The sequence below is a fragment of the Mycobacterium sp. ACS4331 genome, assembly GCF_001667265.1.
Classification (GTDB): Bacteria; Actinomycetota; Actinomycetes; order Mycobacteriales; family Mycobacteriaceae; genus Mycobacterium.
Window position 1 is genome coordinate 1 of record NZ_LZHW01000102.1, and the last position, 57,671, is coordinate 57,671.

Below are 57,671 nucleotides of genomic sequence, written 5' to 3' on the forward strand. Positions count from 1 at the left end.
GGAGGCGGGGGGGGGGGTGGAGGAGGCGGCTCATGGTGAGGTTCCTGTTGGTCCTGGTGCTGCTCATCGCCATCGCGGTGCTGGTGGTGTTCGTGGTGGGCTACAACAAGATTCGGGCCGCCGATGTGCGTGTCGACGAAGCCCTGGGCGGCATCGACGTGCAGTTGACCCGGCGTGCGTCCCTCATTCCGGGTCTGGTGAGCACCGTGGCCTCGTTTGCCGCACATGAGAAGGCGATCCTGGATCACGTCACGAGCGCACGGGCCGCGCTGGCGTCGTCGACGACGGGCACGTCCGTCGCACAACGCAGCGCCGCTGAACGCGACTTCGACGACGCCGTGAGCCGGGTGCTGGCGCTGGGGCAGACCTACCCGCAGCTCAACTCGTCGAGCAACTTCCTCAACCTGCAGCAGAACCTCGCCGACACCGAGGACAAGCTGGCCTTCGCGCGGCAGTACTACAACGACGCGGTGGCCTCACTGAACCGGACCATCGGCAGCATCCCGTGGATGTTCGTCGCGGGCCCGACCGGTGTCGCGGAACGCGAGTACTACCAGACCCCGCGCTGAGCGGTTTTCGGCGCTGCACCGTCGCGCGCCTAGACTGGCGCGGTGCGTCTCGTCTTCGCCGGCACCCCGGAGCCCGCCCTGCCGTCGCTGCAGCGGCTCATCGACTCGCCTCGGCACGATGTCGTCGCGGTGCTCACCCGCCCCGACGCGGCCGCGGGCCGGCGGGGTAAGCCCGCGCCGTCACCCGTTGCGAAACTGGCCCTGGAACAGGGCATTCCGCTGCTGCGCCCAGCCCGGCCCAACGAGCCGGAATTCGTCGCCGAACTGACCGAACTGGCGCCTGACTGCTGCGCTGTGGTGGCCTACGGGGCGCTGCTCAAGCCCGCACTGCTCGCGGTGCCGCGGCACGGGTGGATCAACCTGCACTTCTCGGTGCTGCCGGCCTGGCGTGGCGCCGCCCCGGTGCAGGCCGCGATCGCGGCGGGCGACTCCGTCACCGGCGCGAGCACGTTCCAGATCGAACCCGATCTCGACACCGGCCCGGTCTACGGCGTGATCACCGAGTCGATCGGTCCTGCCGACACCTCGGGCGACCTGCTGGCGCGTCTCGCCGACGCCGGAGCGGGCCTGCTCGAAGCCACCCTCGACGGTGTCGAGGACGGTGTGCTCAACGCGGTGCCGCAGTCGGCCGAGGGTGTCTCGCTGGCCCCCAAGATCACGGTCGAACAGGCCCGCGTGGACTGGCACCTGCCCGCCCACATCGTCGAACGTCGGATCCGGGCGCACACCCCCGCCCCCGGGGCGTGGACCGTGATCGGCGACGTCCGGGTCAAACTCGGCCCCGTGACCATCGACGCCGACGGTGCGGCACTGCCCCCGGGACGGCTCGAGGTCGGCAGGCGCAGCGTGCGCGTCGGCACCGGCTCGCAGGCGGTGATCCTGGGCGTGCTCCAGGCACCCGGCAAGAAGCCGATGGCCGCGGCCGAGTGGGCTCGCGGTGCACGCCTGTCCGACGGGGTCGAGGCATCATGACCGACAGGCGCGGAGGGCGCGGGCGCGCACCCAGACCGATGGATCCCGCCCGGCAGGCCGCCTTCGACGTCCTTCGGGCTGTCTCGACCCGGGACGCGTACGCGAACCTGGCGCTGCCGGCGCTGCTGCGCGAGCGCGGCATCACCGGCCGCGATGCCGCGTTCGCCAGTGAGTTGACCTACGGCACGTCCCGCTGCCGGGGCCTGCTCGACGCGATCATCGCCGCGGCCGCAGATCGGCCCACCGATCGCATCGACCCCGTGCTCTTGGACCTGTTGCGGCTCGGGGCCTATCAACTGCTGCGCACCAGGGTCGAACCGCACGCCGTGCTGGCCACCACCGTCGACCAGGCGAAGATCGAATTCGACTTCGCGCGTGGCGGTTTCGTCAATGCCGTGCTGCGGGCCATCTCCGCCAAGGACGAGCAGGCCTGGATCGCCGAACTCGCACCGGACCGCCGCACCGACCCGATTGGGTACACCGCCTTCGCGCATGCCCATCCGCGCTGGATCGCGCAGGCCTTCGCCGACGCGCTGGGGGCGAGCGCGGGTGAACTCGACGCGCTGCTGGCCGCCGACGACGAGCGCCCCAAGGTGCACTTGGCGGCGCGCCCCGGCGTGCTGACGGCTGAGGCGCTGGCCGAGGCCGTCGGCGGGGTGCCCGGTGACTACTCGCCGTACGCGGTGTACCTGCCGGGCGGTGACCCCGGCGGGCTCGAACCGGTGCGCGACGGTGCCGCGCTGGTGCAGGACGAGGGCAGTCAGTTGGTGGCCCAAGCCCTGACCCGGGCCCCGCTGCGCGGCCCCGACAACGGACGCTGGCTGGACCTGTGTTCGGGCCCCGGCGGCAAGACCGCGCTCATCGCCGCGATCGCCGCACAGACCGGTGCGCGGGTCACCGCCGTGGAACCCGCACCCCAGCGTGCCGACATGGTCCGGGAGAACACCCGTGGCCTTGAGGTCGAGGTGGTTGAGGCCGACGGCCGCGATCTGCTGCCCGGGGGAGCCGCGGGCTTCGACCGGGTGCTGGTCGACGCGCCCTGCACCGGGCTGGGGGCGCTGCGGCGCCGCCCCGAGGCGCGTTGGCGTCGGACCCCCTCCGACGTGCCTGGACTGACGAAACTGCAGAAGGAGCTGCTGGCCTCGGCGATCGCGATGACCCGGCCCGGCGGCGTGGTGTTGTACGCGACCTGTTCACCGCATCTGGCGGAGACCGCGGGAGTGGTCGCCGACGCGGTCCGTCGCCACAACGTCACACTGCTGGACACCCCGCAACTGTTCGCCCCGGCGCAGGGGGTGGCCACGGGGCCACAGGGTCAGTACGTGCAGCTGTGGCCCCATCGGCACGGCACTGATGCGATGTTCGCCGCAGCGCTGACAGTAGGGTGATCGTCGTGTCTGCTGCATCTGAACGCCCCCTGATCGCCCCGTCCATCCTGTCCGCTGATTTCGCCCGGTTGGCCGACGAGGTGGCCTCTGTCGCGGGAGCGGACTGGCTGCACGTCGACGTGATGGACAACCACTTCGTGCCCAACCTGACGCTGGGCCTGCCGGTGGTGGAAAGCCTGTTGAAGGTCACCGACATCCCGATGGACTGCCACCTGATGATCGAGGAGCCCGAGCGCTGGGCCCCGCCGTACGCCGAGGCCGGCGCCTACAACGTGACGTTCCACGCCGAGGCGACGCAGCAGCCGGTCAAGGTGGCCCGCGACATCCGCGCGGCGGGGGCCAAAGCAGGTCTGTCGGTGAAGCCCGGCACCCCGATCGATCCGTACCTTGAGATCCTGCCCGAGTTCGACACGCTGCTGATCATGTCCGTCGAACCCGGATTCGGCGGCCAGAAGTTCATCCCCGAGGTGCTGGCCAAGGTCGGTGTCGTCCGGCGGCTGGTCGACGCGGGGGAGTTGACCATCGTGGTGGAGATCGACGGCGGCATCAACGCCGACACCATCGAGGCCGCCGCCGAGGCCGGAGTGGACTGCTTCGTCGCCGGATCTGCGGTGTACGGCGCGGCCGACCCCGCCGAGGCGGTTCGGTCGCTGCGAGCCCAGGCCGCGTCGGCCGCACCCCACCTGGCGCTGTGACCCCCGAGGCCGCGATGCGGGCGGCGATCGCCGAGGCCGAACGAGTCAAGGGCAGCACCTACCCGAATCCTCCTGTCGGAGCGGTCATCCTGAACGCCGACGGCGAGATCGTCGGGACCGGCGGAACCCAACCCGTCGGCGGCCCGCACGCCGAGGTGATGGCGCTGCGCCAGGCCGGCGCGGCCGCGCGCGGTGGCACGGCGGTCGTCACGCTGGAACCGTGCAACCATCACGGCCGGACCCCGCCCTGCGTGGAAGCACTTCTGGCCGCGGGCGTTTCGCGCGTCGTCTTCGCGGTGTCCGATCCGAATCCCGAGGCCGCCGACGGTGCGGCCGCGCTCACCGAGGCGGGCGTCGAGGTGCTCGCGGGGGTGCTCGCCGGTGACGTCGAATCCGGTCCGCTGCGCGAATGGCTGCACAAGCAGCGCACCGGGCGGCCCCATGTGACGTGGAAGTTCGCCGGCAGCATCGACGGGCGCAGCGCGGCCGCCGACGGCAGCAGCCAGTGGATCACCGGTCCCGTCGCGCGCGCCGACGTGCACCGTCGCCGCGCCGCCTGCGACGCCATCATGGTGGGGACCGGCACGGTGTTCGCCGACGATCCGCGGCTGACCGCACGCACCCCCGAGGGTGAACTGAGCGAACACCAACCGCTGCGGGTCGTCGTCGGAATGCGGGAGATCTCGCAGGACGCCAATGTCCTCAACGAGGACTCGCGCACCATGCTCATCCGCACCCACGATCCGCACGAGGTGATCCGGTCTCTGAACGACCGCACCGACGTCTTCATCGAGGGTGGCGCCACGCTCGCGTCGGCGTTCCTGCGGGCGGGTCTGGTGGACCGGATCCTGGCCTACGTCGCGCCGATCCTGCTCGGCGGACCCAACTCCGTCGTCGACGACGTCGGCGTCGCCTCGATCGGCCGGGCCTCGCGGTGGCGGTACGACGTGATCGAGCACGTCGGACCCGACCTGCTGTTGAGCCTGGTGCCGGACCCGGCCTCCGAGCCGGACTAGCCGTCGGCGCGGTGCCTGCCGGCCTGCTGGGCTTCGGGTTGCGGTGAGTCGGACTGCGCCAGTGCCGGTTCGGGCTCGGCATGGGTGTCGCGTCCCGCGATCAGCAGACCGATCACGGCGCCCACCACGCAGACGATCGCGGTGATGCCGAACATCTCGCCGTACTGCATCGAGAACGCCAGCTTGTACTTGGCGGCCTCGGCGGCCACCCGGGCCGCGAGCGAGTCACCGCCCTCCGACGGCAGGGTCGCCACGATCTGGTTGAACCGGTAGAGCCCCCACGCGGACAGCGCCGCCACCCCGACCAGCATGCCCGTCATGCGCGCCACCACCACCAGCGACGACGCGATTCCGTGCTGCAGTGCGGGCACGACGCGCAGCGCGGCCGAGGTCAGCGGTCCGATGACCAGGCCGAGGCCGAACCCGGCCAGCATGAGATCGGTGGGGAACGCGGGGAGTTGGACGAAGCCGAGGTTGTGTGTGTCGTTGAGCACGTCGACACCCCAGTCGGACACCAGCCAGTACGCCAGGCCCGACAGCATCATGCCGACGAACACCACGATGCGGTCACCGATGCGCGTCGCGATCGCGCCGCCGATCAGAGCACCCACCGGCAGCGCGGCCAGGAACCACGTCAGCTTGAGGGCGGCCTCCACCTGATCCAGGCCCAGCACACCCTGGCCGAACAGTTCGACGTTGACCAGCGTCACCATCAGAGCCGCGCCGGCGCAGATCGACGTGCCCAGCGCCGCCAGGAACGGCAGCATCTTCACCCCGGCGGGGTCGATCAGCTTGGTTTTCGAGTACCGCTCCCAGACGAAGAAGCCGATCGCCACCACGACAGCGCCCGCAACCAACAGCAGGCCGTGCTCGGGCAGGATCTGCTTGCCGTCCGGGCGGGGGTTGTAGAGGCCGATCACGGCCAGGCCCAGCGCGACCGCCAGCAGCACGCCACCGATGATGTCCACGCGTTCACGCGGGCCGGTCCCGCGATCGTGCGACGGCACGGAGAAGTGGATCATCACCATCGCCACGACGGTGAACGGGATGTTGATCCAGAACACGTCACGCCAGGTGTTGAGCAGCGCCACGATCGCCACACCCCACAGCGGCCCCAGCACACTGCCCAGTTCCTGGGCCGCGCCGATTCCGCCGAGCACCGCGGCACGGTTGCGCGCGGCCCACAGGTCGGCGGCCAGTGCCAGGGTGACCGGCAGCAGTGCGCCACTGGCGGTGCCCTGGATGACACGGCCGATCACCAGCATCGTCAGATCGTCGGAGAGTGCGGTGACCACCGAACCGACGGCGAAGCCCGCCAGTCCCAACTGCAGCACCAGCTTGCGGCCGACCCGATCGGACGCGCGGCCCAGCAGCGGCATCGCCGCGATGTAGCCGAGCAGGTAACCGGTGATGATGGGGGCCACGCGCTGGATCTGATTGATCGGGATGCCGACGTCCCTCATGATGTCGACCATGATCGTGACCACGACGTAGGTGTCGACGGCCCCGAGAAGGACGGCGAGTCCGCCCGCGCTGATCGCGGTCCAGCGCCTGGCCTCCGGCTGCATCAGACCTGAGGCTTGGTGACGGTGACGGGCTCATTCCACTTGGAGAGAGCCACCACGATCGATCCGCCGCCGGCGGGCTCGATCTTGGCCTGCACCAGGTTGTGGTCGCCGTCCTTGGCGATCCAGGCGGTGCCCGGGACCGAACCGCTGGCCTTCAGCTGCGGGATGAGCTTGTTGACGGCATCGGCGTTGACCGAGCCGGTCACCCGCACGGTCTCCACGCCGTTGATCGTCTCGATGGCCTCAGACTTGGCGTCGGAGAAGCTGGCCAGCATATTGGCCAGGCCGTTCTCCGGGTTCAGGATCGTCGACGGGTCGTAGATGTCGGCGGCCGGACCCATGTCGAGCCAGCTGTTGGGTGTCATCGCCGCGTACAGCGTGTTGTCGATGACGACGAGGTCGACGTCGATGTCGGAGCCGCCCATCGTGATGGTCGCGCTTCCCTGGACGGCGGTCGCCGGCACATTGGTCAGGTCGCCGGTCAAGCTCTTGACCGGCAGGCCCTCGATGGTGCCGTCGACGGTGATTTCGAGGTGCCCGCTGTTGAGCCCCTTGGTCGCCTGGCTCGACTGTTCGAGCAGGCCCGCGGCGTCGGGCAGGTCTTCGGTGGATTGTGACGACGACGAGCAGCCCACAACCAGAGCGGCGGCGGTGCTGACGGCGGCGAGGGACAGGGCGATCCGGGACACGAGTCGACTCGGCTGCATGAGTTGCATCGTAGAGGGTGCGTCGACCCGGGAGGTTAAGCGCAGGTCTAGCCTTGACGCGTGTTCACGGGAATCGTCGAAGAACTGGGCGAAGTCGTCGACAAGGAAGACCTTGCCGATGCGGCGCGTTTCGTCATCCGCGGGCCGGTCGTCACGGCCGACGCGGGCCACGGTGACTCGATCGCGGTCAACGGTGTGTGCCTGACGGTGGTCGAGGTGATGCCGGGCGGTCAGTTCAGCGCGGACGTGATGGCCGAGACACTCGACCGGTCCAGCCTGGCCGGGTTGTCCGCCGGGTCACGGGTGAACCTGGAACGGGCCGCCGCGGTCAACAGCCGCCTCGGCGGGCACATCGTGCAGGGTCATGTCGACGGCACCGGCACCATCGTGTCGCGGTCCCCGTCCGAGCACTGGGAGGTCGTGCGGATCACGCTGCCGCAGAACCTGTCCCGCTACGTCGTGGAGAAGGGATCGATCACCGTCGACGGCATCTCGTTGACGGTGTCCGGGCTCGGCCGCGACGCCGACGGTGACTGGTTCGAGGTGTCGCTGATCCCGACCACCCGCGAGCTGACCACCCTGGGCACGGCCCCGGCCGGCACGTCGGTGAATCTCGAGGTGGACGTCATCGCGAAATACGTCGAGCGACTGCTCGCCGACAAGCAGTAGCCGGCTCCCTCCGGGCCGCTCGCGGAGTCGGGGGCGGCCACGTGTGCTTGGTCACAGATTGGCCACCGGCGGCGGGGGTGCGGTGCGCGGGTCCGCGACCTCACCGCGGGACGTTCGGTGACGCCGACCTGCAAGGACGTCAGCACCCCATTGACCGGCGTAATGGCGCCGGCCCGCGCGCCCGCACGCCGCGACGGGACCACCGACCTGCAGGAAGTAATCACCACATTGCGGTGGTTCATACTGATGGCACATTTTGTTCGTTTCAGAGGTACTTGTGGTCCCCCCGCGGGACCGGCGAGGTGGCACAGATGACGAGGCTTGACACCGTCGAACGGGCGGTGGCCGATATCGCTGCGGGTAAGGCGGTCGTCGTCATCGACGATGAAGACCGAGAGAACGAAGGCGATCTGATCTTCGCGGCCGAGAAGGCCACGCCCGAGTTGGTGGCCTTCATGGTCCGCTACACCTCCGGTTACCTCTGCGTCCCGCTCTCGGGAGAGGTCTGCGACCGCCTCGGCCTGCTGCCGATGTACGCCGTCAACCAGGACAAGCACGGCACGGCGTACACGGTGACCGTCGACGCCAAGCTCGGCGTCGGCACCGGGATCTCGGCGTCGGACCGCGCCACCACGATGCGGCTGCTGGCCGACCCCAACGCCGTCGCCGACGACTTCACCAAGCCCGGCCACGTCGTGCCCCTGCGCGCCAAGGACGGCGGTGTGCTGCGCCGGCCCGGCCACACCGAGGCCGCGGTCGACCTGGCCCGGCTCGCCGGGCTGCAGCCCGCCGGCGCCATCTGCGAGATCGTCAGCCAAAAGGACGAGGGCGCGATGGCGCGCACCGAGGAACTCCGCGTCTTCGCCGACGACCACGATCTGGCGCTGATCTCGATCGCCGACCTCATCGAATGGCGCCGCAAGCACGAGAAGCACATCGAGCGGATCGCCGAGGCCCGCATCCCGACCCGCCACGGCGAATTCCGCGCGGTCGGTTACAAGAGCATGTACGAGGAGGTCGAGCACGTCGCTCTGGTCCGCGGGGAGATCTCCGGCCCGCACAGCGACGGCGAAGACGTGCTGGTGCGCGTCCACTCCGAGTGCCTGACCGGCGACGTGTTCGGGTCGCGACGCTGCGACTGCGGCCCGCAGTTGGACGCCGCGATGGCGATGGTGGCCAACGAGGGCCGCGGCGTCGTGCTGTACATGCGCGGCCATGAGGGCCGCGGCATCGGCCTCATGCACAAGCTGCAGGCCTACCAGCTGCAGGACGCCGGCGACGACACCGTCGACGCCAACCTCAAGCTGGGGCTGCCCGCGGACGCGCGGGACTACGGGATCGGCGCTCAGATCCTGGTCGACCTGGGCATCCGGTCGATGCGACTGCTGACCAACAACCCGGCCAAGCGGGTCGGCCTGGACGGCTACGGACTGCACATCATCGAGCGCGTGCCGCTGCCGGTGCGCGCCAACGCCGACAACATCCGGTATCTGCTGACCAAGCGCGACCGGATGGGACACGACCTCACAGGTCTCGACGACTACCACGAGTCGACCACCATGGACGGCTACGACGAGGCCGTCTACCTTCTCGGTGACCGGCATCAGGCCCCGACGGACCTGGGCGGCAACTCGTGAGCGGGGGCGCCGGGGTTCCGGAGATGCCCGAGCTCGACGGCTCGACGATCTCCCTGGCGATCGTCGCCAGCACGTGGCACACCACGATCTGCGATGCGCTGCTCGACGGCGCCCTGCGGGTGGCCAAGGCCGCGGGGGTGCCCGAACCCACCGTGGTGCGGGTGCTCGGTGCGATCGAGATCCCGGTCGTCGCCCAGGAGCTGGCCCGCAACCACGATGCCGTCATCGCGCTCGGCGTCGTGATCCGCGGTGAGACTCCGCATTTCGACTACGTCTGCGATGCGGTCACGCAGGGGCTCACGCGTGTCTCGCTGGATGAGTCCACGCCCGTCGCCAACGGTGTGCTGACCACCAACACCGAGGAACAGGCGCTCGACCGTGCGGGGCTGCCCGGCTCCGCCGAGGACAAGGGTGAGCAGGCGGCCGCCGCTGCGCTGAGCACCGCACTGACCCTGCGTGACCTGCGCGCAGCCCAGTGAGCGCGTCGACGGGCACGGAATGGGACTTGGTGGTCCGTCCGCATCTGGCACCGCGGTTCGCCTATGGGGCCGCGTTCGTGATCGCCGCCGCGCACATCGCCGTCGGCGCCCTGCTCAAGGTCAAGTCCAGCGGCGTGATCTTCCAGACCGCCGATCAGGTGGCCATCGGAGCGCTGGGCATCGTGATCGGCGCCGTGGTGCTGCTGTTCGCCCGGCCCCGGCTGCGGGTCGGCCCGGCTGGCATGTCCGTGCGGAACCTGGTGGGCGACAAGCTGGTTGACTGGTCGCAGGTCCAGGATCTGTCCTTCCATCGCGGGGCGCGCTGGGCGCGGCTGGACCTGCCCGACGATGAATACATCCCCGTCATGGCGATCCAGGCCATCGACAAGGAGCGGGCCGTGGACGCCATGGACGGCGTGCGCGCGCTCATCGACAGATACAAGAGCTGACACCCGTCGCCGCCCCACCGGGGACTTCGACGGTGTGAGGCAGCGCTCGTCCCGCGTGGCAGGGGCATGTCGGCGCGCCGACTAGGCTGGACCGGTGCCCGATCCATCGACCTACCGACCCGCGCCGGGTTCGATTCCGGTCGAGCCGGGCGTCTACCGGTTCTCCGACCCGCACGGGCGCGTCATCTACGTCGGTAAGGCCAAGAGCCTGCGCAGCCGATTGACGTCGTACTTCGCCGACATCTCGAGCCTGCACCCCCGCACCCGCCAGATGGTGACCACCGCGGCCAAGGTCGAGTGGACGGTGGTGACCACCGAAGTCGAGGCGCTGCAGCTCGAGTACAACTGGATCAAGGCATACGACCCGCGGTTCAACGTGCGCTACCGCGACGACAAGTCCTATCCGGTGCTCGCTGTGACGCTCAACGAGGAGTACCCGCGGCTGTCGGTCTACCGCGGCCCGCGACGCAGGGGTGTGCGCTACTTCGGTCCCTACTCGCACGCCTGGGCCATTCGCGAGACGCTCGACCTGCTCACCAGGGTCTTTCCGGCCCGCACATGCTCCGGCGGAGTGTTCAAGCGGCACAACCAGATCGGCAGGCCCTGCCTGCTGGGTTACATCGACAAGTGCTCGGCGCCGTGTGTCGGCCGGGTCAGCGCTGACGAGCATCGCAGGATCGTCGAGGACTTCTGCGACTTCCTGTCGGGGCGCACCGACCGATTCGCGCGTGAACTCGAACAGAAGATGACCGCCGCGGCCGAGGAGCTGGACTTCGAGAGGGCCGCCCGGCTGCGCGACGACCTGTCGGCGCTGCGACGTGCGCTGGAGAAGCAGGCCGTGGTGCTCGGTGACGGCACCGACGCCGACGTGGTGGTCGTCGACGACGACGAACTCGAGGCGGCCGTCCAGGTCTTCCACGTGCGCGGTGGCCGGGTTCGCGGCCAGCGTGGCTGGATCGTCGAGAAGGCAAGCGAACCAGACGATCTCGAAGGCGGCGTCGAGGCGCAGTTGGTGGCACAGTTCCTCACCCAGTTCTACGGGGAGCAGGCAGAGCTGGGCGGGGCCAGCGACTCGGGCGGCGACGAGGCGACCAACCCCGTCCCGCGTGAGGTGCTGGTGCCCCGGCTTCCCGACGACGCCGAGGAGCTGGCCGAATGGCTGTCCGGTCTGCGGGGCTCGCGCGTGGTGCTGCGGGTGCCGCAACGCGGGGACAAGAAGGCGCTGGCCGAGACCGTGCACCGCAATGCCAAAGAGGCGCTGCAGCAGCACAAGCTCAAACGAGCTGGTGATTTCAACGCCAGATCCGCTGCGCTGCAGAGTATTCAGGATGCGCTCGGCCTGGCGGACGCGCCGCTGCGCATCGAATGTGTCGACATCAGCCACGTCCAGGGCACCGATGTGGTGGCCTCGCTGGTGGTCTTCGAGGACGGTCTGCCGCGTAAGTCCGACTATCGGCACTACGGCATCAAGGAGGCCGCCGGCGACGGGCGTTCCGACGACGTCGCGTCGATCGCCGAGGTGACCCGGCGCCGGTTCTGGCGGCATGTCCAGGACCGTGCGCACCCCGAAGAGTTCTCCGCAGAAGGCAAGTCGAGGAAGTTCGCGTATCCGCCCAACCTGTTCGTCGTCGACGGCGGCGCGCCGCAGGTCAACGCCGCCGCCGCGGTTCTGGCCGAGTTGGGTGTCACCGACGTGGCCGTGATCGGCCTGGCCAAACGGCTCGAAGAGATCTGGGTTCCCGGCGAGCCCGACCCGGTGATCATGCCGCGCAACAGCGAGGGGCTGTATCTGCTGCAGCGCGTGCGTGACGAGGCCCACCGGTTCGCGATCACCTACCATCGCAGCAAGCGGTCAAAACGCATGACGGCCTCGGTGCTCGACGCGGTCCCGGGGTTGGGGGAGCATCGCCGCAAGGCGCTGGTGACCCACTTCGGTTCGGTGGCGCGGCTCAAGCAGGCCTCGGTCGAGGAGATCACCTCGGTGCCGGGCATCGGGCCCGCGACGGCGGCCGCGGTGCTCGAGGCGCTGGGCGTGACGGTCGCCGACCCGCCCGCCCCTGATTCGGCGGGATCGGCCCCACACGAGAATCCGGTGAGTGATGATGACATCGCGCAACGGGCAGCACGATGACGGACGGTACGGACGACGTGGTACGCGAAACTGGGGCCGGTGAGGTCGACGCTGACTCGGGTATCGACGTGGTGCTGGTCACCGGCCTGTCCGGTGCCGGGAGAGGCACCGCCGCCAAGGTTCTCGAGGATCTGGGGTGGTACGTCGCCGACAACCTGCCGCCGGAGTTGATCACCCGCATGGTCGACCTCGGCCTGGCCGCGGGGTCGCGCATCACCCAACTCGCGGTCGTCATGGACGCTCGGTCCAAGGGGTTCACCGGCGATCTGGACTCGGTCCGAAACGAATTGGCCACACGGGACATCACGCCCCGCGTGCTGTTCCTCGACGCCTCCGACGAGATGCTGGTGCGCCGCTACGAGAACAACCGCCGCAGCCACCCGATGCAGGGTGATCTCACGCTGGCCGAGGGAATCGCCGCCGAACGGACGATGCTGGCGCCCGTGCGGGCCTCGGCCGACCTGGTGATCGACACCTCGGCGCTGTCGGTGCGGGAACTGCGCGAGAGCATCGAGCGGGGTTTCGGAGCCGAGACGGTGCCGGACATCAGCGTCACGGTCGAGTCGTTCGGGTTCAAGTACGGGCTGCCGATGGACGCCGACATGGTGATGGACGTCCGATTTCTGCCGAACCCGCACTGGGTGGACGAGTTGCGGCACCACACCGGCCAGCACCCGTCGGTGCGGGATTACGTGTTGGGTCAGCCCGGTGCCGGGAGGTTCCTCGACACCTATCATGAACTGCTGGGGCTGGTGGTCGACGGCTACCGGCGAGAGGGCAAGCGCTATATGACAGTGGCCATCGGCTGCACGGGTGGGAAACATCGCAGCGTCGCGATCGCCGAGGCGCTCGCGGCCCGACTCAGCAGCGGCCAGCACCTGTCAGCGCGCGTCCTGCACCGGGATCTGGGCCGCGAATGACGGTCGAACGCATCGTCGCCCTCGGCGGCGGCCACGGCCTGTATGCCACGCTGTCGGCGGCCCGTCGGCTCACACACCATGTCACCGCGGTGGTGACCGTCGCCGACGACGGAGGCTCCTCGGGCCGGCTGCGCAGCGAACTCGACATCGTGCCGCCCGGCGACCTGCGAATGGCGCTGGCGGCCTTGGCATCCGACAGCCCCTACGGCCGACTCTGGGCCACCATCATCCAGCACCGCTTCGGCGGCAGCGGGGCGCTGGCCGGCCACCCGATCGGCAACCTGATGCTGGCCGGGCTGTCCGAGGTGCTCGCGGATCCGGTCGCCGCCCTCGACGAGCTGGGCCGAATCCTCGGGGTCAAGGGCCGTGTGCTGCCGATGTGCCCGATCGCGCTGCAGATCGAGGCCGACGTGGCGGGGCTGGAGTCCGACCCTCGGATGAGCCGCGTGATCCGAGGTCAGGTGGCGATCGCGACGACACCGGGCAAGGTGCGGCGGGTGCGTCTGCTGCCCGGCAATCCACCGGCCACCCGGCAGGCCGTCGACGCCATCATGGACGCCGACCTCGTGGTGCTGGGCCCGGGATCCTGGTTCACCAGCGTGATCCCACATGTGCTCGTGCCCGGTCTGCTTGCCGCCCTGCGTGCGACGAGGGCGCGGCGCGCCGTCGTGCTCAATCTGGCCGACGAACCGGGGGAGACCGCGGGCTTCTCCGCCGAGCGGCATCTGCACGTGCTTGCCCAGCACGCACCCGATTTCACCGTCGATGACATTGTCGTGGACGTCAACAGAGTGGCCAGCGAGCGTGAGCGAGATCAATTGATTCGAACCGCCGGTGTGCTGAATGCTCAGGTGCAGTTTGCTGACGTGTCGCGACCTGGTACACCATTACATGACCCGGCGAAGTTGGCGGCGGCGTTGCAGAGGGTGTGCGAGCGGAGGACCGAGCCGGCGCTGCCGACAACGCCGTCCCTTCCGACAGTGCCCCCCGCCGACGTCGATGGACCGCATGTGTTTGGACCGAGAGGTGACGACCCGTGGCGATGACGGCCGAGGTTAAGGACGAACTGAGCCGCCTGGTGGTGAATTCCGTCAGCGCGCGGCGCGCCGAGGTGGCCTCCCTACTGCGGTTCGCAGGCGGGCTGCACATCGTCGCGGGCCGCGTCGTGGTCGAGGCCGAGGTGGACCTCGGCATCATCGCCCGTCGGCTGCGCAAGGACATCTTCGACCTCTACGGCTACAACGCCATCGTGCATGTGTTGTCGGCCAGCGGAATCCGCAAGAACACCCGGTACGTGGTGCGGGTCGCCAAGGACGGTGAGGCGCTGGCCAGGCAGACCGGTCTGCTCGACCTGCGGGGCCGGCCCGTGCGTGGGCTGCCCGCCCAGGTGGTGGGCGGCAGCATCGCCGACGCGGAGGCCGCCTGGCGGGGCGCCTTCCTGGCCCACGGGTCGCTGACCGAACCCGGTCGGTCCTCGGCGCTGGAGGTCAGCTGCCCCGGACCGGAGGCCGCGCTCGCGCTCGTCGGCGCGGCCCGCCGCCTCGGCGTCGGCGCCAAGGCCCGCGAGGTCCGCGGCGCCGACCGCGTCGTGGTGCGCGACGGAGAGGCCATCGGCGCCCTGCTGACCCGGATGGGTGCCCAGGACACCCGGCTGACGTGGGAGGAGCGCCGGATGCGGCGCGAGGTCCGCGCGACGGCCAACCGGCTGGCCAACTTCGACGATGCCAACCTGCGCCGGTCGGCGCGTGCGGCGGTCGCCGCGGCGGCCCGTGTCGAGCGCGCACTCGAGATCCTCGGCGACACCGTGCCCGATCACCTCGCGACTGCGGGCAGGCTGCGCGTCGAGCACCGGCAGGCGTCCCTCGAGGAGCTGGGCCGGCTCGCCGACCCGCCGATGACCAAAGACGCTGTGGCCGGCCGGATTCGTCGCCTGCTCTCGATGGCCGATCGCAAGGCCAAGCAGGACGGCATCCCGGACACCGAATCCGCCGTCACACCCGAACTGCTCGAAGAGGCCTGAGCGACTGCTCGACGAGGCTCGAGCGCCGTCGATGAACCCGGCGCGCGGTGATTCCGTGTGCCTATCATCGACGCGTTGACAGAAACCCTGGCCCTGGCGCGCCAGCGCGCATCCTCGCGGCTCACGCCACCTCCCACGCCGGTGCGCAGCGTGGCGATTCACCTCGGCGTGCTGGTGCTGTGGATCGCCCTGTTCCTGCTGGCCTTCGGCCGCGGCGGGGTGGCGGCCTGGTCCGTCGGGCTGGCCTACCTGGCCTATGACCTGGCGCTGCTGATCTTCACCGGTTGGCAGATCAGCCGCATCGCGGCGAGAGACGCTGCGGCCGCGCCGGTCCCCGACGGATCCACCCTCGCCGTGCTGATCGCCGCGCACAACGAGGAGACGGCGCTGCCCGTGACGCTGACGGCGCTGCTGAACTCAGACCGGGCGCCGGAGCAGATCGTGATCGCCGACGACGGTTCCACCGACGGCACCGCCCGGCTCCTCACCGAGGATTTCGGGCTGCGCGACGACGGCGCGTCCGTGCGGATCGGGGATACCGCGGTGCGGTGGCTGCGCCTGCCCCACGCGGGCAAGGCGCCGGCCCTCAACGCCGCGCTCGCCACGACCAGTTGTGACGTCATTCTGACCGTCGACGCGGACACCGTCGTCGAGCCTGGGGCGATCAGGGCTGTGCTGCAGGCCTTTTCGGCCGAGCCGGACCTCGTCGCGGTCACCGGGGTGATCACCCCGGTGTGCGCCCCGGGAGTTCGGGGCCGGGTGCTGCAGTGGTTTCAGACCTACGAGTACCTCCGCAACTTCCTGAGCCGCTACGCCTGGATGCGCATCGACTGCCTGCAGCTGATCTCGGGTGCCTTCGCGGGTTTCCGGCGCACCGCGGTGGTCGCGGTCGGCGGTTTCGACGACGCGTGCCTGGTCGAGGACTACGAGCTGGTGGCGCGCCTGTGGCGCTACGCCGGCGAGCACAACCTGTCCTGGCGGTTCCGCGCACTCGGCGATGCCCAGGCCCGCACCGAGGCGCCCGGCACCGTACTGGCCTTCCTGCGCCAGCGGCGACGCTGGTTCGGCGGGTTCCTGCAGACCCAGTGGTGGTACCGCGCGATGGTCGGCGATCGCCGCCTCGGCGCGCTGGGCACCGTGATGCTGCCGATCAAGGCACTCGACACCGTGCACCCGCTGTACGGGCTCACGGCGCTGGCCCTGCTGGCGTCGTTCCTGACCGCGGGACGGTTCGACATCCTGGGGCCGGTGCTGCTGGTCGTCGCGGGCAAGCTCATGATCGACATGGTGTTCGCGGCCTGGTCGGTGCGCAGGTACCGGCGCTGGACCGGCGACCCGGGCCGGGCCAGCATGACCGGAAGTGCGCTGGCGACCGTGGTGGCGCCGGTCACCTTCACGCCGCTCCTGCACGCCGGCGCGGCGCTGGGCTGGGTCGCGTTTCTGGCCGGCACCGCGCGGTGGGGCAGCCAGCGCAGATTCGGGATGACCATGAGCGCGGACGGCTAAGCCCACCAATCTGCACGAGCCAACTTCAGCCCCACTAGGCTGGCGTGCGAGCAGTCAAACCCCATCTCTGGAACGTGGAGCAAGAGGAGACACAAGTGACCATCCGGGTAGGCGTGAACGGCTTCGGCCGCATCGGACGCAACTTCTTCCGCGCCCTGGACGCACAGAAGCAGGCCGGCAAGGCCGCTGACATCGAGATCGTCGCGGTGAACGACCTCACCGACAACGCCACCCTGGCGCACCTGCTGAAGTTCGACTCGATCCTGGGCCGGCTGCCGTACGAGGTGAGCCTCGAGGGCGAGGACACCATCGTCGTCGGCGACACCAAGATCAAGGCCCTCGAGGTCAAGGAGGGCCCGGCGGCCCTGCCCTGGGGTGACCTGGGCGTCGACGTGGTCGTCGAGTCGACCGGCATCTTCACCAAGCGCGAGAAGGCCCAGGGCCACCTCGACGCGGGCGCCAAGAAGGTCATCATCTCGGCTCCGGCCAGCGATGAGGACATCACGATCGTGCTCGGCGTCAATGACGACAAGTACGACGGCAGCCAGAACATCATCTCGAACGCCTCGTGCACCACGAACTGCCTCGGCCCGCTGGCCAAGGTCCTCAACGACGAGTTCGGCATCGTCAAGGGCCTGATGACCACGATCCACGCCTACACCCAGGATCAGAACCTGCAGGACGGCCCGCACGGCGACCTGCGTCGTGCGCGCGCGGCGGCGCTGAACATCGTGCCGACCTCGACCGGTGCCGCCAAGGCCATCGGCCTGGTGCTGCCGGAGCTGAAGGGCAAGCTCGACGGCTACGCGCTGCGGGTGCCGATCCCCACCGGTTCGGTCACCGACCTGACCGCGGAGCTGAAGAAGTCGGCGAGCGCCGCCGACATCAACGCCGCGATGAAGGCCGCCGCCGAGGGCCCGCTCAAGGGCATCCTGAAGTACTACGACGCGCCGATCGTGTCCAGCGACATCGTCACCGACCCGCACAGCTCGATCTTCGATTCGGGTCTGACCAAGGTCATCGACAACCAGGCCAAGGTCGTGTCCTGGTACGACAACGAGTGGGGCTACTCCAACCGTCTCGTCGACCTGGTTGCCCTGGTCGGCAAGTCGCTCTGAGTGCCATGACCGTCAAGACTCTCGACGATCTTCTCGCCGAGGGCGTTTCAGGTCGGGGCGTCCTGGTGCGCTCCGACCTGAACGTCCCCCTCGACGACGACCGCAACATCACTGACCCGGGCCGCATCATCGCCTCGCTGCCCACGTTGAAGGCGCTGTCGGATGCCGGGGCCAAGGTCGTCGTGACCGCCCACCTGGGCCGGCCGAAGGGTGAGCCCGACCCCAAGTTCTCGCTGGCCCCGGTGGCCAAGGAACTGGGGGAGCGGTTGGGACGGCACGTGCAGTTGGCCGGCGACGTCGTCGGCACCGACGCGTTGGCCCGTGCGGAGGGCCTGACCGACGGCGACATCCTGCTGCTGGAGAACATCCGCTTCGATCCGCGGGAGACCAGCAAGGACGAGGCCGAGCGCACCAAGCTGGCCAGGGCCCTGGTGGAGCTGGTCGACTCACCGGGTGGGCCGACGCCCGCCTTCGTCAGCGACGGCTTCGGTGTGGTGCACCGCAAGCAGGCCTCGGTGTACGACGTCGCCAAGCTGCTGCCGCACTACGCGGGCACGCTGGTGGCCGCCGAGGTCAAGGTGCTCGCGCAGTTGACCGAGTCCACCGAGCGTCCGTACGCCGTGGTGCTGGGTGGGTCGAAGGTGTCCGACAAGCTCGCGGTCATCGAGAACCTTGCGACCAAGGCCGACAGCCTGATCATCGGCGGCGGCATGTGCTTCACATTCCTTGCCGCCCAGGGACTTTCGGTGGGGTCCTCGCTGCTGCAGGAGGAGATGGTCGACACCTGCGCCAAGCTGCTGGATCAGTACGCCGACGTCATCCACCTGCCGGTGGACTTCGTCGTGGCCGAGAAGTTCGCGGCGGACTCCCCGCCCGAGCAGGTGGCGGCCGACGCGATTCCGGACGGGCGCATGGGCCTGGACATCGGGCCCGAGTCGGTCAAGCGGTTCACCGCTCTGCTGTCCAACGCCAAGACGGTGTTCTGGAATGGGCCGATGGGTGTGTTCGAGTTCCCGGCCTTCTCGTCGGGCACCAAGGGTGTGGCCGAGGCCATCATCGGTGCCACCGGCAAGGGCGCGTTCAGCGTCGTCGGCGGCGGTGACTCGGCTGCGGCCGTGCGCCAGCTGGGCCTGCCGGAGGACGGTTTCTCGCACATCTCCACGGGTGGCGGTGCCTCCCTGGAGTACCTCGAGGGCAAGGAATTGCCCGGTATCGCCGTTCTGGAGAGCTGAGGAGTTCGCGTGTCACGTAAGCCGCTGATCGCCGGCAACTGGAAGATGAACCTCAACCACTTCGAGGCCATCGCCCTGGTGCAGAAGATCGCGTTCTCGTTGCCCGACAAGTACTTCGACAAGGTCGATGTCACGGTGATCCCGCCGTTCACGGATCTGCGCAGCGTGCAGACCCTGGTCGACGGCGACAAGCTGCGCCTGACCTACGGCGCCCAGGACGTGTCCCAGCACGACTCCGGGGCGTACACGGGCGAGATCAGTGGGGCCTTCCTGGCCAAGTTGGGCTGCACGTTCGCGGTGGTCGGCCACAGCGAACGGCGGACCTATCACGGCGAGGACGACGCCCTGGTGGCCGCCAAGGCCGCCGCGGCGCTCAAGCACGGACTGACCCCGATCGTCTGCATCGGCGAGGGCCTCGACGTCCGCGAGGCCGGCAACCACGTCGACTACAACGTGGCCCAGTTGACCGGCTCGCTGGCCGGCCTGTCGGCCGAGCAGATCGCTTCGGTCGTCATCGCCTACGAGCCCGTGTGGGCTATCGGCACCGGGCGTGTGGCCAGTGCGGCCGACGCCCAGGAGGTCTGCGGCGCGATCCGTGCGCAGCTGGCCGAACTGGCCTCGCCTGCGGTCGCCGACTCGGTGCGGGTGCTCTACGGCGGTTCGGTCAACGCCAAGAACGTCGGCGAGATCGTCGCGCAGTCCGACGTCGACGGTGCGTTGGTCGGCGGTGCCTCGCTGGACGGCGAGCAGTTCGCGATGCTGTCCGCGATCGCTGCGGGCGGACCACTGCCCTGACGGTGATTTGGGCGCGCAGACCGGCGCGGAGCGCCGGTTTTCGCGCCCAAATCACGTCCGTGTAGGCTGTGCCGCATGGAATTGGCCCTTCAAATCATCCTGGTGGTCACCAGCGTCCTGGTGATTCTGTTGGTGCTGCTGCACCGCGCCAAGGGTGGTGGCCTGTCCACGCTGTTCGGTGGTGGCGTGCAGTCGAGCCTGTCCGGGTCGACCGTCGTCGAGAAGAACCTCGACCGGCTCACCCTCTTCGTCACGGGCATCTGGCTGGTGTCCATCATCGGGATGGCGCTGCAGCTCAAGTACAGCTAGCGGCGTGTGTCGCGCGCCGGCATCCGGCGTGCGCACGGCATCCGCTGCGCTGATACTTGGATGATGGCGCAAGGATCCGACACCGCCCTGGAGCCCATCGGCTCCGTCCGCCGCACCCAGCTCGGTCGTGAAGCAACCGAGCCGATGCGGGAGGACATCCGCCTGCTCGGCGCCATGTTGGGGGACACCGTCCGCGAGCACAGCGGTGACGAGATCTTCGACCTCGTGGAGAGGGCCCGGGTCGAGTCGTTCCGAGTCCGGCGCTCCGAGATCGACCGTTCCGAACTCGCCGAGATGTTCACTGGCATCGAGGCGAAGACGGCCATCCCCGTGATCCGTGCGTTCACGCATTTCGCGCTCCTGGCCAACGTCGCCGAGGACATCCATCGCGAGCGTCGTCGCGCGGTTCACGTCGCCGCGGGAGAACCACCCCAGAACAGCAGCCTGGCCGCCACCTACCGCAAGCTCGACGCCGCCGACCTGGATGCCGGGACCGTCGCCGAAGCGCTGACCGGTGCGCTGGTCTCACCTGTCATCACCGCCCATCCCACCGAGACCCGCCGCCGCACGGTCTTCGACACCCAGCACCGCATCACCGAACTCATGCGTCTGCACGCCCTGGGTGCGGAGCGCACCCCCGAGGGCGCCAGCATCGACCTCGAACTTCGCCGGCAGATTCTCATGCTGTGGCAGACCGCGCTGATTCGGTTGTCCCGGCTGAAGATTCAGGATGAGATCGAGACCGGCCTGCGGTATTACCCGGCGGCCTTCTTCGAAGTCATCCCTGCGGTCAACGCCGAGGTTCGGAAGGCGCTGCGCGCCCGCTGGCCGGGCACGGACCTGTTGGCGCAGCCGATCCTGCGGCCCGGGTCCTGGATCGGCGGTGACCGCGACGGCAACCCCAATGTGACCGGTGACGTGGTGCGCCTGGCGACCGGCAGCGCGGCCTACACCGCATTCGCGCACTACTTCACCGAGTTGACCGCCCTCGAGGAGGAGCTGTCGATGTCGGCTCGCCTCGTGACGGTCAGCGACGACCTCGCCGAGCTTGCTGACGCCTGCCACGAACCGGCCCGCGCCGACGAACCGTACCGGCGGGCGCTGCGCGTCGTGCACGCGCGGCTGACCGCGACCGCAACCGACATTCTGGACCGCCAACCCGAGCACGTGCTGGATCTGGGTCTGCCGCGGTACTCGACACCCGGTGAACTGCTGGCCGATCTCAACGTCGTCGACTCCTCGCTGCGCGCGCACGGAAGTGCGCTGCTGGCCGACGATCGCCTGGCCAGACTGCGGGAAGCGGTGCACGTCTTCGGATTCCATCTCAGTGGCCTGGACATGCGGCAGAACTCCGATGTGCACGAGGAGGTGGTGGCCGAGCTGCTGGCGTGGGCGGGCGTGCATTCGGACTACGCGTCGCTGCCGGAGCAGGCACGCGTGGCGCTGCTGATCGCCGAGCTGTCCACGCGACGTCCGCTGCTTGGGCCGGATGCCCACCTGTCGGAACTGGCGCGCAAAGAACTCGACATCGTGCTCGCGGCGGCCCGCGCGGTCAAGGTCTTCGGCGCCAACGCCGTGCCCAACTACATCATCTCGATGTGCCAGTCGGTCTCGGACATGCTCGAGGCCGCGCTGCTGCTCAAGGAGGCCGGACTGCTCGACGCGTCGGGGGAGCACCCGTACTCCCCGGTGGGGATCGTGCCTCTGTTCGAGACGATCGACGATCTGCAGCGCGGTGCGCAGATCATGACCGAGGTGCTGTCCCTGCCGCTGTATCGGGGAATCGTGCACGCACGGGGCGAGAGCCAGGAGGTGATGCTCGGGTACTCGGACTCCAACAAGGACGGCGGATACCTGGCTGCCAACTGGGCGCTGTACCGCGCGGAGCTGGATCTGGTCGAGATGGCCCGGGACACCGGAATTCGGTTGCGGCTCTTCCACGGTCGCGGCGGCACCGTGGGACGTGGCGGTGGTCCGAGTTATGACGCGATCCTGGCCCAGCCGCCGGGCGCGGTCAACGGTTCGCTGCGGCTCACCGAGCAGGGCGAGGTGATCGCCGCCAAGTACGCCGAGCCGCGCAGTGCGCATCGCAACCTGGAGACGCTGCTGGCGGCGACGCTCGAGTCCACCCTGCTCGACGTCGAAGGACTCGGCGACACCGCCGAACCGGCCTACGCGGTGCTGGACGACCTGGCGGCGCGCGCGCAGCGTGCCCATGCCGACTTGGTGCACGAGACACCGGGATTCGTCGAGTACTTCAAGGCGTCGACACCGGTCAGCGAGATCGGCGCGCTCAACATCGGCAGCCGGCCCACCTCCCGCAAGCCCACCACCAAGATCTCCGATCTGCGCGCCATCCCGTGGGTGCTGGCGTGGAGCCAATCGCGGGTGATGCTGCCGGGTTGGTATGGCACCGGCACCGCGTTCGAGCAGTACATCGCCGACGGCGGGCAGGACCGCGCCGCGCGCGTGGAGGTGCTGCGCGATCTCTACAAACGGTGGCCGTTCTTCGCCACCGTGCTGTCGAACATGGCGCAGGTGTTGTCGAAGGCCGATATGGGACTGGCGGCGCGCTACGCCGAGCTCGTCGAGGATCCGGATCTGCGGTCGAGGGTGTTCGACAAGATCGTCGCCGAGCACGACCGGACGATCGCCATGCACAAGCTGATCACCGGGCAGGACGATCTCCTGGCCGACAACCCGGCCCTGGCCCGGTCGGTCTTCAACCGGTTCCCCTACCTCGAGCCGCTCAACCATCTGCAGGTGGAACTGCTGCGGCGCTACCGCTCCGGTGAGGACGACGAACTGGTGCAGCGGGGGATCCTGCTGACCATGAGCGGTCTGGCGACCGCGCTGCGCAACAGCGGCTGACCTCACGGCCCGCCGTTACACTGACGGCACGGAACGTTTCACAGGACGGGCGGTATGGGACGCAGGGGATGGCGGGGTGCGCCGCCGGGCGATGACGCCGAGGCCCGGAAGCGGATCATCGACGCCACGCTCAGGATGCTCGAACGGCATGGCCCCGAACGAACCACGCTTTCGCACGTCGCGGCCGACCTCGGGATCACGCGACCCACGATCTACCGGCATTTCGCGACCAGCGACGAACTCATCGCCGCGGCGGCCGACGTCGCGCTCGGAGGATGGACCGCACGTGTCGGCGAGCGGACGGTCGGTGTCGAGGACCCGACCGAACTCCTGGTCGAGGCCGTCGCGCACCTAATCGAGCGACTGCCCGACGAACCGCTGCTGATGCGACTGCTCGACACCGACCAGGCCCGCTCGATCAGCCGGCGAATGGTGCAACCGGATTCGATCCAGCGGTCACGAACCATGTTGGAGCACAGCGACATCGACTGGACCGCGCTGGGCTGGTCGGGAGCGGCGATGGATGATCTGGTCGAGTACCTGCTGCGGCTGATCCAGTCGATGGTGATCGCCCCGTCCACACCGCCGCGCTCACCGGAACAACTGCGGACCTACCTGCGTCGGTGCATTGGGCCGGTGCTCGCGTCCCCGGGCACGCCCGTCAACTGACCGACCGTGGGGCGTCGGCCGCCGCGACGAGCGAGATGACCGGCGGCTCGGGCAGGTCAGCGGCGTGAAACCAGCGGAACGACATCAATCCTTCATGATGGTCCTTGGTCGAGATCGCGTTGGGATGCTCGAGCTGCTCCCGGCTGATGACCAGGGTCACCGTGCCGTCCCTGTTGGGCACCGCGGTGCCGGAATTGATTCCGGCGCGGCCGTATTCGACGTCGAGGGCGGCCATGTACTGGTTCCACAGGGTGAAGTTCCAGAACCTCGCCTCTGGATGATGCGACGTGATCACCAGCGCTTCACCGGGTTCCAGAGAGAACCCGCCGAGGCAGTAGCACGCGTCCTGCATCGAATAGCCGTGCGTCGCACCGCCGGCCCGGTAGGGCGGCGCCAGGGTGTTGATGCTCAGGTTCTGTCCGTCAGCCAGTTCGACGGGCTTGCGTTCGGTCAGGATCAGTGGGATGAGGGCGTACATGTCCTGTGCGAACCGCAGTGCCGCGCGCAGTGACGTGGCGATGTCGGCGTCCGATTTCGCCGGTGCGACAGGGCGACCCGCATGATCGATGACCGCGATGTTCCAGTCGACCCGTCGCTCGGTGGCCGGGAACTCGTGGTAGTCGCGGGTGATGATGCCGCGTGCGTCGGAGGAGAGCTCGATGAAGGGTCCGTCGTAACCCGCGGGGCGGCTCGGTCCCAGCACGCACGAGAAGCGACCCTCGTCGTCCAGAGGCATATCGGTGTCGTACAGCAGGCCGACTGTGCGGTTGGGCCACGCACCGGGTTCGGGTTCGTTGTAGACGGTCAGGGAGTACATGACGCTGTCGTTGGGGCTGCCGCTGACTCGGTAGGTGCGGTGCGGGTCGACCACGGCGTAGCTGTAGTAGCAGTCGGTGTTGTCCCCGCCCCAGCGGCGGTCCGGGCGGAACGGCGTGAGGTTGTCGATGAACCGAGGGGCCACCGGGTCGGCGAACAGGTGCATGTCGAGAGAGAGCGACAGCATCGTCGCGAGGTTCTGGTAGCCCTCGGCGACGGCGTGCTGGCCGCGGACCGCCTTCGGGCCGTCGAGGAACTGCTGGTCGAAATCCGCGAAGGCGCTGAGCAGTTCGCGCCAGGCGGCGGCACTCTCCGGGGCGGGCATGGCCGTCATCTTAACAAGATACAATGTGACGATTCATGTAAAGTCTGTAATGGTGTCGGTTAGGGTGCCGGAGGTGACCACCTCCTCTTCGGCCATCCACGTCACCGATCTGGCCCGCCCGACCTTCACGCCGGAGGCCCAGGCGATCATCGACGGCATGGCGGCCATGGCCGACTACTGTCCGCTGACCGCCGAGGCGCTGCACGAACAGGCCAGCGCCCAGACCGGGCTGACCGACTTCGGTTCGCAGGACTACCGGGAACGCATGGACGTGCTGCTCTCGGCGTTCCACGAACTGCCGAACTTCACGGACTTCGGCCGCACCTACGCGTTCTCGCTCATGCTGACCTTTCTCAAGGGCAGGCTGCGGGTCGTCGACCACCTCAACCACCATCCCGAGATCTTCGACATCGAGGTCAAGGCGCCGTTGGTGATCGCAGGCCTGCCCCGCACCGGCACCACACATCTGCACAGCCTGCTCGCCGCCGACCCGGCGCTGCGGTCCCTGCCCTACTGGGAGGCCCAGGAACCGCTGCCCGCGCCCGGCGAGGAGGGCACGATCGAACCGCGGCGCCAACGCACGGGCGACGCGCTCAACATCTCGAACACGCTGATGCCGTACTTCCAGCTGATGCACGAGATGACGATCGACCACATCCACGAGGACATCGGGCTGATGGTGCAGGACTTCGCCAGCGGATTCTTCACCACGCTGACGCACCTGCCGCGGTGGTCGGACTACCTGCGCGACAACGATCAGACGCCGGGGTATCAGTTCCTGCGGATGATGCTTCAGGTGTTGACCCATCAGGACGGATACCACCGGCGCTGGGTGCTCAAGAGCCCGCAGCATCTCGAGCAGTTCGTGCCGTTGCTGAAGGTGTTCCCGGATGCGACGTTCATCGTCACGCACCGTGATCCGGTGGACGTCAGCGTCTCGATGGCCACCATGATGACCTACACGATGCGGATGAGCGTCGATCAGGTCGACGTCGAGACCGTCGCGGGCTACTGGATCACCCGTATCGAGGAGATGCTCACCGCATGCATGCGTGACCACCACCTGCTGCCGCCCGAGCGCACCATCGACGTGCGGTTCGACGAGTTCATGGCCGATGATCTGGCGATGGTGCAGAAGGTCTGGGACACAGCGGGTTACGCGCCGACCGAGGAGTCGCGGCGGGCCGTCGCGGACTACCTGGCCGGGCACACCCGGGGCCGGCTCGGGCGGATCGACTACCGCGCCGAGGACCTCGGCCTGGATCGCGATGACCTGCGACGACGGTTCGCTCCCTACGTGGAGCGCTTCGTGGCGCTCTAGAGGCCCGTGCGCTGCCGGACCGCGCTGATCGCGCCCCGCACGGCGTTCTCGGTCGCGGCCAGCGGTGACGTCACCGCCTCGCCCACCTCGACCATGCGCTCGACCCGGTCGACGATGGCTTCCAGGCGGTCCATCACCGCGAGCAGTCGCGGCGCCAACTCGTCGATGCTGCTGATGGTCGCGTTGAAGCGCTCCATCGTCGCATCGAGGTTGTCGGTCGAATGGTTCAGATCCTCCAGGGTCTCCGAGAGCCCCTGCAGCACCGTGTCGACCTGACCGACGGTCACATCGGCGTTCAGTGCGGCCTGCGCGAGAGTCCTGATGCGCTGCTGGGCGGGACGCGAGCGACCGGTGCTCACCTCTTTGTCTGCCATGGCAGCCAGTATGGCCCGAGCGGACTGTCCCGCGAGGCCGGTTGTCTGACGGGCCCAGACGTGATGGGGTGGGCAGAGTGACCAGCCCTCACCGGGTGGCGTTGTTCGCCACCTGCTTCAACGACGTCATGTGGCCCGAGACACCCAAGGCCGTCGTGCGTCTGTTGCGCCGTCTCGGCTGCGAGGTCGACTTCCCGGTGCAGCAGACCTGCTGCGGTCAGATGTTCACCAACACCGGATACGCCGACGAGGCCGTCCCCGCCGTGCGGGTCTTCGTCGAGACGTTCGGTGACTATGACGCCGTCGTCGCGCCCTCGGGGTCGTGTGTGGGCTCGGTGCGCCATCAGCATCGGCTGATCGCGGCCCGCGCTGGTGACCCGCGGTTGGCGGCGCAGGTGCAGGCCCTGGCGCCCAGGGTTTACGAGCTCTCGGAGTTCCTGGTCGACGTGCTCGGTGTCGTGGACGTGGGGGCGCACTTCCCGCACCGCGTGACCTACCACCCGACGTGTCACTCGCTGCGCATGCTGCGGGTCGGTGACCGCCCCCTGCGCCTGCTGCGCGCCGTGCGGGGCATCGATCTCGTCGAGCTGCCGGCCGCGGACCAGTGTTGTGGGTTCGGCGGCACCTTTGCCCTCAAGAACGCCGGGACGTCGGTGGCCATGGGGCTCGACAAGGCCCGCTGCGTGCAAGACACGAAGGCCGAAGTGCTTGTGGCGAGCGATAACTCGTGTCTGGCGCACATCGGGGGCATCCTGTCGCGCGAGCGAAGCGATGTGCGGGTGCGCCACCTCGCCGAGATCCTGGCCGCCACCGAGGACAGCCCCGCATGACCGGCCACCCGCACGTCGGCGTGACCGCGGCCTTCCTCGGCATGCCCACGTTCCAGGTGGCTGCCGAGGCGGCGCTGAAGAACACGGTGCAGCGCCGCAACCTGGCCCACGCCACCGCCACGATCCGCACCAAACGCGCCAACGTGGTCGCCGAACTGCCCGACTGGGAGCAGTTGCGCCTGGCCGCTGAGGCGATCAAGGACGACGCGCTGCTGCGCCTCGACGAGCACCTGGAGGCGTTCGAGGCCAATGCGACCGCCGCGGGCTCGACCGTGCACTGGGCCCGCGACGCGGAGGAGGCCAACCGCATCGTCGTCGACCTGGTGCGCGCCGCGGGCGCCACCGAGGTAGTCAAGGTCAAGTCGATGGCCACCCAGGAGATCGAACTCAACGAGGCGCTCGCCGACGCCGGAATCGCCGCCTGGGAGACCGATCTCGCCGAACTGATCGTGCAGCTCGGAGACGACTGGCCTAGCCACATCCTGGTGCCCGCGATCCACCGCAACCGCGCCGAGGTCCGTGAGATCTTCCTGCGCGAGATGCACAGGGTCGGCAGGCCCGCGCCGGCCGACCTCACCGACGAACCCACACGGCTCGCCGAGGCCGCGCGCCTGCACCTGCGGGAGAAGTTCCTGCGCGCCGAGGTGGCGATATCCGGTGCCAATTTCGCGATCGCGGAGACCGGCAGCCTGGTGGTCGTCGAATCCGAGGGCAACGGGCGGATGTGCCTGACCCTGCCCAAGACGCTGATCTCGGTGGTCGGCATCGAGAAGGTGCTGCCGTCCTGGCGTGACCTCGAAGTCATGCTCCAGGTGCTGCCGCGCAGCAGCACGGGGGAGCGTGAGAACCCGTACACGTCCATCTGGACCGGCCCCGCCGACGGCGACGGCCCGCAGGACATGCACGTGGTGCTGGTCGACAACGGCCGGACCGCCGCGCTTGCCGACCCCGTCGGCCGCCAGGCGCTGCGCTGCATCCGCTGCTCGGCCTGCCTGAATGTCTGCCCGGTGTACGAGCGGGCCGGCGGCCACTCGTACGGATCGGTGTACCCGGGGCCGATCGGAGCCGTGCTGACCCCGCAACTGCGAGGCACCACAAGCGATGTCGACAAGTCCCTGCCGTACGCGTCGAGCCTGTGCGGCGCCTGCTTCGACGTGTGTCCCGTGCGCATCGACATCCCGGAACTGCTGGTGCATCTGCGCACCCGGGTGGTCGATGAGAGTCGCGGCAGCCTGCCGTCGGGCGAGGGCCTCGGCATGACGGCCGCGAGTTGGCTGTTCGCCGATCACCGCCGCTTCGAGGCCGCCCAGAAGGCGGCCGAAGCCAGCGGGAAGGCGTTGCGCAGCAGGCTGTTCGGCGCCAGGGAGGTGCTACGCAGGCTGCCGTGGCCGGCCAGTCGGTGGTCGGGTTCGCGTGACGTCCCGGTGCCGCCGACCGAATCGTTCCGATCCTGGTGGGAACGCACCGACGGCGGACGCACGGAGGAGGGGCAGTGACCGCGCGCGAGGAGATCCTCGCCCGGGTCCGGGCGGCGCTGGCGGACCGGCCCGAGGTCCCCGCCGTGAGCTGGGAGTACGGGCGCGCGGTCAGCACCGGCGATGACGATGTGGTGGCCCGGTTCGCCGAACGCACCGCCGACTACCGCGCCGCGGTGCAGCGGGTGGCGACGTCCGATGTCGCGGACGCGATCAGGTCGGCGCTGCGGGCTGCGGGCGCGGTCACCGTCATCGCCGACGCAGCGGCCCGGGCGCGGTGGGGGGACGCCTCCTGGCTGGAGGACACCGGCTTGACCGCGACCGAACTCGACGGCGTCGATGCCGTGGTGACCGCGGCGGCCGTCGGCATCGCCAACACCGGCACCATCGTCCTGGATCACGGGGTCGGGCAGGGCCGGCGCGCCCTGAGTCTGGTGCCCGATGTGCACGTCTGTGTGGTGACGCTCGAGCAGATCGTCACCGATGTGCCCGAAGCCGTGGCGCGCCTTGTCGAATCCGGCCTGCACACCAGGCCCCTGACCTGGATCAGCGGGCCGAGCGCGACCAGCGACATCGAACTCGACCGGGTCGAGGGCGTGCACGGGCCGCGCACGCTGCACGTGATCGTCGCGGGCTGACTCAGCCGCCCAATGCGGAGGCGGCCTCGGTGTCGAGCAGCCACACGGTGCGCTCCCGGCCCACCGCTCCCGCGGCGGGAATGTCACGGGGCGACGCCCCGCCGATCGCGGCGGCGACCGCGTCGGCCTTCGCCGCACCGGCCACCACCAGCCAGACCTCGCGGGAACGCTGAATCGCGGGCAGAGTCAAGGTGATCCGGGAGGGCGGCGGTTTCGGGGAGTCGGTCACGGCGACCACCATCCGCGAGGTCTCGGCCACCGCCGGGGTGTCGGGGAACAGGGAATTGATGTGTCCCTCGCCGCCCATGCCGAGCAGGTGGACGTCGAAGAGGGGAGTCGGCTCGCCGTCCGGCGCGTTGGCGGCCAGCACCTGCTCGTAGGCCAGTGCGGCCGCGTCGATGTCGTCGCCGAACTCGCCGTCGGAGGCCGCCATCGGATGGACGTTGCGCGCGGGAATGTCGACCTTGGCGACCAGCGCCTCGCGCGCCTGTTTGACGTTGCGCTCGTCGTCCTGTTGGGGGACGTAGCGTTCATCGCCCCAGTACAGGTGCACCGCTGGCCAGTCGATGTCCGCGCCGTGCTCGGCGACGTGGCGCAGCAGTGCGACGCCCGTTCCGCCGCCGGTCAGCACGATGTGGGCCTGGCCGCGGTCGGCGATCGCCGCCGTGATGGCGCCGATCAGGCGGGCGCCGGCCGCTTCGGCGACTTCGCCTGCATCGGAATAGGTTTCGACCACGGTTTCGCTCATGCGTACTTCACCCTGCTCAGCCCCTGCAGGGCGTCGTGATAGATGTCGTCGGCATCGAGGCGTCGCAGGTCCTCGGCCAGGCAGTCCCGGGATTCGCGGCGGGCCAGCGGCAGCAGCGCGTCCGGGCGGCCCGTGCGGGACAGCGTCGCGGTGATCCCCTCCTGCGGGCGCTGCAGCGTGATGGTCTCCGATGCGCGGTGCAACTCGACCTTCAACTCTCCGACGCTGCGGGTCACCGGCCCGTCGATCCTGGTGGCCAGCCACCCCGCCAGGATGTCGAGGGCGGGTTCAGTCGCCAGACCGGAGAGCTTGGCGGACTGGATGGGCTCATGCGGCGCCAGGTCCACGGCGGCGGTCAGCAGTGCGCGCCAGTAGGTGATCCGGCTCCAGGACAGGTCGGTGTCGCCGGGGGTGTAGCCGTCCAGTCGGCTTCGGATCGCCTGCAGCGGATCGGCGGCGTTGGTGGCGTCGGTGATGCGGCGGATGGCCAACCGGCCCAAGGGGTCCTGGGCGGGCGAGGCCGGTGCCAAGTCGGGCCACCAGGCGACTACGGGCGTGTCGGGCAGCAGGAACGGAATCACCACGCTGTCAGCGTGTTTGGCGAGTGCCCCGGAGAGGCGCAGCACGACGACCTCACCGGCGCCGGAGTCCGCACCGACCCGGATCTCGGCGTCGAGCCGAGGTTCGGCCGCGCGCCGGTCCGCGGGCGTCACCAGGATCACGCGGCACGGGTGTTCACGGCTGGCATAGTTGGCCGCCTCGATCGACTCCTCGACCATCGACGCGGAGTCGGGCGCGATGACGAGCGTCAGGACTCGGCCCATTGTGACCGCACCGCCCTCCTCGCGCAGCGCCACGAGGCGCTTGTTGACCTCGTTGGAGGTCGTGTCGGGCAGGTCGACGATCATGGGCGTCTCCATTCCCTGCCGTCACGGCGCAGCATCTCGAATGCCGACTCCGGGCCCCAACCGCCGGACTCGTAGGGGTCGGGGTGTCCGTCCGCGGCCCAGTTCTCCAACACGGGATCCAGGATCTTCCAGGACAGTTCGACCTCGGCATTGACCGGGAAGAGTGACGGTTCGCCGAGCAGGACGTCGAGGATGAGCCGTTCGTAGGCCTCCGGGGACTCCTCGGCGAAGGCCGCGCCGTAGGAGAAGTCCATGTTGACGTCACGGACCTCCATCTGGTTGCCGGGCACCTTGGAGCCGAACCGCAGCGTGATGCCCTCATCCGGTTGGACGCGAATCACCAGGGCGTTCTTGCCGAGCTCTTCGGTCATCGTCGCATCGAACGGCAGATGCGGCGCCCGCTTGAACACCAGCGCGATCTCGGTGACCCTGCGGCCGAGGCGTTTTCCGGTGCGCAGATAGAACGGGACGCCCGCCCACCGACGGGTGTCCACATCGAGGGTGATCGCCGCGAACGTCTCGGTGGTGGAGGTCGTGGAGAAGCCCTCCTCGTCGAGCAGGCCGACCACCTTCTCGCTGCCCTGCCAACCGGACGTGTACTGACCGCGTGAGGTGGTCTGGTCCAGTGGTTCCACCAGCCTGGTGGCCGAGAGCACCTTGATCTTCTCGGCCTGCAGTTCCGCGGGGGAGAAGCTGACCGGTTCCTCCATCGCGGTCAGGGCCAGAAGCTGCAGCAGGTGATTCTGGATCACGTCCCGCGCGGCTCCGATGCCGTCGTAATACCCTGCGCGGCCGCCCAATCCGATGTCCTCGGCCATGGTGATCTGCACGTGGTCGACGTAGTGGGCGTTCCAGATCGGCTCGAACATCTCGTTGGCGAACCGCAGGGCGAGAAGGTTCTGCACGGTCTCCTTGCCCAGATAGTGGTCGATGCGGAACACCGACGACTCCGGGAAGACGCTGTTGACCACGCTGTTGAGCGCTTCGGCGCTGGCCAGGTCATGACCGAAGGGCTTCTCGATGACCACGCGGTTCCAGCATCCGTCGTGATTGCGGGCCAGCCCCGATTTCGACAACTGCTCGCAGACCACGGGGAACGCCGCGGGCGGGATCGACAGGTAGAACGCGTGATTGCCGCCGGTGCCGCGCTCCTCATCGAGGTTGCGCAGGCGTTCCGCGAGCCGCTCGAACGCCGACTCATCGTCGAAATCGCCGTGGACGAACCGGATCCCCTCCGACAACCGGTCCCAGACCTCCTGGCGGAACGGTGTCCGGGCGTGCTGCTGAACGGCTTCGCGGACCACATCGCTGAAATGCTCGTCGGCCCACTCCCGGCGCGCGAAACCCACCAGGGCGAACTGTGGGGGCAGCAGCCCGCGGTTGGCCAGGTCGTAGATGGCCGGCATGAGCTTCTTGCGGGCCAGATCACCCGTCACGCCGAAGATCACGACGGCGCAGGGCCCCGCGATGTGGGGCATTCGCTTGTCGCGCCTGTCCCGCAGCGGATTCACCCACGCCGCCGTGGTGCTGCTCATTTCGCCGCGGCGTCGAGCTGCTCTTGGGTGGCGTCGATCAACTCCTGCCACGACTTCTCGAACTTCTCGACGCCCTCGTCCTCGAGCACCCTGAACACATCCGGCAGGTCGATCCCGACCGAGGCCAGCTTGTCGAAGATGATCTGCGACGTCTCAGCGGTCCCGGTGATGGTGTCCCCGGTGATCGTGCCGTGGTCGGCCACCGCCTCGATCGTCTTCTCGGGCATGGTGTTGACGGTGTTGGGTGCCACCAGATGCGTGACGTACAACGTGTCGGAGTAGTCCGGGTTCTTCACACCCGTGGACGCCCACAGCGGACGCTGCACCCGGGCGCCCTGCTCGGCCAGCGCGGCGAACCGGCTGCCCTGCTCGAAGACCTCCTGGTAGGCCGCGTACGCCAGTCGTGCGTTGGCGACGCCGGCCTGACCGCGGGTGTCCAGCGCGACGTCGGTGCCGATCTTCTCCAGTCGCGCGTCGATCTCGGTGTCGACGCGGGAGACGAAGAACGAGGCCACCGAGTGGATCTTGGACAGGTCGTGACCGGCCTCCTTGGCGGCCTCGAGGCCGGCGAGGTAGGCGTCCATGACCGCGCGGTGACGTTCGACCGAGAAGATGAGCGTGACGTTGACCGAGATGCCCTCGGCGATCACCGCCGTGATGGCGGGCAGGCCGGCGAGGGTGGCCGGGATCTTGATCAGCAGGTTGGGCCGGTCGACGATCTTCCACAGCTCGACGGCCTGCAGGATCGTCTTGTCCGTGTCGTGGGCCAGGCGCGGGTCGACCTCGATCGAGACCCGGCCGTCGACACCGTCGGAGAGCTCGTACTGCTTGGCCAGCACGTCGCACGCGTTGCGGACGTCGTCGGTGGTGACCGTCCGAATCGCCGCGTCCACGTCGGCGCCCTGGGCGGCGAGCTCCCTGACCTGGTCGTCGTAGGCGTGTCCCTTCGACAACGCGGCCTGGAAGATCGACGGGTTGGTGGTCACCCCGACCACACTCCTGGTGTCGATCAGCTCCTGCAGATTGCCGGTCTGCAGGCGGTCCCGGGACAGGTCGTCGAGCCACACCGACACGCCGGCAGCGCTCAAGGCCGCAAGGTTGGGATTCTGGGTCATGATGCCTTCTCTCGTCCTCTCGAAGAGCCCAACGCCTACGTTGGCCCCTAGTTGTCCATTGCGCGTTCGGCAGCGGCGACGACGGCTTCTGCGGTGAAACCGAATTCGCGGAACAGGGTCTTGTCGTCAGCCGACTCGCCGTAGTGCTCGATCGAGATGATCTCGCCGGTGTCGCCGACGTAGCGGTGCCACGGCATGGCCACGCCGGCCTCGACGGCGACGCGGGCCGAGACATCGGGCGGCAGCACCGAATCGCGGTACTCGCGGGGCTGCTTCTCGAACCATTCCACACACGGCATCGACACGACCGCGGCCGTGACGTCCTTCTCCGCCAGCAGCTTCTTGGCCTCGACGGCGAGCTGGAGTTCCGAACCGGTCGCGATGATCAGCACATCGGCGTCGGCGGCCTGCTCACCGCCGAGCACGTAGCCGCCCCTGGCCACGCCGTCGGAGTCGGTGCCCTCCAGCACCGGGACGCCCTGGCGGGTCAGGATGAAACCGACCGGACCGCTGCCGTTGCCCCGCGCGATGATGCTGCGCCATGCGTAGGCGGTCTCGTTCGGGTCGCCGGGGCGCACCACCGCGAGCCTCGGGATGGCCCGGAGCGCGGCGAGGTGCTCGATCGGCTGATGCGTCGGTCCGTCCTCACCCAGGCCGATCGAGTCGTGCGTCCAGATGTAGATCGTGTCGATGTCCATCAGGGCCGCCAGGCGCACGGCGGGCCGCATGTAGTCGGAGAACTGCAGGAATGTGCCGCCGAAGGCACGCGTCGGTCCGTGCAGGACGATGCCCGACAGGATCGACCCCATCGCGTGTTCGCGGATCCCGAAGTGCAGCACCCGGCCGTACGGGTCGGCGGTGAAGTCGTCGGTTGAGATCGACGGCGGGCCAAACGATTTCACGCCCTTGATGGTCGTGTTGTTGCTGCCCGCCAGATCGGCCGAGCCGCCCCACAGCTCCGGGAGCTTGGGTGCGGTGTCGTTGAGCACCTGGCCGAACGCGGCCCGGGTGGCGACGGACTTGCTGCCGGGCTCCCAGTGCGTCAGGTCGGCGTCCCAGCCCTCGGGAAGTTCCTGGGCCAGCAGCCGGTCCAGCAGCTTCTTACGCTCGGGCTCGCGCTGCGCCCAGGCGTCGAAGTCCTGCTGCCAGGCGTCGTGCGCCTCCTTGCCGCGCGCCACCAACTGGCGGGTGTGGGTGATGACGTCCTCGCTGACCTCGAAGGTCTTCTCGGGGTCGAAGCCCAGCACCTTCTTGGTGGCCGCGACCTCGTCGTCGCCGAGGGCCGCGCCGTGCACACCGCCGGTGTTCATCTTGGTGGGCGCCGGGTAGCCGATGATCGTGCGCAGCGCGATGAACGACGGCTTGTCGGTGACGGCCTTGGCGGCGGCGATGGCCGCTTCGATGCCGACCACGTTCTCGCCGCCCTCGACCTCCTGCACATGCCAGCCGTAGGCGCGGTAGCGCGCGGCGACGTCCTCAGACAACGCGATGTCGGTGTCGTGCTCGATCGAGATGTGGTTCTTGTCGTAGAACACGATCAGGTTGCCCAGCTGCTGCGTGCCGGCCAGGGACGAGGCCTCGCTGGTGACCCCCTCTTCGATGTCGCCGTCGGAGGCGATCACGTAGATGTAGTGGTCGAACGGGCTGGTCCCGGGCGCTGCGTCGGGGTCGAACAGGCCCCGCTCGTAGCGGGCGGCCATGGCCATGCCCACCGCGGAGGCCAGACCCTGGCCCAGTGGGCCGGTGGTGATCTCCACACCCTTGGTGTGCCGGAACTCCGGATGGCCGGGCGTCTTGCTGCCCCATGTCCGCAGTGCCTCGATGTCGGACAGCTCCAGGCCGAAGCCGCCCAAGTACAACTGCAGGTACAGCGTCAGGCTGGAGTGCCCGCAGGACAGGATGAAACGGTCGCGGCCCAGCCAGTGGGTGTCCGACGGGTCGTGGCGCATCTGGCGCTGGAACAGCGTGTACGCCAGCGGGGCCAGGCTCATCGCCGTGCCGGGATGGCCGTTGCCCACCTTCTGCACCGCGTCCGCGGCCAGAACGCGCACGGTGTCAACGGCCCGGGAATCGACGTCGGTCCAATCCTCGGGATGGTTGGGCACCGTCAATGCGGCGATCTCTTCGACTGTGGTCACTACCGATACTCCTTGGGAACTGCATGTCAGGGCGGACAGGGCGCTGGCCTCAACCCTAGTGTCAACCATCCGGACGCGGCAGTCCGCATCCACCGAACGGACCCGCGATGTGGAGATGGCGAGCCCGCGGTCTACCATCGTTCGTAGTAGAAGCTGCGAGGCTGCCGCGACCAATCGCTTTCATGAGGAGTTAACTGCGTGAGCATCCGCGAGCGCGTCGCGCGGAGCCGAATCCGCACCACCGTGCTGGCCTATCTGGCGTTGACCAAACCACGAGTCATCGAACTCCTGCTGGTCACGACGATCCCGGCCATGCTCTTGGCCGAACGCGGATCGGTGAACCCGATCCTGATCCTGAACACCCTCATCGGTGGCGGGCTGGCGGCCGCGGGCGCGAACACGCTGAACTGCGTCGCCGACGCCGACATCGACAAGGTGATGAAGCGCACAGCGCTGCGCCCGCTGGCCCGTGACACCGTGCCCACCCGGCACGCGCTGATCTTCGGCCTGGTGCTGTCGGTGGCGTCGTTCTTCTGGCTGTGGTGGACCAGCAACCTGCTCTCGGGCGTGCTGGCCGTCGCGACCATCGCGTTCTACGTCTTCGTCTACACGCTCCTGCTCAAACGTCGCACGTCGCAGAACGTCGTCTGGGGCGGCGCCGCCGGATGCATGCCGGTGATGATCGGCTGGTCGGCCGTCACGGGAACCATCGGCTGGCCCGCGCTGGTGATGTTCCTGATCATCTTCTTCTGGACGCCGCCGCACACCTGGGCGCTGGCGATGCGCTACAAGGACGACTACGCGGCGGCCGGGGTGCCGATGCTGCCGTCGGTGGCCACCGAGAAGCAGGTCACCACCCACATCCTGGTCTACACGTGGCTCACGGTGCTGACCACGCTGGCGCTGGCGCCCGCGGCCGGATGGCTCTACCTTGCGGTCGCGGTGCTGGCCGGAGCGTGGTTCCTGGTGCTGGCCCATCAGCTCTACGCAGGCGTGCGCCGCGGCGAACCCGTCAAGCCGCTGCGGCTGTTCCTGCAGTCCAACAACTACCTGGCCGCCGTCTTCTGCGCACTTGCGGTGGACTCGGTGCTGGCGCTGCCCACGCTGGTGCACTGACCCCGGGTCAGGGCACCAGCACGATCGAGCCCACGGTCCTGCGGCCCTGCAGGTCCCGGTGCGCCTGCTCCGCCTCGGCCAGCGGATAGCTCTGGCTCACCGTGACGGTGAGGGTTCCGGCCGCGATGGCGTCCATGAGTTCACCCGCCCGCCACGCGAACTCGTCGGCCGTGCGAGTGAAGTCGCCGAGCTTGGGCCGGGTCAAAAACACCGATCCGGCGGCGTTGAGGCGCTGCGGGTCCACCGGGGGCACCGGACCGCTCGCGGCACCGAACAGCGCCAGCGTGCCGCGCACCGCCAGGCTGGCCAGGCTCGCGTCGAACGTGCTCGCCCCGACCCCGTCGTAGACGGCCTGGACCCCTCTTCCGTCGGTGAGGTCGCGCACCTTGGCCGCGAACTCCGCGGGGTCCTCGGGGTAGTCGAGCACCTCGATGGCGCCCGCCTGCCGGGAGAGTTCGGCCTTCTCGGGCGTCGACGCCGTGGTGATCACCTTGGTGCCCACGCTGGCCGCCCACTGCGTCAGGAGCAGGCCGACCCCGCCCGCGCCCGCATGCACGAGCACGGTGTCCGTCGGGGCGATGGGATAGACGGACTTGATCAGGTAGTGCGCCGTCATGCCCTTCAGCAGGGCTGAGGCGATCGCGTCCGACGGGACGGCATCGGGCACGTAGGCGACGAAATCGGCGGGCGCCGTGCAGTACTGCGCATAGGCCCCGTCGGCGTTGGCGGTCACCACGCGGTCACCGACCGACAATGCGGCGACGTCGTCACCGACGGCGGCCACCGTCCCGCAGACCTCGGTGCCGACGATGAACGGCACCGGACGCGGGTACGCGCCGGACCGGAAATAGGTGTCGATGAAGTTGATTCCGATGGCGTCGGCCTTGATCAGAACCTCCCCGCGGCCCGGGACGGGTTGCGGCTTGTCGACGAGGGTCAGAACTTCCGGGCCGCCGGTTCGGCTGACTTCGATCGCGTCCATGGTGACTATCATCCTTGTCCATGATGCCGTCATGAAGCTGGCCCGGCCTGACGTGTTCCATCCGAAGATCGTTCTGGCGGGGTGCCGCAAACTCGTCGACGGGGACGGTGACGACGACGGCCTGGTGGCCGCGCTGCGGCAGCGTGGCCTGGCGGCGCGGTGGCTGTCCTGGGATGACCCGCAGACCCTGACGGCGGATCTGGTGATTCTGCGGGCGACGTGGGACTACATCGAGCGCCTCGACGAGTTCCTGGCGTGGACGCGGCAGGTGCCGAATCTGCTCAACGCGGCCGAGGTCGTCGCGTGGAACACCGACAAGCGCTACCTGCACGATCTCGCGATCGCCGGTGTGCGCGTGCTCGAGAGCGAGTTCTTCACCCCCGACGAGATCGTGCACCTGCCTGCCGGTGAGGTGGTGGTCAAACCGGCGGTCGGCGCCGGATCCGTTGGCGCCCAGCGCTTCACCGATCACAGTGCGGCCCGCGAGCATGCCGCGCGGCTGCAGGAGTCGGGTGCCACGGTGCTCGTGCAGCCCTACGACGCGCGCGTCGAGCGCGGTGAGACCGCCCTGGTGTTCCTGGCCGGGCAGCAGTCGCACGCCTTCACCAAGGGCCCGATCCTGCGGGCGCCGGGGGAGCGGCCGGCCTTCGACGACTCGGGCACCTACGCCGAGGAGTCGCTGGCGCCGGCCGAGCCGGATTTCGAACTGTGGGACGCGGGCTACGCAGCGCTGGCCGCGGCCGCTGCGCATCTGGGCATCGACCCGTCAGAACTGCTCTACGCGCGGGTGGACCTCATCGGGGACCGGGACCCGGTCCTGCTCGAACTCGAGCTGGTCGAACCGAGCCTGGGATGGCGTCAACTCGACGTGACCACCAGGGCGGCACAGCAGCGCCGGTTCGCGCTCGGGGTCGAGTCAGCCCTCGAGCGACTCGGCCTGGGTCCGCTCTCGCATCGACGCCCATAGCGCTGCGGTCGCGGCCGTGCACGCGGCGGCGCCCGCCACGTGCAGGGCCACCAGCGCTTCGGGGACGCCGGTGAAGAACTGGATGGCGCCGAGCGCGCCCTGCGCGGCCACCAGTGCGACGACGACCACCAGGCGCGTCAGCACCGGTCGCGGTGCGCGCACCGCGAGCAGGCCGAAACCCAGGCCCACGAGCAGCGCCAGGTAGGCGACCAGCAGCGAGGAGTGGGCGTGCACCAGCGTCACGATCTCGACCTGCAGGCGCGCCACGGGCCGGTCGATGCTCTTGTCGCCGGCGTGCGGACCCGCGGCGGTCACCAGGGTCCCGGTGACCAGCACCGCCGCGAGCGTGAGGCCGGACAGCGCCGTGAGCCAGCGCAGCGGCGCCACCACCACGTGGACCGGGGTGCCCGTGTCGGGTTCGCCGATCTTGACGTAGAGCAGCACCGCGAGCCACACCATGGTCATCGAAGCCAGCAGGTGGATGGCCACGGTCCACCACAGCAGGCCGGTCAGCACCGTGATGCCGCCGATGACGGCCTGGACGACCGTGGAGGCGGGCATCAGCCAGGCATAGACCAGCACTTCGCGGCGGCGACGGGCGCGGGTCACCGCCAGTACCGCCAGGATCGCGGTCAGGACCACCGCGAACGTGATCATCCGGTTGCCGAACTCGACCAACTGGTGCACCCGCGCGACCTCGGGGTGCGGGATCGGCGTGAAGCTGCCCGGGAAGCACTGCGGCCAGGTCGGGCAGCCCAGACCGGAGGCCGTGACGCGCACGATCGCGCCGGTCACGGCGATGCCGCCCTGGGTCAGGATCACCAGCGCCGCAATCAGGCGTTGCGCGCGCAGACTGGGTTCGGGCAGCAGGTCGACCAGTCGGTGGAACACGGGCCAAGCGTAGAGGACGGAAAACTACAGTCCGTAGTAAGGGGCCGGTCAGCGCGGTGGTCGCGGTGCGACGACGGGCATCAGGATGTCGTCGACCAGGCGGACCGCCAGGTCGTCGTCGAGCGGATCCCCGGTGACCAGCAGGCGGTGCCACAGCACGCTCTGGCCCAGTTCCCGCACGATGTCGACCGGGACGTCGGCACGCACCTCGCCGCGTGCCACCCCACGTTGCAGGAGTTCCGCCATCTCCTGTTTGCGCCATCCGATGACCTCGGTGCGAAACGCGTCGGCAAGGCCGTCGTCGGTGGCCATCGCGGCGACGATGGCCTTCAGTGTCGGCGCCTGCGTGCCGGTGAACAGGCCGATCCATCCCCGCAGGATCGCGAGCATGTCCTCGCGGTAACTGCCGGTGTCGGCGTGCGGGATGGCGGTGGTTGCGGTGCGCAGGAGCATGTCGCGCAGCAGTGCGGTGCTGTCGGGCCAGCGACGGTAGAGCACGGTCTTGCTGGTGCCCGCGGCCGAGGCGACGGCCTCCATCGTGACGCCTGCCGCGCCGCGTTCCCCGAGCAGTCTCAGGGTCGCGTCGTGGATGGCGTTCTCGAGCTCCGCACCCCGTCGTCGTTGAACCACCGCACCTCCTAAGAAACGCTTGCGTATCCAATGCGCCGAGTTTAGCCTGCGTATAAGAAACGCAACCGTATCTTGGAGGTCGACATGACGCCCGTGCTGTATCCGCTGCGCCCCGTCGAGTCCGCCGTCGTGCGCCACACCAGGCTGCCGCATCTGCGACGACGGATCACGATCGCGCATCAGCCACTCGCGGATGTCACCCCGGCCATGCTGCTCGACTGGTTCACCCACCTCGGCGGCACCATGCGCTACGGCGGTGACGTGATCCCGCGGTACCTGGCCTGGCACCCGATCGATCACATCCGCTGGGAGCTTGCGCGCCCCGCACCCGGTGGTGGCGCCGCCGAAGGGGCCCGGTTCCGCATCGTCGAGCAGTTCCGGGGAATCGACGAGGACCGGACCTACCCGGTCGACGTGGTGGACCGCGTCGAGAAACTCGATGAGACCGGTATCAGATTGGTCACCAGACTCGCCGGCGTCGTGGTCTTCCAGCTTGAGCACACCTGGTCGGCAGGGGCCGAGGGTGCGCATTACGTGAGCGTGCTCGACATCGGCGCCCGATCGGCGCTCGCAACTCCCGTCAACTGGGCGCTGACCCGCAGATTTCCGGACGCCATGGCACAGGCCTGGGTGCGGCACAACATCGAGGAGGTCGGACAGCTGCAGTACCTGCTGCCCGCCCTGGCCGCATCAGGTGAAGCGGAACCAGCGCACGGCGCAGCCCGCGGCGAGCGCACCCCACACCGCGAGCACCGCGATGCCGAACCAGTCCACCGACAGTGACATCGCCTGCGTCAGTGACTCGGTCAGCGCGCCCGACGGGGTCAACCGGGCCACCCAGCGCAGGCCCGCGGGAACCAACCCGCTCTCCAGCGTCAGTGCGCCGAGTCCCGCGAACACGAACCACAGCAGGTTGGCCACCGCCAGCACGATCTCCGCGCGCAGCGTGCCGCCGAGCAGCAGGCCCAGCGCCGTGAAGCACACCGTGCCCACCGCGATGATGAACGCGCCGAGCAGCAGGCCAAGCGGGTTCGGCCGCCACCCCAGGGCCACGCCGATCGCGCCCAGCAGAATCGCCTGCAGGAACACCACGGTCACCACCGCCATCGACTTGCCCGCGATGATCCCCCAGACCGGAAGTGCCGTGGCGCCAAGGCGTTTGAGGGCGCCGTAGCGGCGGTCGAAGGCCACCGCGATGGCCTGCCCGGTGAATCCCGTGGAGATCAGCGCCAGCGCCATGATGGCCGGAGTGAACGTCCCCGCCCGGTCGTCGCCGAAGTCGCCCAGCGGCAGCAGCACCAGCCCGACCAGCAGGGTGATCGGGATGAACATCGTCAGCAGAAGCTGCTCGCCGTTGCGCAGCAGCAGCTTGAGTTCGAGGCCGAACTGCGCGGCCAGCATCCGCGGGACCGTGCTCGGTCGGGGGTCGGGCGTGAAGGTGCCCGGCGGGAACAGGCTCTGGCTCACGGTCGCAACTCCCGTCCGGTGACGTCGAGGAACACGTCTTCAAGACTGCGCTGCTCGACTCGCATGTCGGTGGCCAGCACGTCCAGGCGGGCGCACCACGCCGTCACGGTCGCCAGCACCTGCGGGTCGATGTGGCCTTCGACGAGGTACTCACCCGGTGCGACCTCGGCGGCGCGATAGCTCTCCGGCAGCGCCGAGACCAACAGCGTGAGGTCCAGCATGCGCGGCGCGCTGAAGCGGAGCTGATCCTCGGCACCCGACCGCATCAGCTCGGCCGGCGTGCCCGCGGCCACCTGGGCGCCATGGTCGATGATCACGATCCGATCGGCGAGTTCCTCGGCCTCCTTGAGCTGATGGGTGGTCAACACCACCGTCACGCCGTCACGGCGCAGACCGTCGATCAGCTCCCAGACCACCAGGCGGGCGTGGGCGTCCATTCCGGCCGTGGGCTCATCGAGGAACACCAGTTCCGGGCGCCCCACCAGGGCGCAGGCCAACGCGAGCCGCTGCTGCTGCCCGCCCGAGAGCCGGCGGTAGGTGGTGCGCGCCGAGTCGGTCAGGCCGAGGGTCTCCAGCAGCCACTTGGGGTCCAGCGGGTTGGCGGCATAGGCCGCGACGAGATTGAGCATCTCAGCGGCTCGGGCGGCCGGATAACCGCCGCCGCCCTGCAGCATGACACCGATGCGGGGACGCAGCTCCGCGTTGTCGGCGACGGGATCGAGGCCGAACACCTCGATGGTTCCGGCGTCGGGTCTGATGAAGCCCTCGCACATCTCGACGGTGGTGGTCTTGCCGGCGCCGTTGGGCCCCAGCAGTGCGAGCACCTCGGCGGGATGCACCTCGAGGTCGAGGCTGTCCACCGCCGTGGTGTCTCCGAATCGTTTGGTGACCCCCTGCAGCCGCAGCGGGATGCGGGGGCCGGTGCCGGTCGAGCTCACGGGGACTCAGCGTAGGCGTCGGCGCGACCACCGGTTGCAGGCGGCGCGGTGGAAACGGGATCGGGCTCGGGCAGCGGACGCCACGGCAGCCAGTTGTGGGTCAGCCCGATCAGGAGCGCAACGATCACCGTGCTGGCCACTGTGGCGTCGACGATCTGGAACAACGCGAACCGGTCACCGTTGGCGGTGGGACCGAAGATGCCCACGATCAGCGTGACGGCGATGGTCGCGATGCGGAACCGTGGCCGAGTCGCCCAGGCCGCAAGCGGGATGATCGCCCACAGCAGGTACCAGGGCTGCACCACGGGGAACAGCAGCACCGTCGCGCCCAGCGCGACACCGAGTCCGCCGACGGGATGCAGCCGACCGCGGAACACCGCAAGGAGCAGCCAGGTGACGACGATCATGATGATCAGGACGCCGATCGCACGGGTCAGCGACAGCACCGCGGTGGTGTGGTCGCCGAGACCGAGCAGGATTCCCACCTGACCGGTGCCCAGTGCCAGCAGCGTCGGCGGCGACATCCAACTGCGTACGACGTTGGCGGTGCCGAGCGTCGACAGCCAGCCGAAGCCCAGGCCGCTGGCCCAGCCGATCACCGCCATGACCGCCAGCGACAGCAGCCCCAAGGCGCCACTGGCCAGGATGAAGGACTTCACCGTGCTGCCCCAGCGGCACCCCAGGGCCATCGCCACGAAGCCGAGGGCCAGCAGCGAGGGCAGTTTGACCTGTGAGGACATCGTGATCAGCACCGTGCCGAGCAGCAGCATCGTCAGCGGGTACCAGCGCGCGGCAGGCCGGGCCGCGAACGGCCGGGGCGCCAATCGGCGCGTCGACTCGACGCCGCGCAGCGCGAACTCGGTGCCGGCCAGCATGAGGCCGAGCATGATGGCCTCGTTGTGGATGCCCGCCACCAGGTGCATGAACAGCAGGGGATTGGTGGCTCCCAGCCACAGGGCGCTGACCTCGGCGACGCCGCACCGGCGAGCCAGTCGCGGCGTCGCCCACACGATCAGGCCCACACCGGCGAGCACCAGCACGCGATGACACAGCACCGCCGCGACAATGTTGTCCCCGGTGATCTCGGAGATGCCCCGGCCGATCCACAGGAACAGCGGGCCGTACGGCGCCGGCGTCTCGCGCCACAGGCTGGGCACCGACAGCGTGAAGACGTGGTCGAGGCCCAGGCCGGGCGCCGGTCCGACGCGGTACGGGTCGAGGCCGTTGCCCGCGATCCGGCTCTGCGCCAGGTAGGAGTACACGTCCTTGCTGTACATCGGCGGCGCGACCAGGAGCGGGAGCATCCAGAGCACCAGGGTGCGGTCCAGCTGGCCGCGGGTCATCCGGCGCTGGCCGAGTGCGAAGCGGCCGAGCATGAGCCACGCCAGCGCCATCATCACCGCGCCGGTCGTCGTCATCGTCAGCGACACCGTCTGGATGCGCGACGGCAGGTTCAGCAGGCGCACCCCGAAGGTCGGATCCTGCACGACGGGACGGGCCCCGGCGCCGAGGGCGCCGATTGCCATCAGCACAGTTCCGGTGGCGCCGAAGAGGCGGGTTCGGCGCAGCGCGACGAGCTCGAGGTCGTTGAGTGGAGAGCCCACAGTCCGCTCGTCGCCGTGCCAACCGGCGATCGACGTGCTCAACGAACGAAGCCGGCCTGCCACGTAGGCAGCGTAGCGGTCGGTTATTCCCCGCCCGCGCTGTGAGCTGTGCACAGGCCAGCTAAGGGTGCCCTTGCTGGATTCCCCTTTCTAATTGCGTCACACTGGTGTTGTGAAAATCCGTCCTGAGGCTGAGCGCAGCCTGTCCGCGCCCGGGGTGTCCCCGGCGGACGGGTCGCTGCACGCCCAGGACGGCCACACGCGCCGCGCGATCATCAGGCTTCTGCTGGAGTCGGGACCCATCACGGCCAGCCGAATCGGGGAGCAGTTGGGCCTCTCGGCCGCCGGCGTCCGCCGTCATCTCGACGCGCTGATCGAAACCGGCGACGCCCAGGCCAATGCCGCGGCGGCCTGGCAGCAGGCGGGCCGGGGACGGCCGGCGAAGCGCTATCAGCTCACCGCGGTGGGGCGCAGCAAGCTCGAGCACACCTACGACGATCTGGCTTCGGCCGCCATGCGGCAACTGCGTGAGATCGGCGGCGACGAGGCGGTGCGGACCTTCGCGCGCAAGCGCATCGACACCATCCTGGCCGAGGTCGAACCGGCGGGCGGCGAGGACGGCGCCGTCGAGGCCGCGGCCGGCCGCATCGCCGAGGCATTGAGCAGGGCCGGGTACGCGACCACCACCACGCAGGTCCGCGGACCCATCAAGGGCGTGCAGATCTGTCAACACCACTGTCCGGTGTCACATGTGGCCGAGGAGTTCCCGGAACTGTGCGAGGCCGAACAGGACGCCATGGCGCAGGTGCTGGGCACTCACGTGCAGAGGCTGGCCACCATCGTCAACGGTGACCTCGCCTGCACCACCCATGTCCCGCTGACGCCGGCGGCAAGCCAGTAGCACCAACTCCGGCCCTCAGCCCGAGCCGGAGCCAGAACTAGAGCAGAAGGAGTGTGTCGCAATGACACTCACACCGGAGACGCCGTTGACCCAGGAGGAGACCATTGCCTCCCTGGGCAAATACGGCTACGGCTGGGCTGACTCCGACACGGCGGGCGCCAGCGCTCAGCGCGGTCTTTCCGAGGCGGTCGTGCGGGACATCTCCGCCAAGAAGAACGAGCCCGAGTGGATGCTCGACATCCGGCTGAAGGCGCTGCGCACCTTCGACAAGAAGCCCATGCCCAACTGGGGTTCCAACCTCGAGGGCATCGACTTCGACAACATCAAGTACTTCGTTCGGTCCACCGAGAAGCAGGCCACCTCCTGGGAGGAACTGCCCGAGGACATCAAGAACACCTACGACCGACTCGGCATCCCCGAGGCCGAGAAGCAGCGCCTGGTCGCCGGTGTGGCCGCGCAGTACGAGTCGGAGGTCGTCTACCACCAGATCCGCGAGGATCTCGAGGCTCAGGGCGTCATCTTCCTCGACACCGACTCGGGCCTGCGGGAGCATCCCGAGATCTTCCGGCAGCACTTCGGCACCGTGATTCCGGCCGGAGACAACAAGTTCTCCGCACTGAACACCGCGGTGTGGTCGGGCGGCTCGTTCATCTACGTCCCGCCGGGCGTCCACGTCGACATCCCGCTGCAGGCCTACTTCCGGATCAACACCGAGAACATGGGTCAGTTCGAGCGGACGCTGATCATCGCGGACGAGGGTTCGTACGTGCACTACGTCGAGGGCTGCACCGCGCCGATCTACAAGTCCGACTCGCTGCACTCGGCGGTCGTCGAGATCATCGTGAAGCCGGGCGCCCGGGTGCGCTACACCACGATCCAGAACTGGTCGAACAACGTCTACAACCTGGTCACCAAGCGTGCCCGTGCCGAAGCCGGCGCCACCATGGAGTGGATCGACGGCAACATCGGCTCGAAGGTCACCATGAAGTACCCGGCCGTGTGGATGACGGGCGAACACGCCAAGGGCGAGGTGCTCTCGGTCGCGTTCGCCGGCGAGGGGCAGCACCAGGACACCGGCGCCAAGATGCTGCATTTGGCCCCCCAGACGTCGAGCAACATCGTGTCGAAGTCGGTGGCCAGGGGCGGCGGTCGCGCCTCCTACCGTGGGCTCGTCCAGGTCAACAAGGGTGCGCACGGCTCGAAGTCGAGCGTGAAATGTGACGCGCTGCTGGTCGACACGATCAGCCGCAGCGACACCTATCCCTACGTCGACATCCGCGAGGACGACGTCACCATGGGGCACGAGGCCACGGTCTCCAAGGTCAGCGAGGATCAGCTCTTCTACCTGATGAGCCGCGGCCTGACCGAGGATGAGGCCATGGCCATGGTGGTGCGCGGCTTCGTCGAGCCCATCGCCAAGGAACTGCCCATGGAGTACGCGCTCGAGCTGAACCGGCTCATCGAGCTTCAGATGGAAGGCGCGGTCGGCTAGTGGCACAGGATCTCAACACCGCGGTCGAGGGTTCGGCCATCGCCGCGGTGAACAAGGGCGAGCTGTTCTCGTCCTTCGACGTCAACGCCTTCGAGGTGCCCGGCGGACGTGACGAACTGTGGCGCTTCACGCCACTGCGCCGGCTTCGTGGGCTGCACGACGGCACCGCGGCCGCCGACGGCAACCGTGCCCCGGCGGGCATCACCGTCAGCGAGCGCCCCGGGGTGACCGTCGAGACGGTGGGCCGCGGTGACGCCCGGCTCGGCCAGGCCGGCGTCCCCACCGATCGCGTTGCGGCCCAAGCCTTCTCGTCGTTCGACCAGGCCACCGTGGTGACGGTGGCTCGTGACACGGAGGTGGCGGAGCCCATCGAGATCACGGTCGACGGTCCGGGCGCGGGCAATGTCGCGTTCGGCCACCTGCAGATTCGCGTCGAGGAGCTGTCCCGCGCGATCGTGGTGGTGGACCTGCGCGGCAGCGGCACCTACGCCGACAACGTCGAGATCATCGTCGGCGACTCCGCGGGCCTGGGCGTCATCTGGATCGCGGACTGGGACGACGACATGGTGCACGTCAGCGCGCACCACGCCACGCTGGGCCGCGACGCCGTGCTCGGCCACGTCAACGTGACCCTCGGCGGCGACGTCGTGCGCACCACGGCCACGGTGCGGTTCACCGGACCCGGCGGCGACGCCAGGCTGTATGGCACCTACTTCGCCGACGACGGCCAGTTCTTCGAGTCCCGCCTCCTGGTTGACCACGCGCAGCCCAACTGCAAGTCCGACGTGCTGTACAAGGGTGCGCTGCAGGGTGATCCGGACTCCGCCAAGCCCGATGCGCACACCGTCTGGATCGGCGACGTGCTGATCCGCGCCGAGGCGACGGGCACCGACACTTTCGAGGTCAACCGCAACCTGCTGTTGACCGACGGCGCGAGGGCCGACTCTGTGCCCAACCTGGAGATCGAGACCGGCGAGATCGCCGGTGCCGGGCATGCCAGTGCGACGGGCCGTTTCGACGACGAGCAGCTGTTCTACCTGCGCGCCCGCGGCATCCCGGAGGATCAGGCCCGCCGCCTTGTGGTGCGCGGCTTCTTCGGCGAGATCATCGCCAAGATCGCCGTGCCCGAGGTGCGGGAACGCCTGACCGCAGCCATCGAGAAAGAACTCGCCATCACCGAATCGAGAAATGCGTAATGACCACTCTGGAAATCAAAGACCTGCACGTTTCGGTCGCCAACCCGGCTGAGGCCGGCCAGGAGATCCCGATCCTCAAGGGCGTCAACCTCACCGTGAAGTCCGGTGAGACCCATGCGGTCATGGGGCCCAACGGATCCGGCAAGTCGACGCTGTCCTACGCCATCGCCGGGCACCCCAAGTACACCGTCACCTCAGGGTCGATCACCCTCGACGGTGCGGACGTGCTCGAGATGAGCATCGACGAGCGTGCGCGTGCGGGCCTGTTCCTGGCCATGCAGTACCCCGTCGAGGTGCCGGGTGTGTCGATGTCGAACTTCCTGCGCACCGCGGCCACGGCCGTGCGTGGCGAGGCGCCCAAGCTGCGGCATTGGGTCAAGGAGGTCAAGGGCGCGATGAACGATCTGGGCATCGACCCGGCCTTCGGTGAGCGCAGCGTGAACGAGGGCTTCTCGGGCGGTGAGAAGAAGCGCCACGAGATCCTGCAGCTGGGCCTGCTCAAGCCGAAGATCGCGATCCTCGACGAGACCGACTCGGGTCTGGATGTCGACGCCCTGCGCGTGGTGAGCGAAGGCGTCAACCGCTACGCCGAGGCAGAGCACGGTGGGCTGCTGCTGATCACGCACTACACCCGAATCCTGCGTTACATCCGACCGCAGTTCGTGCACGTCTTCTTCGACGGCCGCATCGTCCAGTCCGGCGGCCCCGAGTTGGCCGACGAACTCGAGGAGCACGGCTACGAGCGCTTCACACAGGCTGCCACGGGAGCCTGACGTGACGGCCGCACGGACGCCGGAAGCGAGTTCTCAGCTGGTGCTGGACATCCCGGCGATCAGGGCGGACTTCCCCATCCTGAGCCGCGTGATGCGGGGCGGCAAGCAGCTGGCCTACCTGGATTCCGGTGCCACGTCACAGAAACCACTGCAGGTGCTCGATGCGGAGCGGGAGTTCCTGCTGACCTCCAACGGCGCCGTGCACCGAGGTGCGCATCAACTGATGGAGGAGTCCACCGACGCCTACGAACAGGGCCGGCACGACATCGCCGACGTCGTCGGCGCCGACGTCGACGAACTGGTGTTCACAAAGAACGCCACCGAGTCGATCAACCTGGTGGCATATGCGCTGGGGGACAACCGGTTCGAACGGGCCATCGGCCCCGGCGACGTCATCGTCACCACCGAACTCGAGCACCACGCCAACCTGATTCCGTGGCAGGAACTGGCCCGCCGCACGGGCGCGACGCTGAAGTGGTTCGGCGTCACCTCCGAGGGGCCGGATGCGGGCCGCATCGACCTGGACTCGCTTGAACTCGACGAACGCGTCAAAGTCGTGGCATTCAGCCATCATTCGAACGTCACGGGTGCCATCGCGCCGGTCGCCGAACTGGTGGCTCGGGCCAGGGCCGTCGGTGCGCTGACCGTGCTGGACGCGTGCCAGTCGGTGCCTCATCAGCCTGTGGACTTCCATGCCCTCGACGTCGACTTCGCGGCTTTCTCGGGCCACAAAATGCTGGGACCGACGGGGATCGGCGTACTCTACGGGAGGCGGGCACTGCTCGCCGACCTGCCGCCGTTCCTCACGGGCGGGTCGATGATCGAGACCGTGACCATGGAGGCCACCACCTACGCACCCGCGCCGCAGCGATTCGAGGCGGGCACCCCGATGACTTCGCAGGTCGTCGGGCTGGCCGCCGCCGCGCGGTATCTGCGGGCACTGCAGATGCCCGCCGTCGAGGCTCACGAGGACGACCTGGTGGCCGCGACGCTCGCCGGTCTGAGCGAGGTCCCGGGGGTGCGGATCATCGGCCCCCTGGCGGTCGAGGACCGCGGCTCTCCGGTGAGTTTCGTGGTCGACGGCATCCACGCGCACGACGTCGGTCAGGTGCTCGACGACGAGGGTGTGGCGGTGCGGGTCGGCCACCACTGCGCGTGGCCGCTGCACCGCCGGTTCGGCGTGGCCGCGACGGCACGGGCCTCGTTCGCGGTGTACAACACGCTCGACGAGGTGGATCGTCTGGTGGCCGGTGTGCGCCGCGCCGTGCAGTTCTTCGGTGGGAACTGATGCGTCTCGAGCAGATGTACCAGGAAGTCATCCTGGACCACTACAAACACCCGCACCACCGTGGTCTGCGGGAACCGTTCGGTGCCGAGGTGCAGCACGTGAACCCGACCTGTGGGGACGAGGTCACTCTTCGGGTCACGCTGTCCGACGACGGGGAGACCGTCACCGACGTGTCCTACGACGGCCAGGGCTGCTCCATCAGCCAGGCCTCGACCTCGGTGCTCACCGACCAGATCATCGGGCAGACTGTGGGGGATGCACTGAAGACGGTCGCCGCGTTCACCGAGATGATCTCGTCGCGCGGCAACATCGACGGTGACGAGGACGTGCTGGGCGACGGCATCGCCTTCGCCGGCGTGTCGAAGTACCCGGCCAGAGTCAAGTGCGCTCTGCTCGGGTGGACGGCGTTCAAGGCCGCGCTGGCGGAGGCCAGTGCGGGTGTACCAGACTCCGGCAGCGAGGAGCGATCATGAGTGAAACCGCCAGCGACGAACTTCTCGCCGACGTCGAAGAGGCCATGCGCGACGTCGTCGACCCCGAACTCGGGATCAACGTCGTCGACCTCGGCCTGGTGTACGGACTCAACGTCGAACAGGGCGACGCGGGTTCGGTCGCGTTGATCGACATGACCCTGACGTCGGCGGCGTGCCCGCTGACCGACGTGATCGAGGATCAGTCCCGCAACGCCCTGGTCGGCGCCGGGCTGGTCGACGAGATCAAGATCAACTGGGTCTGGAATCCGCCGTGGGGACCGGACAAGATCACCGACGACGGCCGCGAGCAGTTGCGCGCTCTGGGATTCACCGTCTAGCAGAGCCCGCTTCGGGCAGTCAGAGCAGGGGAACAGACCCCTGTCCGCCAACGTTAGGAGAGACGTGGCAACCCAAGACCTCACCGCAGATCAGTTCAACGACACCATCAACGGCAACGACATCGTGCTCGTGGATTTCTGGGCATCGTGGTGCGGTCCGTGCCGCGCGTTCGCGCCCACGTTCGCCGCGTCGTCGGAGAAGCACCCGGACGTCGTGTACGCGAAGGTCGACACCGAGGCCGAGCAGGAGTTGGCTGCCGCCGCGCAGATCCGCTCCATCCCGACTCTGATGGCGTTCAAGAAGGGCAAGCTGGTGTTCAACCAGGCCGGTGCCCTTCCGCCGGCCGCACTCGAGGATCTGGTGCAGCGGGTCAAGGAGTTCGACATCGACGCCGCCCTCGCCGAGCAGGGTGACGTCAAAGACGTCTGAGCGTCAGAAGAGGTTTGGCGCGCGTCACGCGATAGCGTGACCATCCGTGAGTTCTGAATTCGTCCTCGTCGACCGTCCGCGTCCCGGGGTGGCGCTGATCACCCTGAACCGTCCGGAGCGGATGAACTCGATGGCGTTCGACGTCATGGTCCCGTTGCGGCGCGTCCTCGACGAGGTGAACGACGACAACTCGGTGCGCGCGGTCATCCTCACGGGTGCGGGCCACGGATTCTCGTCCGGCGCCGATCACAAATCGGCGGGCAGCGTGCCGAACGTCGACGGGTTGACCAGGCCGACGTTCGGGCTGCGCTCGATGCAGGTGCTCGATGAGGTGATCCTGGGTTTGCGGCGCCTGCACCAACCGGTGATCGCCGCGGTCAACGGCGCCGCGATCGGCGGCGGACTGTGCCTGGCGCTGGCGTGCGACATCCGCATCGCCGGCGCCAGCGCGTATTTCCGGGCGGCGGGCATCAACAACGGTCTGACCGCCAGTGAGCTTGGTCTCAGCTATCTGCTGCCGCGAGCCATCGGCACCTCACGCGCGTTCGAGCTGATGCTCACCGGTCGCGACGTCGACGCCGCGGAAGCCGAACGGATCGGGCTGGTTTCGCAGCAGGTCGCCGACGCGGATCTGTTGGACACGTGCGCTGACATGGCAGAACGCATCGCGTCGTTCTCGCGGCCGGGAATCGAGTTGACGAAGCGGACGCTGTGGACTGGACTGGACGCGACTACCCTGGAAGGGCACATGCAGGCGGAAGGCCTGGGTCAGCTGTACATTCGCCTGCTCACCGCGAACTTCGAAGAAGCGGTTGCTGCGCGCGCAGAGAAGCGGTCCCCGGTCTTCACCGACGACAAATGACGAACGCAGGAGCGCACCCGTGATCACCGCAACGGACCTCGAGGTCCGCGCTGGCGCACGCACACTGCTGCTCGCCGACGGAACCACGCTGCGGATCCAGCCCGGCGACCGGATCGGCCTCGTCGGCCGCAACGGCGCGGGCAAGACCACCACGATGAGGATCCTGGCCGGCGAGGGCGAACCCTATGCCGGAGCGGTCGTCCGGACCGGCGAGATCGGCTACCTGCCGCAGGACCCGAAAGAGGGTGACCTCGACGTGCTGGCCCGCGATCGCGTGCTGTCGGCGCGAGGCCTGGACACGCTGCTGGCCGACCTGGAGAAGCAGCAGGCACTGATGGCCGAGGTGGTCGACGACAAGGCCCGCGACAAGGCCGTCCGCCGCTACGGTCAGCTCGAGGAGCGCTTTGCGGCCCTCGGCGGGTATGCCGCCGAAAGCGAGGCGGGCCGGATCTGCGCGAGCCTGGGTCTGGCGGAGCGTGTGCTCACCCAGCAGTTGCGCACCCTTTCGGGTGGTCAGCGTCGCCGCGTCGAACTGGCGCGCATCCTGTTCGCGGCGTCCGACAGCGGAGCCGGGTCGGCGACCACGCTGCTGCTCGACGAGCCGACCAACCACCTCGATGCCGACTCGATCGGATGGCTCCGGGACTACCTGAAGAACCACAGCGGCGGTCTCGTGATGATCAGCCACAACGTCGAACTGTTGGCCGACGTCGTCAACCGGGTCTGGTTCCTCGACGCGGTGCGCGGCGAGGTGGACGTCTACAACATGGGCTGGCAGAAGTACCTGGACGCCCGCGCGACCGACGAGCAGCGCCGCAGGCGTGAGCGCGCGAACGCGGAGAAGAAGGCCGGGGCACTGCGGGCACAGGCGGCCAAGATGGGCGCCAAGGCCACCAAAGCCGTTGCCGCGCAGAATATGCTGCGCCGTGCCGAACGGATGATCGCCGAACTCGACGCTGAGCGCGTGGCAGACAAGGTGGCCCGGATCAAGTTCCCCACACCTGCGCCGTGCGGCCGGACTCCGCTGGTGGTCAAGGGGCTGACCAAGAACTACGGGTCACTCGAGGTCTTCACCGGTGTCGACCTGGCGATCGACCGGGGATCACGAGTCGTGGTGCTCGGTCTCAACGGTGCGGGCAAGACCACGCTCCTGCGCCTGATCGCCGGCACCGAGCAGCCCGACGCGGGAGGTCTGGAGCCCGGTCACGGACTCAAGATCGGGTACTTCGCCCAGGAGCACGACACCCTCGACAACGCCGCGACGGTGTGGGAGAACATCCGCCACGCCGCCCCGGACACGGGGGAGCAGGACCTGCGCGGTCTGCTCGGCGCGTTCATGTTCACCGGGCCTCAACTCGATCAGCCTGCCGGAACGCTGTCCGGCGGTGAGAAGACAAGGCTGGCGCTGGCCGGCCTGGTGGCCTCGACAGCCAACGTGCTTCTGCTCGACGAGCCCACCAACAACCTCGATCCGGCGTCGCGTGAACAGGTGCTCGACGCGCTGCGCAGCTACGCCGGAGCCGTGGTGCTGGTGACGCACGACCCCGGTGCGGCCGAGGCGCTCGATCCGCAGCGCGTGGTGCTGCTCCCGGACGGCACCGAGGACTTCTGGTCCGACGAGTATCGCGACCTGATCGAGTTGGCCTGACGAGTCGCTGTTCACAGCAGACCATTTCGTGATTTGCATCACATGGCCGCCGTGGGCTTCTACCCTTGATGAGGTTGGGGGACCTTGACTTGGGGAGGCGTCAATGAGGAAGTCGAGTAAGGCGCGCGACCAACTGCTCGTCGAGCTGCGCAGCGCTTATGAGGGTGGGGCCAGCATTCGTGCCCTGGTCGCCAACACCGGGCGCTCGTACGGGTCGATCCACTCGATGCTGCGCGAATCCGGCACCACCATGCGAAGTCGGGGCGGCCCCAACCATCGCACTCGGAGGGCCGCGGCCAGCTGACTGACGAGCAGAGCCGCCTACTGCTGCTGACGCACGGACGCCTCGACCAGATCCAGCACGGCACCGAGCTTTTCCGGGTCGTCGCCGGAGGCCAGCCGAGCGACGAGCCCGTCGAGCACCAGATCCAGGTACGTCTGCAGGATGTCGCCGGGAACGTCGTCGCGCAGGCGGCCGGCCTTCTTCTGTCTGCGCAGCCGCTCGCTGGTGGCTGCCGACAGTTCGGCCGACCGCTCGGCCCAGCCCCGGTTGAAGACCGGGTCGTTGCGCAGTTTGCGCGCGATCTCCAGGCGGGTGGCCAGCCAGTCGAACTGTTCGGGCGCCGCCAGCATGTCCCGCATCACCTGGATCAGGCCCTCGCGGGAGGCCACGTCGGCCATCCGCTCGGCGTCCTCGCGGGCCAGTTCGAAGAACAGCGAGTCCTTGTCGCGGAAATGGTGGAAGATCGCCCCCCGCGACAGGCCGATCGACTGCTCGAGGCGGCGCACCGTCGCTTTGTCATAGCCGAACTCGGCGAAGCAGCGACGGGCGCCGTCGAGGATCTGGCGGCGGCGAGCCGCCAGATGGTCCTCGCTGACTCTGGGCATGCGCTGGGCCCCTGCTGTCCGGTCAGGACTTCAGCATGTTGCGCAGCACGTACTGCAGGATGCCGCCGTTGCGGTAGTAGTCCGCCTCGCCGGGGGTGTCGATCCGCACCACCGCGTCGAACTCGACCTTCGACCCGTCCTCTTTGGTGGCGGTGACCTTGACCGTCTTCGGCGTCTTGCCGTTGTTCAGCTCCGTGATGCCCTCGATGTCGAAGGTCTCGGTGCCGTCCAGCTTCAACGACGCCGCGGACTCACCCTGCGGGAACTGCAGCGGGATGACGCCCATACCGATGAGGTTGGACCGGTGGATGCGTTCGAAGGACTCGGTGATGACGGCCTTGACGCCCAGCAGCGCGGTGCCCTTGGCCGCCCAGTCACGCGACGAGCCGGAGCCGTACTCCTTGCCGCCGAGGACCACGAGCGGGATGCCGGCCTTCTTGTAGTTCTCCGACGCGTCGTAGATGAACGCCTGCGGACCGCCATCCTGGGTGAAGTCGCGGGTGTAGCCGCCCGAGACGTCATCGAGGAGCTGGTTGCGAAGGCGGATGTTGGCGAACGTGCCGCGGATCATCACCTCGTGGTTGCCGCGCCGCGACCCCAGCGAGTTGAAATCCTTGGGCTGGACGCCGTTGTCCTCCAGGTACTGCGCCGCGGGCGTGCCCTTCTTGATGCTGCCGGCGGGCGAGATGTGGTCGGTGGTCACCGAATCGCCCAGCAGCGCAAGAACTCTGGCGCCCTTGATGTCGTCGACCGGCTCCGGCTCGGCGGGCATGCCCTCGAAGTACGGTGCCTTCCGCACGTACGTCGAGTCCTCGGCCCACTCGAAGGTGCTGCCCTCCGGCGTCGGCAGCGAACGCCAGCGCTCGTCGCCCTTGAACACATCGGCGTAGGAGTCGGAGAACATCTCCCGGTTGATCGACGACGCGATGGTCTCCTCGATCTCGGCGGCGGACGGCCAGATGTCGCGCAGGAACACATCGTTGCCGTCGGTGTCCTGACCCAGGGGGTCCGATTCGAAGTCGAAGTCCATCGTGCCGGCCAGGCCGTACGCGATCACCAGCGGCGGGGACGCCAGGTAGTTCATCTTCACGTCGGGGGAGATGCGTCCCTCGAAGTTGCGGTTACCCGAGAGCACGGCCGCGACCGACAGGTCGTTGTCGTTGATGGCCGCCGAGATCTCGTCGGGCAGCGGGCCGGTGTTGCCGATGCAGGTGGTGCAGCCGTAACCGCCGAGGTAGTAGCCGAGCTTCTCCAGGTACGGCCACAGGCCGGCCTTGTTGTAGTAGTCGGTGACGACCTGCGAGCCGGGCGCCATGTTGGTCTTCACCCACGGCTTGGTGCTCAGACCCTTTTCGACGGCCTTCTTGGCCAGCAGGGCAGCGCCGAGCATGACCGACGGGTTGGAGGTGTTGGTGCAGGACGTGATGCCCGCGACCACGACCGCGCCGTGGTCGAGGACGAACTCGCCACGCTCGGCGGAGGAGACGGTGACCGGCTTGCTGGGCCGGCCCTCGGAGCCGTTGGCCGCGGACGGCCGGGCGTCGACCGCGCCGTCGTCGGCGAACGACAGCGACACCGAGTCGCTGGCCGGGAACGACTCCTCGACAGCCTCGTCGAGCTTGGTCTCCGGCGTCGGGTGGTTCTCCTCGACGTAGTTGTGGATGTCCTTGCGGAACGCGTTCTTGGCGTCCGACAGTTCGATGCGGTCCTGCGGACGCTTGGGGCCTGAGATGGACGGCACCACGGTGGACAGGTCCAGTTCGAGGTACTCGGAGAACACCGGCTCCTTGGCCGGGTCGTGCCACATGCCCTGTTCCTTGGCGTAGGCCTCGACGAGTGCGAGCTGCTCGTCGCTGCGACCGGTCAGCCGCAGGTAGTTGATGGTCTCCTCATCGATCGGGAACATCGCTGCGGTGGAACCGAATTCGGGGCTCATGTTGCCCAGGGTGGCGCGGTTGGCCAGCGGAACTTCGGCCACGCCCTGGCCGTAGAACTCGACGAACTTGCCGACCACACCATGCTTGCGCAGCATGTCGGTGACCGTGAGCACGACGTCGGTGGCGGTCACGCCCGGCTTGATCTCGCCGGTCAGCTTGAAGCCGACCACGCGCGGGATCAGCATCGAGACGGGCTGGCCCAGCATGGCGGCCTCGGCCTCGATGCCGCCCACACCCCAGCCCAGCACGCCCAGGCCGTTCTCCATCGTGGTGTGCGAGTCGGTGCCCACACACGTGTCCGGGTAGGCAACACCGTCACGGGTCATCACGACGCGGGCCAGGTACTCGATGTTGACCTGGTGCACGATGCCGGTGCCCGGCGGGACGACCTTGAAGTCGTCGAAGGCGCCCTGCCCCCAGCGCAGGAACTGGTAGCGCTCGCCGTTGCGCTCGTATTCGAGCTCGACGTTGCGTTCGAAGGCGTCGGCGCGACCGAAGACGTCCAGGATCACCGAGTGATCGATGACCATCTCGGCGGGCGAGAGGGGGTTGACCTTGTTCGGGTCGCCGCCCAGGGCGGCGACGGCCTCGCGCATGGTGGCCAGGTCGACGATGCAGGGCACCCCGGTGAAGTCCTGCATCAGCACGCGGGCGGGGGTGAACTGGATCTCGATGCTGGGCTCGGCGGTGGGATCCCAGTTCGCCAGCGCCTCGATGTGCTCCTTGGTGATGTTGGCACCGTCCTCGGTGCGCAGCAGGTTCTCTGCGAGCACCTTGAGGCTGTAGGGGAGTTTCTCGGTGCCGGGCACCGCATCGAGGCGGTAGATCTCGTAGCTGTTGTCTCCGACCTTGAGCGTGTCATGCGCTCCAAAGGAATTCTTGCTGGTCACATCAACTCCCGGCGTTT

Annotated in this window: 55 protein-coding genes; 38 read left to right on the forward strand and 17 right to left on the reverse strand. The window is 68.6% G+C overall.

Annotated features, from left to right (window positions below; all coding sequences use genetic code 11):
• Positions 1-32: 32 nt before the first annotated feature.
• Genes A5727_RS23400 through ribD form a run of 5 tightly spaced genes read left to right on the forward strand, consistent with a single transcriptional unit; the run spans position 33 to position 4,640 of the window.
• The gene (locus tag A5727_RS23400) at positions 33-569 is read left to right on the forward strand and encodes a LemA family protein (RefSeq protein ID WP_068255942.1); all 537 of its coding nucleotides are present in this window, start codon (positions 33-35) and stop codon (positions 567-569) included.
• Positions 570-611: 42 nt separating this feature from the next.
• The gene (fmt, locus tag A5727_RS23405; protein WP_068255944.1) at positions 612-1,541 is read left to right on the forward strand and encodes a methionyl-tRNA formyltransferase; all 930 of its coding nucleotides are present in this window, start codon (positions 612-614) and stop codon (positions 1,539-1,541) included.
• The gene (locus A5727_RS23410) at positions 1,538-2,929 is read left to right on the forward strand and encodes an RsmB/NOP family class I SAM-dependent RNA methyltransferase (protein WP_068255946.1); all 1,392 of its coding nucleotides are present in this window, start codon (positions 1,538-1,540) and stop codon (positions 2,927-2,929) included. The genes fmt and A5727_RS23410 overlap by 4 nt, the downstream gene beginning before the upstream one ends.
• A 5-nt stretch (positions 2,930-2,934) precedes the next feature.
• Positions 2,935-3,624 (forward strand): ribulose-phosphate 3-epimerase, encoded by a 690-nt coding sequence (gene rpe / locus A5727_RS23415; protein ID WP_068256543.1) that lies wholly within the window; start codon positions 2,935-2,937, stop codon positions 3,622-3,624.
• Positions 3,625-3,638: 14 nt separating this feature from the next.
• On the forward strand, positions 3,639-4,640 hold the full coding sequence (gene ribD, locus A5727_RS23420; RefSeq protein ID WP_068256537.1) for a bifunctional diaminohydroxyphosphoribosylaminopyrimidine deaminase/5-amino-6-(5-phosphoribosylamino)uracil reductase RibD: 1,002 nt from the start codon (positions 3,639-3,641) through the stop codon (positions 4,638-4,640).
• Here ribD and A5727_RS23425 read toward each other — a convergent pair.
• Positions 4,637-6,208 carry an MFS transporter gene (locus A5727_RS23425; RefSeq protein ID WP_068255947.1) on the reverse strand — a complete coding sequence of 524 codons (1,572 nt, stop codon included), beginning with the start codon at positions 6,206-6,208 and terminating at the stop codon, positions 4,637-4,639. The genes ribD and A5727_RS23425 overlap by 4 nt on opposite strands.
• The gene (locus A5727_RS23430; RefSeq protein ID WP_068256546.1) at positions 6,208-6,915 is read right to left on the reverse strand and encodes an LppX_LprAFG lipoprotein; all 708 of its coding nucleotides are present in this window, start codon (positions 6,913-6,915) and stop codon (positions 6,208-6,210) included. Before A5727_RS23430 ends, A5727_RS23425 begins: the two co-directional genes overlap by 1 nt.
• 60 nt (positions 6,916-6,975) lie before the next feature.
• Between A5727_RS23430 and A5727_RS23435 the strand changes: the two genes are divergently transcribed.
• The 15 genes from A5727_RS23435 (at position 6,976) to A5727_RS23505 (ending at position 23,720) form a co-directional block, all read left to right on the forward strand.
• Positions 6,976-7,584 carry a riboflavin synthase gene (locus tag A5727_RS23435; RefSeq protein WP_068255953.1) on the forward strand — a complete coding sequence of 203 codons (609 nt, stop codon included), beginning with the start codon at positions 6,976-6,978 and terminating at the stop codon, positions 7,582-7,584.
• Positions 7,585-7,895: 311 nt separating this feature from the next.
• Positions 7,896-9,221 carry a bifunctional 3,4-dihydroxy-2-butanone-4-phosphate synthase/GTP cyclohydrolase II gene (locus A5727_RS23440; protein ID WP_068255955.1) on the forward strand — a complete coding sequence of 442 codons (1,326 nt, stop codon included), beginning with the start codon at positions 7,896-7,898 and terminating at the stop codon, positions 9,219-9,221.
• The gene (ribH, locus tag A5727_RS23445) at positions 9,218-9,700 is read left to right on the forward strand and encodes a 6,7-dimethyl-8-ribityllumazine synthase (protein ID WP_068255966.1); all 483 of its coding nucleotides are present in this window, start codon (positions 9,218-9,220) and stop codon (positions 9,698-9,700) included. Before A5727_RS23440 ends, ribH begins: the two co-directional genes overlap by 4 nt.
• The gene (locus A5727_RS23450) at positions 9,697-10,149 is read left to right on the forward strand and encodes a PH domain-containing protein (protein WP_068255969.1); all 453 of its coding nucleotides are present in this window, start codon (positions 9,697-9,699) and stop codon (positions 10,147-10,149) included. The genes ribH and A5727_RS23450 overlap by 4 nt, the downstream gene beginning before the upstream one ends.
• A gap of 94 nt (positions 10,150-10,243) precedes the next feature.
• Positions 10,244-12,280 (forward strand): excinuclease ABC subunit UvrC, encoded by a 2,037-nt coding sequence (uvrC, locus tag A5727_RS23455; protein WP_068255972.1) that lies wholly within the window; start codon positions 10,244-10,246, stop codon positions 12,278-12,280.
• Positions 12,277-13,200, forward strand: coding sequence for an RNase adapter RapZ (gene rapZ, locus A5727_RS23460; RefSeq protein ID WP_068255977.1), 924 nt, complete (start codon positions 12,277-12,279; stop codon positions 13,198-13,200). The genes uvrC and rapZ overlap by 4 nt, the downstream gene beginning before the upstream one ends.
• Positions 13,197-14,246, forward strand: coding sequence for a uridine diphosphate-N-acetylglucosamine-binding protein YvcK (gene yvcK, locus A5727_RS23465; RefSeq protein WP_068255979.1), 1,050 nt, complete (start codon positions 13,197-13,199; stop codon positions 14,244-14,246). Before rapZ ends, yvcK begins: the two co-directional genes overlap by 4 nt.
• Complete coding sequence (gene whiA / locus A5727_RS23470; protein WP_157521539.1) at positions 14,243-15,220, forward strand: DNA-binding protein WhiA; 978 nt, start codon at positions 14,243-14,245, stop codon at positions 15,218-15,220. The genes yvcK and whiA overlap by 4 nt, the downstream gene beginning before the upstream one ends.
• A gap of 75 nt (positions 15,221-15,295) precedes the next feature.
• The gene (locus A5727_RS23475) at positions 15,296-16,726 is read left to right on the forward strand and encodes a glycosyltransferase family 2 protein (RefSeq protein WP_157521540.1); all 1,431 of its coding nucleotides are present in this window, start codon (positions 15,296-15,298) and stop codon (positions 16,724-16,726) included.
• A gap of 95 nt (positions 16,727-16,821) precedes the next feature.
• A complete protein-coding gene (gap, locus tag A5727_RS23480; protein ID WP_068255985.1) occupies positions 16,822-17,844 on the forward strand; it encodes a type I glyceraldehyde-3-phosphate dehydrogenase in 1,023 nt (340 codons plus the stop codon).
• A 5-nt stretch (positions 17,845-17,849) separates the two neighbouring features.
• Complete coding sequence (locus A5727_RS23485) at positions 17,850-19,076, forward strand: phosphoglycerate kinase (protein ID WP_068255988.1); 1,227 nt, start codon at positions 17,850-17,852, stop codon at positions 19,074-19,076.
• 9 nt (positions 19,077-19,085) lie between these two features.
• Positions 19,086-19,871 carry a triose-phosphate isomerase gene (gene tpiA, locus A5727_RS23490; protein WP_068255992.1) on the forward strand — a complete coding sequence of 262 codons (786 nt, stop codon included), beginning with the start codon at positions 19,086-19,088 and terminating at the stop codon, positions 19,869-19,871.
• Positions 19,872-19,946: 75 nt separating this feature from the next.
• Positions 19,947-20,180: a preprotein translocase subunit SecG gene (secG, locus tag A5727_RS23495; RefSeq protein ID WP_068256002.1), complete on the forward strand. Its 234-nt coding sequence runs from the start codon at positions 19,947-19,949 to the stop codon at positions 20,178-20,180.
• A gap of 63 nt (positions 20,181-20,243) precedes the next feature.
• Positions 20,244-23,051, forward strand: coding sequence for a phosphoenolpyruvate carboxylase (gene ppc, locus A5727_RS23500; RefSeq protein WP_068256550.1), 2,808 nt, complete (start codon positions 20,244-20,246; stop codon positions 23,049-23,051).
• A gap of 54 nt (positions 23,052-23,105) precedes the next feature.
• Positions 23,106-23,720, forward strand: coding sequence for a TetR/AcrR family transcriptional regulator (locus A5727_RS23505; protein ID WP_068256006.1), 615 nt, complete (start codon positions 23,106-23,108; stop codon positions 23,718-23,720).
• Here the strand turns inward: A5727_RS23505 and A5727_RS23510 are convergent.
• Positions 23,713-24,870: a DUF1214 domain-containing protein gene (locus tag A5727_RS23510; RefSeq protein ID WP_231992202.1), complete on the reverse strand. Its 1,158-nt coding sequence runs from the start codon at positions 24,868-24,870 to the stop codon at positions 23,713-23,715. The two genes, A5727_RS23505 and A5727_RS23510, sit on opposite strands and share 8 nt — an antisense overlap.
• 40 nt (positions 24,871-24,910) lie before the next feature.
• Here A5727_RS23510 and A5727_RS23515 point away from each other — a divergent pair, with 40 nt between their 5' ends.
• Complete coding sequence (locus tag A5727_RS23515) at positions 24,911-26,182, forward strand: sulfotransferase family protein (protein WP_068256011.1); 1,272 nt, start codon at positions 24,911-24,913, stop codon at positions 26,180-26,182.
• Here the strand turns inward: A5727_RS23515 and A5727_RS23520 are convergent.
• A complete protein-coding gene (locus A5727_RS23520) occupies positions 26,179-26,556 on the reverse strand; it encodes an ATPase (protein ID WP_068256014.1) in 378 nt (125 codons plus the stop codon). The genes A5727_RS23515 and A5727_RS23520 overlap by 4 nt on opposite strands.
• A 77-nt stretch (positions 26,557-26,633) precedes the next feature.
• On the opposite strand from A5727_RS23520, the gene A5727_RS23525 reads away from it, so the two are divergent.
• The 3 genes from A5727_RS23525 to A5727_RS23535 are packed head-to-tail and all read left to right on the forward strand — an operon-like array spanning position 26,634 to position 29,499.
• Positions 26,634-27,386, forward strand: a complete 753-nt coding sequence (locus A5727_RS23525) for a (Fe-S)-binding protein (RefSeq protein ID WP_082949988.1) — start codon at positions 26,634-26,636, stop codon at positions 27,384-27,386.
• Positions 27,383-28,882 carry a lactate utilization protein B gene (locus tag A5727_RS23530; RefSeq protein ID WP_068256016.1) on the forward strand — a complete coding sequence of 500 codons (1,500 nt, stop codon included), beginning with the start codon at positions 27,383-27,385 and terminating at the stop codon, positions 28,880-28,882. Before A5727_RS23525 ends, A5727_RS23530 begins: the two co-directional genes overlap by 4 nt.
• Positions 28,879-29,499: a LutC/YkgG family protein gene (locus tag A5727_RS23535; RefSeq protein ID WP_068256018.1), complete on the forward strand. Its 621-nt coding sequence runs from the start codon at positions 28,879-28,881 to the stop codon at positions 29,497-29,499. The genes A5727_RS23530 and A5727_RS23535 overlap by 4 nt, the downstream gene beginning before the upstream one ends.
• Before the next feature lies 1 nt (position 29,500).
• On the opposite strand, the gene pgl is transcribed toward A5727_RS23535, so the two are convergent.
• Genes pgl through tkt form a run of 5 tightly spaced genes read right to left on the reverse strand, consistent with a single transcriptional unit; the run spans position 29,501 to position 35,943 of the window.
• A complete protein-coding gene (pgl, locus tag A5727_RS23540) occupies positions 29,501-30,247 on the reverse strand; it encodes a 6-phosphogluconolactonase (RefSeq protein WP_068256029.1) in 747 nt (248 codons plus the stop codon).
• Positions 30,244-31,155, reverse strand: coding sequence for a glucose-6-phosphate dehydrogenase assembly protein OpcA (gene opcA, locus A5727_RS23545; protein ID WP_068256561.1), 912 nt, complete (start codon positions 31,153-31,155; stop codon positions 30,244-30,246). The genes pgl and opcA overlap by 4 nt, the downstream gene beginning before the upstream one ends.
• Positions 31,152-32,690: a glucose-6-phosphate dehydrogenase gene (gene zwf, locus A5727_RS23550; RefSeq protein ID WP_068256031.1), complete on the reverse strand. Its 1,539-nt coding sequence runs from the start codon at positions 32,688-32,690 to the stop codon at positions 31,152-31,154. The genes opcA and zwf overlap by 4 nt, the downstream gene beginning before the upstream one ends.
• The gene (gene tal, locus A5727_RS23555; protein ID WP_197507743.1) at positions 32,687-33,808 is read right to left on the reverse strand and encodes a transaldolase; all 1,122 of its coding nucleotides are present in this window, start codon (positions 33,806-33,808) and stop codon (positions 32,687-32,689) included. Before tal ends, zwf begins: the two co-directional genes overlap by 4 nt.
• A gap of 44 nt (positions 33,809-33,852) precedes the next feature.
• The gene (gene tkt, locus A5727_RS23560) at positions 33,853-35,943 is read right to left on the reverse strand and encodes a transketolase (RefSeq protein ID WP_068256039.1); all 2,091 of its coding nucleotides are present in this window, start codon (positions 35,941-35,943) and stop codon (positions 33,853-33,855) included.
• Between the two features lie 198 nt (positions 35,944-36,141).
• On the opposite strand from tkt, the gene A5727_RS23565 reads away from it, so the two are divergent.
• Positions 36,142-37,059, forward strand: coding sequence for a heme o synthase (locus A5727_RS23565; protein WP_068256041.1), 918 nt, complete (start codon positions 36,142-36,144; stop codon positions 37,057-37,059).
• A gap of 7 nt (positions 37,060-37,066) precedes the next feature.
• Here A5727_RS23565 and A5727_RS23570 read toward each other — a convergent pair whose 3' ends face one another.
• Positions 37,067-38,041: a quinone oxidoreductase family protein gene (locus A5727_RS23570; RefSeq protein ID WP_068256044.1), complete on the reverse strand. Its 975-nt coding sequence runs from the start codon at positions 38,039-38,041 to the stop codon at positions 37,067-37,069.
• A gap of 31 nt (positions 38,042-38,072) precedes the next feature.
• Here A5727_RS23570 and A5727_RS23575 point away from each other — a divergent pair, with 31 nt between their 5' ends.
• Positions 38,073-39,008 (forward strand): ATP-grasp domain-containing protein, encoded by a 936-nt coding sequence (locus A5727_RS23575; RefSeq protein WP_068256048.1) that lies wholly within the window; start codon positions 38,073-38,075, stop codon positions 39,006-39,008.
• Here A5727_RS23575 and A5727_RS23580 read toward each other — a convergent pair.
• Positions 38,958-39,887: a COX15/CtaA family protein gene (locus tag A5727_RS23580; RefSeq protein WP_197507744.1), complete on the reverse strand. Its 930-nt coding sequence runs from the start codon at positions 39,885-39,887 to the stop codon at positions 38,958-38,960. The two genes, A5727_RS23575 and A5727_RS23580, sit on opposite strands and share 51 nt — an antisense overlap.
• A gap of 60 nt (positions 39,888-39,947) precedes the next feature.
• The gene (locus tag A5727_RS23585; RefSeq protein WP_068256054.1) at positions 39,948-40,529 is read right to left on the reverse strand and encodes a TetR/AcrR family transcriptional regulator; all 582 of its coding nucleotides are present in this window, start codon (positions 40,527-40,529) and stop codon (positions 39,948-39,950) included.
• An 84-nt stretch (positions 40,530-40,613) separates the two neighbouring features.
• Between A5727_RS23585 and A5727_RS23590 the strand changes: the two genes are divergently transcribed.
• Entirely contained in the window at positions 40,614-41,312 is a 699-nt protein-coding gene (locus A5727_RS23590; protein ID WP_082950008.1) for a hypothetical protein, read from the forward strand.
• On the opposite strand, the gene A5727_RS23595 is transcribed toward A5727_RS23590, so the two are convergent.
• From A5727_RS23595 to mptB, 3 genes are read right to left on the reverse strand one after another with little or no spacing between them, the layout of a single operon-like run.
• A complete protein-coding gene (locus A5727_RS23595; RefSeq protein WP_068256060.1) occupies positions 41,220-41,996 on the reverse strand; it encodes an ABC transporter permease in 777 nt (258 codons plus the stop codon). The genes A5727_RS23590 and A5727_RS23595 overlap by 93 nt on opposite strands.
• Positions 41,993-42,934 (reverse strand): ABC transporter ATP-binding protein, encoded by a 942-nt coding sequence (locus tag A5727_RS23600; protein ID WP_231992204.1) that lies wholly within the window; start codon positions 42,932-42,934, stop codon positions 41,993-41,995. Before A5727_RS23600 ends, A5727_RS23595 begins: the two co-directional genes overlap by 4 nt.
• Entirely contained in the window at positions 42,931-44,601 is a 1,671-nt protein-coding gene (gene mptB, locus A5727_RS23605) for a polyprenol phosphomannose-dependent alpha 1,6 mannosyltransferase MptB (protein WP_068256063.1), read from the reverse strand. Before mptB ends, A5727_RS23600 begins: the two co-directional genes overlap by 4 nt.
• 91 nt (positions 44,602-44,692) lie before the next feature.
• On the opposite strand from mptB, the gene A5727_RS23610 reads away from it, so the two are divergent.
• The 11 genes from A5727_RS23610 (at position 44,693) to A5727_RS23660 (ending at position 54,243) form a co-directional block, all read left to right on the forward strand.
• Positions 44,693-45,439, forward strand: coding sequence for a helix-turn-helix transcriptional regulator (locus tag A5727_RS23610; protein WP_082949989.1), 747 nt, complete (start codon positions 44,693-44,695; stop codon positions 45,437-45,439).
• A 61-nt stretch (positions 45,440-45,500) separates the two neighbouring features.
• Positions 45,501-46,931: a Fe-S cluster assembly protein SufB gene (gene sufB, locus A5727_RS23615; RefSeq protein ID WP_068256066.1), complete on the forward strand. Its 1,431-nt coding sequence runs from the start codon at positions 45,501-45,503 to the stop codon at positions 46,929-46,931.
• Positions 46,931-48,127, forward strand: coding sequence for a Fe-S cluster assembly protein SufD (gene sufD / locus A5727_RS23620; protein ID WP_068256069.1), 1,197 nt, complete (start codon positions 46,931-46,933; stop codon positions 48,125-48,127). The genes sufB and sufD overlap by 1 nt, the downstream gene beginning before the upstream one ends.
• On the forward strand, positions 48,127-48,900 hold the full coding sequence (sufC, locus tag A5727_RS23625) for a Fe-S cluster assembly ATPase SufC (RefSeq protein WP_068256073.1): 774 nt from the start codon (positions 48,127-48,129) through the stop codon (positions 48,898-48,900). The genes sufD and sufC overlap by 1 nt, the downstream gene beginning before the upstream one ends.
• A 37-nt stretch (positions 48,901-48,937) precedes the next feature.
• A complete protein-coding gene (locus tag A5727_RS23630) occupies positions 48,938-50,188 on the forward strand; it encodes a cysteine desulfurase (RefSeq protein WP_231992211.1) in 1,251 nt (416 codons plus the stop codon).
• Complete coding sequence (gene sufU, locus A5727_RS23635; RefSeq protein ID WP_068256080.1) at positions 50,188-50,661, forward strand: Fe-S cluster assembly sulfur transfer protein SufU; 474 nt, start codon at positions 50,188-50,190, stop codon at positions 50,659-50,661. The genes A5727_RS23630 and sufU overlap by 1 nt, the downstream gene beginning before the upstream one ends.
• Positions 50,658-50,999 carry a metal-sulfur cluster assembly factor gene (locus tag A5727_RS23640; protein WP_068256083.1) on the forward strand — a complete coding sequence of 114 codons (342 nt, stop codon included), beginning with the start codon at positions 50,658-50,660 and terminating at the stop codon, positions 50,997-50,999. Before sufU ends, A5727_RS23640 begins: the two co-directional genes overlap by 4 nt.
• A 64-nt stretch (positions 51,000-51,063) precedes the next feature.
• Positions 51,064-51,429, forward strand: a complete 366-nt coding sequence (trxA, locus tag A5727_RS23645; RefSeq protein ID WP_068256087.1) for a thioredoxin — start codon at positions 51,064-51,066, stop codon at positions 51,427-51,429.
• 46 nt (positions 51,430-51,475) lie between these two features.
• Positions 51,476-52,291 (forward strand): enoyl-CoA hydratase, encoded by an 816-nt coding sequence (locus tag A5727_RS23650; protein WP_068256090.1) that lies wholly within the window; start codon positions 51,476-51,478, stop codon positions 52,289-52,291.
• Positions 52,292-52,310: 19 nt separating this feature from the next.
• Entirely contained in the window at positions 52,311-53,939 is a 1,629-nt protein-coding gene (locus tag A5727_RS23655; protein WP_068256093.1) for an ABC-F family ATP-binding cassette domain-containing protein, read from the forward strand.
• 103 nt (positions 53,940-54,042) lie between these two features.
• A complete protein-coding gene (locus tag A5727_RS23660; protein ID WP_068256097.1) occupies positions 54,043-54,243 on the forward strand; it encodes a helix-turn-helix domain-containing protein in 201 nt (66 codons plus the stop codon).
• Positions 54,244-54,260: 17 nt separating this feature from the next.
• On the opposite strand, the gene A5727_RS23665 is transcribed toward A5727_RS23660, so the two are convergent.
• Both A5727_RS23665 and acnA read right to left on the reverse strand, forming a co-directional pair.
• A complete protein-coding gene (locus tag A5727_RS23665; RefSeq protein ID WP_068256100.1) occupies positions 54,261-54,827 on the reverse strand; it encodes a TetR/AcrR family transcriptional regulator in 567 nt (188 codons plus the stop codon).
• A 22-nt stretch (positions 54,828-54,849) separates the two neighbouring features.
• Positions 54,850-57,654: an aconitate hydratase AcnA gene (gene acnA, locus A5727_RS23670; RefSeq protein ID WP_068256104.1), complete on the reverse strand. Its 2,805-nt coding sequence runs from the start codon at positions 57,652-57,654 to the stop codon at positions 54,850-54,852.
• Positions 57,655-57,671: the final 17 nt, after the last annotated feature.

Excerpts from the sequence above, each read along its gene's own strand:
- A5727_RS23530 (WP_068256016.1), top strand. The coding sequence starts at position 27,383 with ATGACCGGCCACCCGCACGTCGGCGTGACCGCGGCCTTCCTCGGCATG.
- ribD (WP_068256537.1), top strand. The coding sequence starts at position 3,639 with ATGCGGGCGGCGATCGCCGAGGCCGAACGAGTCAAGGGCAGCACCTAC.
- A5727_RS23505 (WP_068256006.1), top strand. The coding sequence starts at position 23,106 with ATGGGACGCAGGGGATGGCGGGGTGCGCCGCCGGGCGATGACGCCGAG.
- A5727_RS23485 (WP_068255988.1), top strand. The coding sequence starts at position 17,850 with ATGACCGTCAAGACTCTCGACGATCTTCTCGCCGAGGGCGTTTCAGGT.
- A5727_RS23520 (WP_068256014.1), bottom strand. The coding sequence starts at position 26,556 with ATGGCAGACAAAGAGGTGAGCACCGGTCGCTCGCGTCCCGCCCAGCAG.
- A5727_RS23570 (WP_068256044.1), bottom strand. The coding sequence starts at position 38,041 with ATGGACGCGATCGAAGTCAGCCGAACCGGCGGCCCGGAAGTTCTGACC.
- A5727_RS23410 (WP_068255946.1), top strand. The coding sequence starts at position 1,538 with ATGACCGACAGGCGCGGAGGGCGCGGGCGCGCACCCAGACCGATGGAT.
- A5727_RS23515 (WP_068256011.1), top strand. The coding sequence starts at position 24,911 with ATGGTGTCGGTTAGGGTGCCGGAGGTGACCACCTCCTCTTCGGCCATC.
- A5727_RS23575 (WP_068256048.1), top strand. The coding sequence starts at position 38,073 with ATGAAGCTGGCCCGGCCTGACGTGTTCCATCCGAAGATCGTTCTGGCG.
- opcA (WP_068256561.1), bottom strand. The coding sequence starts at position 31,155 with ATGATCGTCGACCTGCCCGACACGACCTCCAACGAGGTCAACAAGCGC.
- A5727_RS23665 (WP_068256100.1), bottom strand. The coding sequence starts at position 54,827 with ATGCCCAGAGTCAGCGAGGACCATCTGGCGGCTCGCCGCCGCCAGATC.
- whiA (WP_157521539.1), top strand. The coding sequence starts at position 14,243 with ATGACGGCCGAGGTTAAGGACGAACTGAGCCGCCTGGTGGTGAATTCC.
- A5727_RS23430 (WP_068256546.1), bottom strand. The coding sequence starts at position 6,915 with ATGCAGCCGAGTCGACTCGTGTCCCGGATCGCCCTGTCCCTCGCCGCC.
- secG (WP_068256002.1), top strand. The coding sequence starts at position 19,947 with ATGGAATTGGCCCTTCAAATCATCCTGGTGGTCACCAGCGTCCTGGTG.
- zwf (WP_068256031.1), bottom strand. The coding sequence starts at position 32,690 with ATGAGCAGCACCACGGCGGCGTGGGTGAATCCGCTGCGGGACAGGCGC.
- sufC (WP_068256073.1), top strand. The coding sequence starts at position 48,127 with ATGACCACTCTGGAAATCAAAGACCTGCACGTTTCGGTCGCCAACCCG.
- A5727_RS23400 (WP_068255942.1), top strand. The coding sequence starts at position 33 with ATGGTGAGGTTCCTGTTGGTCCTGGTGCTGCTCATCGCCATCGCGGTG.
- A5727_RS23440 (WP_068255955.1), top strand. The coding sequence starts at position 7,896 with ATGACGAGGCTTGACACCGTCGAACGGGCGGTGGCCGATATCGCTGCG.
- A5727_RS23425 (WP_068255947.1), bottom strand. The coding sequence starts at position 6,208 with ATGCAGCCGGAGGCCAGGCGCTGGACCGCGATCAGCGCGGGCGGACTC.
- sufU (WP_068256080.1), top strand. The coding sequence starts at position 50,188 with ATGCGTCTCGAGCAGATGTACCAGGAAGTCATCCTGGACCACTACAAA.
- pgl (WP_068256029.1), bottom strand. The coding sequence starts at position 30,247 with ATGAGCGAAACCGTGGTCGAAACCTATTCCGATGCAGGCGAAGTCGCC.
- ppc (WP_068256550.1), top strand. The coding sequence starts at position 20,244 with ATGGCGCAAGGATCCGACACCGCCCTGGAGCCCATCGGCTCCGTCCGC.
- A5727_RS23640 (WP_068256083.1), top strand. The coding sequence starts at position 50,658 with ATGAGTGAAACCGCCAGCGACGAACTTCTCGCCGACGTCGAAGAGGCC.
- A5727_RS23590 (WP_082950008.1), top strand. The coding sequence starts at position 40,614 with ATGACGCCCGTGCTGTATCCGCTGCGCCCCGTCGAGTCCGCCGTCGTG.
- yvcK (WP_068255979.1), top strand. The coding sequence starts at position 13,197 with ATGACGGTCGAACGCATCGTCGCCCTCGGCGGCGGCCACGGCCTGTAT.
- sufB (WP_068256066.1), top strand. The coding sequence starts at position 45,501 with ATGACACTCACACCGGAGACGCCGTTGACCCAGGAGGAGACCATTGCC.
- rapZ (WP_068255977.1), top strand. The coding sequence starts at position 12,277 with ATGACGGACGGTACGGACGACGTGGTACGCGAAACTGGGGCCGGTGAG.
- A5727_RS23510 (WP_231992202.1), bottom strand. The coding sequence starts at position 24,870 with ATGACGGCCATGCCCGCCCCGGAGAGTGCCGCCGCCTGGCGCGAACTG.
- A5727_RS23660 (WP_068256097.1), top strand. The coding sequence starts at position 54,043 with ATGAGGAAGTCGAGTAAGGCGCGCGACCAACTGCTCGTCGAGCTGCGC.